This is a genomic window from Mycolicibacterium chlorophenolicum (genome assembly GCF_001044235.1).
Classification (GTDB): Bacteria; Actinomycetota; Actinomycetes; order Mycobacteriales; family Mycobacteriaceae; genus Mycobacterium; species Mycobacterium chlorophenolicum.
In genome coordinates this window covers 55,640-113,310 of sequence record NZ_JYNL01000048.1, presented here as the reverse complement: position 1 = coordinate 113,310, position 57,671 = coordinate 55,640, and the positions used below count along the sequence as shown (strand labels likewise).

At 68.7% G+C, this 57,671-nt stretch carries 40 protein-coding genes (2 of these 40 running past the window's edge); 18 read left to right on the top strand and 22 right to left on the bottom strand.

Annotated features, from left to right (window positions below; all coding sequences use genetic code 11):
• Positions 1-760, top strand: the 3' portion of a protein-coding gene (locus MCHLDSM_RS19315; RefSeq protein ID WP_048471567.1) for a C40 family peptidase. 338 nt of this gene lie to the left of the window's left edge; 760 of the gene's 1,098 nt are visible here — the last part of the coding sequence; the start codon falls outside the window, past its left edge; its stop codon occupies positions 758-760.
• A 6-nt stretch (positions 761-766) separates the two neighbouring features.
• Here MCHLDSM_RS19315 and MCHLDSM_RS19310 read toward each other — a convergent pair whose 3' ends face one another.
• Positions 767-1,642, bottom strand: a complete 876-nt coding sequence (locus tag MCHLDSM_RS19310; protein ID WP_048471566.1) for an LLM class F420-dependent oxidoreductase — start codon at positions 1,640-1,642, stop codon at positions 767-769.
• A gap of 63 nt (positions 1,643-1,705) precedes the next feature.
• Positions 1,706-5,035, bottom strand: coding sequence for a helix-turn-helix transcriptional regulator (locus MCHLDSM_RS19305; RefSeq protein WP_082168977.1), 3,330 nt, complete (start codon positions 5,033-5,035; stop codon positions 1,706-1,708).
• 160 nt (positions 5,036-5,195) lie between these two features.
• Between MCHLDSM_RS19305 and MCHLDSM_RS36365 the strand changes: the two genes are divergently transcribed.
• Positions 5,196-6,047, top strand: coding sequence for an SCP2 sterol-binding domain-containing protein (locus tag MCHLDSM_RS36365; protein WP_053083029.1), 852 nt, complete (start codon positions 5,196-5,198; stop codon positions 6,045-6,047).
• Between the two features lie 31 nt (positions 6,048-6,078).
• On the opposite strand, the gene MCHLDSM_RS19295 is transcribed toward MCHLDSM_RS36365, so the two are convergent.
• The gene (locus MCHLDSM_RS19295; RefSeq protein ID WP_048471564.1) at positions 6,079-8,133 is read right to left on the bottom strand and encodes a glycogen debranching protein; all 2,055 of its coding nucleotides are present in this window, start codon (positions 8,131-8,133) and stop codon (positions 6,079-6,081) included.
• Positions 8,134-8,261: 128 nt separating this feature from the next.
• Positions 8,262-9,071 (bottom strand): lysophospholipid acyltransferase family protein, encoded by an 810-nt coding sequence (locus tag MCHLDSM_RS19290; protein ID WP_048471563.1) that lies wholly within the window; start codon positions 9,069-9,071, stop codon positions 8,262-8,264.
• A gap of 242 nt (positions 9,072-9,313) precedes the next feature.
• Here MCHLDSM_RS19290 and MCHLDSM_RS19285 point away from each other — a divergent pair, with 242 nt between their 5' ends.
• Both MCHLDSM_RS19285 and MCHLDSM_RS19280 read left to right on the top strand, forming a co-directional pair.
• Positions 9,314-9,637 carry a hypothetical protein gene (locus tag MCHLDSM_RS19285; RefSeq protein WP_048471562.1) on the top strand — a complete coding sequence of 108 codons (324 nt, stop codon included), beginning with the start codon at positions 9,314-9,316 and terminating at the stop codon, positions 9,635-9,637.
• A 1-nt stretch (position 9,638) separates the two neighbouring features.
• Positions 9,639-9,824 (top strand): hypothetical protein, encoded by a 186-nt coding sequence (locus MCHLDSM_RS19280; RefSeq protein WP_048471561.1) that lies wholly within the window; start codon positions 9,639-9,641, stop codon positions 9,822-9,824.
• Positions 9,825-9,837: 13 nt separating this feature from the next.
• Here MCHLDSM_RS19280 and MCHLDSM_RS19275 read toward each other — a convergent pair whose 3' ends face one another.
• From MCHLDSM_RS19275 to MCHLDSM_RS38175, 4 genes are all read right to left on the bottom strand, one after another.
• Positions 9,838-11,664, bottom strand: coding sequence for an AMP-dependent synthetase/ligase (locus MCHLDSM_RS19275; RefSeq protein WP_048471560.1), 1,827 nt, complete (start codon positions 11,662-11,664; stop codon positions 9,838-9,840).
• A gap of 255 nt (positions 11,665-11,919) precedes the next feature.
• Positions 11,920-15,045 carry an ATP-binding protein gene (locus tag MCHLDSM_RS19270; RefSeq protein WP_048471559.1) on the bottom strand — a complete coding sequence of 1,042 codons (3,126 nt, stop codon included), beginning with the start codon at positions 15,043-15,045 and terminating at the stop codon, positions 11,920-11,922.
• Positions 15,046-15,217: 172 nt separating this feature from the next.
• A complete protein-coding gene (secA, locus tag MCHLDSM_RS19265) occupies positions 15,218-17,722 on the bottom strand; it encodes a preprotein translocase subunit SecA (protein ID WP_048471558.1) in 2,505 nt (834 codons plus the stop codon).
• Positions 17,712-17,873 carry a hypothetical protein gene (locus MCHLDSM_RS38175; protein ID WP_156455047.1) on the bottom strand — a complete coding sequence of 54 codons (162 nt, stop codon included), beginning with the start codon at positions 17,871-17,873 and terminating at the stop codon, positions 17,712-17,714. The genes secA and MCHLDSM_RS38175 overlap by 11 nt, the downstream gene beginning before the upstream one ends.
• Before the next feature lie 755 nt (positions 17,874-18,628).
• Between MCHLDSM_RS38175 and MCHLDSM_RS37330 the strand changes: the two genes are divergently transcribed.
• Positions 18,629-29,497, top strand: a complete 10,869-nt coding sequence (locus MCHLDSM_RS37330; RefSeq protein WP_048471557.1) for a cadherin-like domain-containing protein — start codon at positions 18,629-18,631, stop codon at positions 29,495-29,497.
• Positions 29,498-29,644: 147 nt separating this feature from the next.
• Positions 29,645-30,895, top strand: coding sequence for a protein export chaperone SatS (gene satS / locus MCHLDSM_RS19255; RefSeq protein WP_048471556.1), 1,251 nt, complete (start codon positions 29,645-29,647; stop codon positions 30,893-30,895).
• Between the two features lie 48 nt (positions 30,896-30,943).
• On the opposite strand, the gene MCHLDSM_RS19250 is transcribed toward satS, so the two are convergent.
• From MCHLDSM_RS19250 to MCHLDSM_RS19240, 3 genes are read right to left on the bottom strand one after another with little or no spacing between them, the layout of a single operon-like run.
• Entirely contained in the window at positions 30,944-32,032 is a 1,089-nt protein-coding gene (locus MCHLDSM_RS19250; RefSeq protein WP_048471555.1) for an adenosine deaminase, read from the bottom strand.
• A gap of 10 nt (positions 32,033-32,042) precedes the next feature.
• The gene (locus MCHLDSM_RS19245; RefSeq protein ID WP_048471554.1) at positions 32,043-33,326 is read right to left on the bottom strand and encodes a thymidine phosphorylase; all 1,284 of its coding nucleotides are present in this window, start codon (positions 33,324-33,326) and stop codon (positions 32,043-32,045) included.
• Entirely contained in the window at positions 33,323-33,739 is a 417-nt protein-coding gene (locus tag MCHLDSM_RS19240; RefSeq protein WP_048471553.1) for a cytidine deaminase, read from the bottom strand. Before MCHLDSM_RS19240 ends, MCHLDSM_RS19245 begins: the two co-directional genes overlap by 4 nt.
• Before the next feature lie 217 nt (positions 33,740-33,956).
• Here MCHLDSM_RS19240 and sdhC point away from each other — a divergent pair, with 217 nt between their 5' ends.
• The 4 genes from sdhC to MCHLDSM_RS19220 are packed head-to-tail and all read left to right on the top strand — an operon-like array spanning position 33,957 to position 37,408.
• Positions 33,957-34,385, top strand: coding sequence for a succinate dehydrogenase, cytochrome b556 subunit (sdhC, locus tag MCHLDSM_RS19235; RefSeq protein WP_082168975.1), 429 nt, complete (start codon positions 33,957-33,959; stop codon positions 34,383-34,385).
• Complete coding sequence (locus tag MCHLDSM_RS19230; RefSeq protein ID WP_048471552.1) at positions 34,385-34,858, top strand: succinate dehydrogenase hydrophobic membrane anchor subunit; 474 nt, start codon at positions 34,385-34,387, stop codon at positions 34,856-34,858. Before sdhC ends, MCHLDSM_RS19230 begins: the two co-directional genes overlap by 1 nt.
• A 22-nt stretch (positions 34,859-34,880) precedes the next feature.
• Entirely contained in the window at positions 34,881-36,635 is a 1,755-nt protein-coding gene (gene sdhA / locus MCHLDSM_RS19225; RefSeq protein ID WP_048471551.1) for a succinate dehydrogenase flavoprotein subunit, read from the top strand.
• Between the two features lie 2 nt (positions 36,636-36,637).
• Positions 36,638-37,408: a succinate dehydrogenase iron-sulfur subunit gene (locus MCHLDSM_RS19220; RefSeq protein ID WP_048471550.1), complete on the top strand. Its 771-nt coding sequence runs from the start codon at positions 36,638-36,640 to the stop codon at positions 37,406-37,408.
• 49 nt (positions 37,409-37,457) lie between these two features.
• Here the strand turns inward: MCHLDSM_RS19220 and MCHLDSM_RS19215 are convergent, their stop codons facing one another.
• Both MCHLDSM_RS19215 and MCHLDSM_RS19210 read right to left on the bottom strand, forming a co-directional pair.
• Positions 37,458-38,549 carry an AI-2E family transporter gene (locus MCHLDSM_RS19215; RefSeq protein ID WP_048471549.1) on the bottom strand — a complete coding sequence of 364 codons (1,092 nt, stop codon included), beginning with the start codon at positions 38,547-38,549 and terminating at the stop codon, positions 37,458-37,460.
• 28 nt (positions 38,550-38,577) lie between these two features.
• Positions 38,578-39,438, bottom strand: coding sequence for an alpha/beta fold hydrolase (locus tag MCHLDSM_RS19210; protein WP_048471548.1), 861 nt, complete (start codon positions 39,436-39,438; stop codon positions 38,578-38,580).
• Positions 39,439-39,523: 85 nt separating this feature from the next.
• Between MCHLDSM_RS19210 and MCHLDSM_RS19205 the strand changes: the two genes are divergently transcribed.
• Genes MCHLDSM_RS19205 through MCHLDSM_RS19195 form a run of 3 tightly spaced genes read left to right on the top strand, consistent with a single transcriptional unit; the run spans position 39,524 to position 42,095 of the window.
• Positions 39,524-40,030 carry a CGNR zinc finger domain-containing protein gene (locus MCHLDSM_RS19205; protein WP_048471547.1) on the top strand — a complete coding sequence of 169 codons (507 nt, stop codon included), beginning with the start codon at positions 39,524-39,526 and terminating at the stop codon, positions 40,028-40,030.
• A gap of 17 nt (positions 40,031-40,047) precedes the next feature.
• Positions 40,048-40,866, top strand: coding sequence for a hypothetical protein (locus MCHLDSM_RS38170; RefSeq protein WP_048471546.1), 819 nt, complete (start codon positions 40,048-40,050; stop codon positions 40,864-40,866).
• On the top strand, positions 40,863-42,095 hold the full coding sequence (locus tag MCHLDSM_RS19195; protein ID WP_234714115.1) for an NRAMP family divalent metal transporter: 1,233 nt from the start codon (positions 40,863-40,865) through the stop codon (positions 42,093-42,095). Before MCHLDSM_RS38170 ends, MCHLDSM_RS19195 begins: the two co-directional genes overlap by 4 nt.
• Here MCHLDSM_RS19195 and MCHLDSM_RS19190 read toward each other — a convergent pair.
• Entirely contained in the window at positions 42,079-43,311 is a 1,233-nt protein-coding gene (locus MCHLDSM_RS19190) for a glycosyltransferase (RefSeq protein ID WP_048471598.1), read from the bottom strand. The genes MCHLDSM_RS19195 and MCHLDSM_RS19190 overlap by 17 nt on opposite strands.
• A gap of 41 nt (positions 43,312-43,352) precedes the next feature.
• On the opposite strand from MCHLDSM_RS19190, the gene idi reads away from it, so the two are divergent.
• Positions 43,353-43,898, top strand: a complete 546-nt coding sequence (idi, locus tag MCHLDSM_RS19185; protein ID WP_048471544.1) for an isopentenyl-diphosphate Delta-isomerase — start codon at positions 43,353-43,355, stop codon at positions 43,896-43,898.
• Here idi and MCHLDSM_RS19180 read toward each other — a convergent pair.
• From MCHLDSM_RS19180 to MCHLDSM_RS19150, 7 genes are all read right to left on the bottom strand, one after another.
• Entirely contained in the window at positions 43,895-44,905 is a 1,011-nt protein-coding gene (locus tag MCHLDSM_RS19180; RefSeq protein ID WP_048471543.1) for a DUF5914 domain-containing protein, read from the bottom strand. The genes idi and MCHLDSM_RS19180 overlap by 4 nt on opposite strands.
• On the bottom strand, positions 44,902-46,425 hold the full coding sequence (locus tag MCHLDSM_RS19175; protein ID WP_048471542.1) for an FAD-dependent oxidoreductase: 1,524 nt from the start codon (positions 46,423-46,425) through the stop codon (positions 44,902-44,904). The genes MCHLDSM_RS19180 and MCHLDSM_RS19175 overlap by 4 nt, the downstream gene beginning before the upstream one ends.
• Positions 46,426-46,439: 14 nt before the next feature.
• Entirely contained in the window at positions 46,440-47,387 is a 948-nt protein-coding gene (locus MCHLDSM_RS19170) for a phytoene/squalene synthase family protein (protein ID WP_048471541.1), read from the bottom strand.
• On the bottom strand, positions 47,384-48,892 hold the full coding sequence (gene crtI / locus MCHLDSM_RS19165; protein ID WP_048471540.1) for a phytoene desaturase family protein: 1,509 nt from the start codon (positions 48,890-48,892) through the stop codon (positions 47,384-47,386). The genes MCHLDSM_RS19170 and crtI overlap by 4 nt, the downstream gene beginning before the upstream one ends.
• Positions 48,892-49,977 carry a polyprenyl synthetase family protein gene (locus MCHLDSM_RS19160; RefSeq protein ID WP_048471539.1) on the bottom strand — a complete coding sequence of 362 codons (1,086 nt, stop codon included), beginning with the start codon at positions 49,975-49,977 and terminating at the stop codon, positions 48,892-48,894. Before MCHLDSM_RS19160 ends, crtI begins: the two co-directional genes overlap by 1 nt.
• 180 nt (positions 49,978-50,157) lie before the next feature.
• Entirely contained in the window at positions 50,158-52,371 is a 2,214-nt protein-coding gene (locus MCHLDSM_RS19155) for an MMPL family transporter (RefSeq protein WP_048471597.1), read from the bottom strand.
• Positions 52,372-52,496: 125 nt separating this feature from the next.
• Entirely contained in the window at positions 52,497-53,795 is a 1,299-nt protein-coding gene (locus tag MCHLDSM_RS19150) for a glycosyltransferase (RefSeq protein WP_048471538.1), read from the bottom strand.
• A gap of 44 nt (positions 53,796-53,839) precedes the next feature.
• On the opposite strand from MCHLDSM_RS19150, the gene MCHLDSM_RS19145 reads away from it, so the two are divergent.
• The 3 genes from MCHLDSM_RS19145 to MCHLDSM_RS19135 are packed head-to-tail and all read left to right on the top strand — an operon-like array spanning position 53,840 to position 55,750.
• Entirely contained in the window at positions 53,840-54,484 is a 645-nt protein-coding gene (locus MCHLDSM_RS19145) for a TetR family transcriptional regulator (protein WP_168440054.1), read from the top strand.
• 42 nt (positions 54,485-54,526) lie between these two features.
• Positions 54,527-55,096 (top strand): carboxymuconolactone decarboxylase family protein, encoded by a 570-nt coding sequence (locus MCHLDSM_RS19140; protein ID WP_048471537.1) that lies wholly within the window; start codon positions 54,527-54,529, stop codon positions 55,094-55,096.
• A gap of 24 nt (positions 55,097-55,120) precedes the next feature.
• The gene (locus MCHLDSM_RS19135) at positions 55,121-55,750 is read left to right on the top strand and encodes a TetR/AcrR family transcriptional regulator (protein WP_048471536.1); all 630 of its coding nucleotides are present in this window, start codon (positions 55,121-55,123) and stop codon (positions 55,748-55,750) included.
• Here the strand turns inward: MCHLDSM_RS19135 and MCHLDSM_RS19130 are convergent.
• On the bottom strand, positions 55,667-56,683 hold the full coding sequence (locus MCHLDSM_RS19130; RefSeq protein WP_048471595.1) for an NAD-dependent epimerase/dehydratase family protein: 1,017 nt from the start codon (positions 56,681-56,683) through the stop codon (positions 55,667-55,669). The genes MCHLDSM_RS19135 and MCHLDSM_RS19130 overlap by 84 nt on opposite strands.
• 42 nt (positions 56,684-56,725) lie before the next feature.
• Between MCHLDSM_RS19130 and MCHLDSM_RS19125 the strand changes: the two genes are divergently transcribed.
• Positions 56,726-57,671: the 5' portion of an NADH:flavin oxidoreductase gene (locus MCHLDSM_RS19125; RefSeq protein ID WP_048471535.1), read on the top strand. Its footprint extends 257 nt past the window's final position; the window shows 946 of its 1,203 coding nt (coding positions 1-946); its start codon is at positions 56,726-56,728; the stop codon falls past the right edge of the window.

The following is a 57,671-nucleotide window of genomic DNA, read 5'->3' as shown; positions in this document are numbered from 1 at the left end:
CGAATTCGAGGCCAGGGCGGCAGCGCTCGAACCCCGGCTGGATCAACCGGGAGTGGCCAAGGAACTGCTGACCGAGGCGCGGGACGCGCTCGGCCGGGCCATCGCCGTGGTCGAAGAACTGCTCGCCGAACTGGACCGGCACGCGGCCGCGGTCGCCGACCGGCCGGCCCCGGCGGCCACCACGCCCGCCGGGTGGTCCGGCAGCGGTGGTGGCCCGCCGGGCTGGGCTGGCTCCGGCGGCGGTCCCGGCGGTGGATCCGCGAGTGGGTTCGGCGCCGCCCCCGGGGGTGGCTTCGGCGCGGATCCGGTCGCGTTGACGTCCGCCGAGACACCGATGGACACGCCCGAGGCGGCGGCGTTCGGCGACGGGGTCGCGGTGCGGCTGCCCGACGGGACCGTGGTGATGGCGCCGAACGCGGTGGCCGCCAGCGCGGTGCGGCACGCGCTGACACAACTCGGCGTGCCGTACCAGTGGGGCGGGACGACGCCGGGCCAGGGTCTGGACTGCAGCGGCCTGACGCAGTGGGCGTACCGCGAGGCGGGGTTGAATCTGCCGCGGCTGGCCCAGGAGCAGGACATCGGCGCGGCCGTGGCGCCCGGATCGCTGCTGCCCGGCGACCTCGCGGTGTGGGACGGCCACGTCGCGATGATCGTCGGCGACGGGACGATGATCGAGGCCGGTGACCCCGTCAAGCTCTCGCCGATCAGGACGACGAACCTGAATCAGGGGTTCCAGGGGTTCTGGCGGCCGACCGCGTAGGTGGCCCTACCGGCACCCGCCCGCGTACTGGCGGGCCAGCTGGTCGACCCAGAGTTCCGCGGCGATCGGGTCATAGGGCGGCCCGGCGACCAGGACCAGCTCGTCGACGCCGATGTCGTCCAGCTTGACGAGGTTCGCGGGCGACGACTCCTTCAGGGAGACCGACACCCTCAGATCACCGAAATCGCGGCCGACCTCGCGACACATCCTGCGCAACACCGACACGCGCTCGGCGACCTCCTCCTCGTCGGCGAGGTTGAAGCCGTACCACCCGTCTCCCCACTCGGCGACGCGTCGCAGGGCGTCGTCGGAGTTGCCACCACAGATCACCGGGATCCAGCGCCGCACCGGCTTGGGATTGACGCGCACGCGGTCGAAGGAGACGAACTCGCCGGTGAAGGTGGACACGTCATCGCGCCACAGCGTGCGCATGGCCGCCACATACTCTTCGGTGCGCCGGGCGCGCCGCGCGAACGGCACGCCCAGCGCGTCGAACTCCTCGCGTGACCAACCGACCCCGATGCCCAGCGAGAACCGGCGACCACCGCTGAGGCAATCCAGCGAGGCCGCCCGCTTGGCGGTGATGACCGGGTTGTGTTCGGGGAGCAGCAGCACACCCGTCGCCAGCCCGATCCGGTTGGTGGCGGCCGCGGCGAAGCTGAGCGCGATCAGCGGATCGAGCCAGTCGGCGTCCGCCGGGACCGCCATCCGGCCGTCGGCATCGTAGGGATATGTCGAGGACGGCTCGTCGACCATGACGACGTGCTCGCCGATCCACAACGTCGCGAAGCCCGAGCGTTCGGCAGCCGCGGCGACCGCATCGATCACAGGTCGGGACGCTCCCGCGCCGATGCCCAGACCGTGTAACCCGAGACTGACCACATGCTGATCGTGGCAGCACTGCTCATCCAGCCGAGCGACGATCCGATTGCGATACGTTAACGACTACACGGCCCGCTCGTTCTGACGGGCCGCCTCCTGAGCAAGTTTTATCCGCGATGACACACCGAGCTTGGCGTAGATGTGGGTCAGGTGCGTCTGTACGGTCCGCGGCGACACGAAAAGCCTTGTGGCGATGTCGTTGGTGGCGAGCCCCTCACTGACGAGTCGGACAACGTTGCGTTCAGCCGGCGTCAGCGATGCCCATCCGCTCGTGGGTCGTTTGCGTTCACCGCGGCGCCGCTGCGCGTAGGCGATCGCTTCGTCGGCGGACATCGCGGCGCCCTCGGCCCAGGCGGACTCGAAGTCCTCCTCGCCCATCGCATCGCGAAGCGCGGCCAACGAGGCTTCGTAGACGGCGTCGAAGATTCTGAAGAGGACCTGACCGATGCTCTGCCGGATGGCGTCTGCCGCGCCGAGGTGCCGCGCCGCCTCACGGTGCCTGCCTGCATCGACGGCGAGCCTGGCGAGGCATTCGAGCGCGGTGGGAACTCCGCCGTATGCCTGCATGCCGGCGAGGACGGCGAGCGCGTCGTGAGCGTCGCGTTCAGTCTGCTCGGGTTCACCCTGAAACGACGCAACGAGGGCGCGTGCGATGAGCGCCTGCGCCCGGTGGGAGCCTGTTGTCGCGGCGACAGCGTCGTCCGCCCGTTGACGAGCAGCGGTCACATCACCGCGCGCCAGTGCGGCATAGGCGGTGATGCCAATCCAGATAGCACCCATCTTGGGATAGGCATCGAAGTGCGACCTGCACGCTGCGGCGGCATCCTCTGCCGCAGCGACGTCGCCTGCCGCCAGGGTCGCGAAGGTCAATCCGGCGTAGGCGAGGCCGGGGTGGAATGCGCCCAGAGGTGCGGCGGCGGTGATGGCCGAATTGGCCGCATCCCGTGCCTCACTCAGTCCCCCGTGCCACGCCTGCATGACCGCCTGCAAGGACAGTGCCCCGCTTCGCCACAGCACATCGCGGGACACGTCGGCTTCGGCGGCCACTTCCTGCAGCTGCGCGACTGCCCCGACCAGATCACCGGCCATCCCGCGCGCGGTACCGAGAGCCCACCGGCATGCCCGCGAGTCGAACCGGTTACCGATCGCGTCGGCGAGGTCGCGTCCCTCCTCGGCGGCCGCGAGCGCCACGGGCAGATCACCCGCCATGACCGCGGCGAACGCCTGCAAGCCGAGGATCTGGCTCAGCCCCCACGTGTCGCCGATCGAGCGGGCGAGGTCAATCGCCTCGGCGAGGTAGGGTCTGCCGGCCTCGGGGTCATAGACCGCGATGCCGCCGCAGGCAGTCAGCGCCCGCAACACCAGGGCGGGGTCGTCGATGTCTCGCGCGATCGTCAGGGCCTCCCAGGCTCTTTCCGCGCGGTCGGTGGCGCCCATGTACACGTCGAGGACGGCGTTCTCGGCGAGAGCCCGCGCGCGCACCGCCGGCGCCACATCGATCGGGTGTGCCGCACCGTCCGCGAGGACGGCGTCGAACCACGCCATCCCCTCCCGGATCCGCCCCCGCGCGAGCCAGAGCGGTTGCAGTGAGGATGCCAGATGCGACGCGAGCTCGAGATCGGAGTTCTCCCGGCTCCAGGCGAAAGCCGCTCGCAGGTTGTCGATCTCGCTTCGAACCCGATCGATGTGCTCCTCGTAATCCCTGCCTGCGGGCGCGTCGAGCACAGCGGCCAGGCCCGTGAAGTGATCACGGTGACGGGCACGCACATCGTCGCCATGGCCGGATTCGCCCAGCTTTTCGAGCGCATACTGGCGCATCGTCTCCAGCATTCGATATCGCGTTGCACCACTGGTCATTTCAGCCACGACGAGGGACTTGTCAACCAGCAGGGTGAGTAGATCGAGGACGTGGTGAGATTGCACGTCGTCGCCACCTCCGACCGTCTCTGCGGCGTTGAGGTCGAACCCGCCGACGAACACCGCCAACCGGGCGAACACGATACGTTCGGGCTGGGTCAACAGCCCGAACGACCAGTCCACCGAGGCGCGCAACGTCTGCTGGCGGCGTACCGCGGTGCGCGCGCCGCCGGTCAGCAGCCGGAAGCGGTCATGCAGGCTGTCGCGAATCTCGTTCAGCGACAACACACGGACCCGCGCCGCCGCCAACTCGAGCGCCAGCGGGACACCGTCGAGGCGCCGGCAGATCTCGGCTACGGTCGCGGAATTGCTCTCGGTGAGGCAGAAATCCGGCCTGACGTGTCGCGCGCGATCGGCGAACAACTCCATCGCCTCGTCGGCCAGCGACAGCGACGGTACCCGCCAATGCACCTCCCCGGGCACCCCGATCGGCTCACGGCTCGTCGCCATGAGCCTCACTGCGGGGCAACCGCCCTGAAGGGCCACAACGAGCTCCGCGCAAGCGGCCAGCAGATGCTCACAGTTGTCCAGTACCAGCAACAGTCGACGTCCACCGATGAACCGCAGCAGCGTGTCCATCGTGGAACGGCCCGGGTGATCCGGCAGGCCCAGTGCACGAATCACCGTCAACGGCACCAGATCGGAATCGGTGATCGGAGCCAGGTCGACCAATCCCACGCCACCGCCGAACTCATCGGCGATCCCGGCCGCCACCTGAACCGCCAGCCGCGTCTTGCCGACACCACCCGCGCCGGTGAGCGTCACAAGTCGGCTGTCAGCCAAGAGCCGGCGCACGTCGCGCATTTCCGCTTCGCGGCCGACGAAGCTGGTGAGCTGCACCGGAAGATGCTGGGAAACAACGGTTTCTCCTGTGCGCAGCACCGCGAAATCGTTTCGGAGGTCGGGATGGCACAGCTGCGCAATCCGCTCCAGACGCGGCAGATCCCGTAACTGATGCGCACCGAGGTCGATGAGCCAGGCGTCGGCGGGCAGCCGGTCGAAGACCAGATCCTCGGTGGTGGCCGACAGCACGGTCTGCCCGCCGTGGGCCAGGTCGCGCAGACGTGCGGTCCGGTTGATGGTCGGGCCCATGTAGTTGCCCTCATCCCGCAGCTGGACCTCCCCGGTATGCAGACCGATGCGCAGTCGGATCGGGGCCAGTGGCGCCCGCTGCAATTCCAGCGCGCAGGCCACCGCGTCGCTGGCACGCGCGAACGCGACCACGAAGCTGTCCCCCTCGCCCTGCTCGACGGGCCGTACACCGTGGTGGGTGGAGATGACCTCCCACACGGTGTGATCGAGTCGAGCGATCGCGGCGGCCATCTCCTCCGGTTGGGTCTGCCACAGCCGCGTCGAGCCCTCGACGTCGGCCAGCAGCAACGTCACCGTTCCGGTCGGAAGCTCGCTCACGCCCAGGTCGCTCCAATTCGAAGGCGTTTCCGCCCGTGGGTCGATTCTGCTCATGCTAGCCAGCATGAGGTGATCGAGCGCCGCAAACATCAGCGGAAACGCGCAGATTTGCCGTGCCGAGGTGTGGAGCTACGGCACCTCACCGCACGGATCTACGCGCCGGGACCGATGTTCTCGCGCCGCCGACTTCGGATAGTCGACTCCTATCAACCCGAGGAGACCCACGATGACCATCCACACCAAACCGGTGGTGGCAATACACCGGCACGCGGTTCAGGAGGCGACCAGCGCGGTGCTTCGACGGTTCACGACGATGGTGCGGGAGACCGACGACATCGGACGCATGGCAGCGGGCACCGACTGGACGGTCGCCGAGACCGCGGCGCATGTGTCCGTCGTATTGGCAGGTTTCAGCGCGGCGATCGCCGGGGAGATGTTGGCTCTGACTCCGGAGCCCTATCCGGATGCGGACTTTCCGACCCGGCTGGCTGCGGTCAATGCCAGCACCATCGAGATGGTCGACCACACCGACGGCACACGGTTGGCCGAGGTGATAACCGCCGCGGCGCAACGCTTTCTGCAGCTCGCGGTGGCAGCCGATCCGCACACGGAATGCGATACGCCCTGGTATGGCCCCGGCCGAACCCGCAGCGTGGACTGCCTCACTGCCCTGGCGCTGGGCGAGCTGACCGTGCACGGACACGACATCGCGACCGGGACGGGCCGGGCGTGGCCGATCTCGGCCGCGGACGCGAACCTCATCGTGGGCACGGTGTGCCCGGCGATGTCGCCCCTGGTCGTACGCCCCGAGGCCGGCCGCGGCGCGCCGGTGACGTATGAGGTCCGACTCCGCGGCAACGGCCCCCGGTATGTCATCGAGGTCGCCGACGGCAATGCAGAGGTGCGGGCCCCGGGCGGGCCGGTGGACTGCGTGATCTCCGCAGATCCCGTGACCTTCCTGCTCGTCGTATACGGGCGGTTGCCTTCGTCCCAGGCGTTTCAGCGCGGCGCGATGACGGCGACGGGCCGCCGGCCGTGGCTCGGCCTGCGATACAAGCACCTGTTCTTCAACCCATAGAGCCCCCTCCGTGGATTCGAGCAGAACGTCCTCAGCTTCCGCCCGTATCGTCATGCAGGTCGGCACACAGAAAGACCACCGCATGTGCGCCCACGCGGTACGTCGCACCCGGGATGGGTTGTGCGCTGGCGAGATCTGCGACGTCGTCGGGTGGGTCGAGCGCGGTGTCAACGATGCGGCGCCACGGCAGATCTGGTTCGGCCACGGCAGGCAACTCAAAATCCAGCGGCGCTTCGGAACTGTTGAGCATCGCATGCACCATCCGCGTACCGATGACGCTCCGCACGGTGAGCGCCAGTGTGCGGGAATCGTCTGACCAGTCGGGTTGATAGAGGCGACAGCCATGGAACTGCACCAACGATCGGGTCAGGAACTCCCGCAACGGCAGCCCGTGCATCACCTGTGTCATGTCGAGTTCGAGCCGCACGTCGATCAGCTTCTCTGTGAATCGGCGGATGTCGGCGTGCCGATCCGGCAATGACCAGTCGAACCAGGTCATCTCGTTGTCCTGGCAGTACGGATTGTTGTTTCCCCACTGGGTTCGACGAACCTCGTCACCCATGACGATCATCGGCACACCCATGGCGATCAGCGTGACACCGAGCAGATTCTTGACCAACCGCGTCCGGAGGCGCTCGATCTCGGGATCATCGGAGGGGCCTTCTACGCCGCAATTGACGGAGTAGTTCTGGTCAGTGCCATCGGCGTTACCGGATAGGTTGGCCTCGTTGTGTTTTCGGGCATAGCAGACGAGGTCGTTGAGGGTGAAACCGTCGTGACAGGCGACGAAGTTGATGCTGTGCTCGACCTCGGCGGGACGACTGCCGAACAGGTCCGGACTGCCGAGCAGCCGGTCGGGCAGCAGCGCCACGGTGCCGCGGTCACCTCGCACGAACCTGCGGAGGTCGTCACGGAACTTGCCGTTCCACTCCCGCCAGCGATCGCCGACGAACGACCCGAGTTGATAGAGGCCCGCGACGTCCCAGGCCTCCGCGATCACCTTCGTGCCGGCCAGCACGGGGTCACTCTCGATCTCCCAGATGATGGGCGGATTGGCCATGGGAGCGCCGCGCTCGTCGCGCGTCATAGCCGAGGCGAGGTCGAACCGAAAGCCGTCCACATGCATCTGGTCCACCCAGTGATGCAAAGCGTCGACGATCATGCGTCGCACCACAGAGTTGTTGGCATTGATGGTGTTTCCGCACCCGGTGACATCCAGGTACCTCGCTGGGTTCACCGGATCGAGAATGTAATAGGTCTGGTTGTCCAGCCCGCGCCAGCAGAACGTGGGACCGTCGGGGCCGTCCTCGGCCGTGTGGTTGAACACCACGTCCAGGATCACCTCGATGCCGGCTCGGTGCAGTTCCTTGACCATGGTCCGAAACTCGTCCAAGGCGTCTACCGGATCACCGGTCGAGGCGTATGCGGCATGTAGGGCGAAGAACGACACCGGGCTGTAGCCCCAGTAGTTGACCAGACCCACGGGTGCGTCCTGCGGATCGAAAGCCAGCACCGGCATCAACTCCACCGCCGTGATGCCCAACGATTGCAGATAGGGAATCTTGGTCACCAGCCCGGCGTAGGTACCTGCCAGCTCGGGCCCGAGCCCGCTGTTCGGGTGGGCGGTGAAGCCCCGGACGTGCAGTTCGTAGATGACGGTGCGCGCGAACGGCCGCCCCAAGGGGACATCCCCTTCCCAGTCATAGCCGGACAGATCGCACACGACGCTCTTCATCGCCGTACGCGCGTCGCGATCCGCGCGCGCCTCAGCCATCCGGTCGTAGGCCGCCGGCACCGCCACCGCGAGGCCGTACGGATCAAGGAGGATGGCCGAGGAGTCTCCGACGCGCCACGCGTAGACCTGGCCCTGCCCGACGTCGGGCACGAACACGTGCCAGTAGTAGGCGGTCCGGTTCCGCATGCGGTCGAGGCTTATCACGCGCTCCGGCCGCGCGTCGTCGACGTCGTCGAACAGCAGCAGCTCGAGCGGCCCCTTGGTGCGCGACCACACCGAGAAGTTGGTGCCGCCGTCGATCCGACGGGCACCCAACGGATATGCGCGGCCCGCGGCCGCACTTCGATCCATCGCTTCATTGTGGACCGAGTCGGGCGGCCAGTGGCGACCCAGACGAAACTCACCTTCGCGATCTCGAACGGGTGATGCGGCACGTGGTGAGCGGCATCCGGGATACCCTGCCGCGAACACCGCCCCCATCATCCCAGGATCGGAAAGTGACGCCGTGCTGCGAGTCCGTCGAGGCCCGCTTGCATCGCAGCCCTGACATACTCGTCGACCTCGCCCACGTCCGGGTCCTCCCCAAAGCGCGCCTCGATGTCGATCGGGGGCAGCACCTGCGTGACGATCTTGGTGGGGAGCGGAATGTTGATCGGCAGTACCACGCTGAGGCCGAACGGGAATCCGACGGTGACAGGCAGGATGTTCGTTCGAAAGAGCTTGCGCTCCAGGGCCGTCAGCCGTAGCGCTCGCGCCAGCCACGTCCCCCTGGTGAGGTAGAACTGGTTCTCCTGACCGCCGATGGACACCGCGGGAACGATGGGAACGCCGGCCTCGATCGCGGTGGTCACATAGCCGGTTCGTCCGCCGAAGTCGATGACGTTCTCCCGCAGGGTCGGGCGGTAGACGTCGTAATCGCCGCCGGGAAAGACCAGCACCGGGGCTCCGGTCGCGAGTGCCTCGGCGGCGTGCTCGGGCGTCGCCCGGATGACACCGGTCCGCTCGAAGAAGTCGGCAACCGGTCCGCGGAAGAAGTTGTCGTGCGCGAGTACGTAGAGCGGCCGGTCGTATCCGAACGCCTTGTAGTAGTCGACCGCGATCACCGACAGGTCGAAGGTGACGATCCCGCCGGAGTGGTTCGCCACCACCAGGGACGGTCCGGCCGGAATGTTCTCCAAACCCATTACCTGAGAGCGGAAGTACGTCTTGACAATCAGGCGGGTCAGATCGACGACGCGGCGGGTCAGATCCCGGTCCCACTTCGCGACCGCCGAAGGCGAGTCAGCCATTGGCTCACCCCGCCATCATGTCGCCGCCTTTGACCGCCGTGGCCCCGTGCACAGTGACACTCTGCCGGTACGCCCGACGGGCTGATGCTACGCCGCCTCCGCGACTGGAGGCGAATGTTCACTGTCGCGCTTCGAATGAGATCCGCGAGGGTCACGCCAACCGGTGCCCAAAGACTCTAGCTCCGGGAACCAGCCGAGCCGATTATCAAGTGATCCACCGATTCCGATCTCAGGAGGGCGTCATGACTGAAACCACCTCGAAGAACAAGTCCGATGCCGCCGCGACCGCCCACACGGTGGCCGAGCGCGCGGCCGGTTTGTCCGACGACGTGCTCAGATCGGTCGAAGCCGGCCAGCGGGCCGCAATCGAGGCGGTGCGCAAGTTCGTCGACACCGTCGACGAGGCGCTTCCCACCAAGGAGGACCACCCGTCGCGGCGCGAAACCGTGATCGACGCGGCCCTGGACATGGCCGACCGACTCGTCACCACGCAGTACGAGTTCCTGCGCAGCGTCGTCCACAGCGCAGACCGATCGCTGCGCAAACCCGACGACTCGCCCAGCTGACATGGCTGATCGCAACGAGCTGGCCGAACTGGCCGACCAGGTTGCCGCAGCGCTCCTGAAGGCCATAGCCAGTGCCGCGCCGAAGAGCCAGTCAACAGACGGGGTGCTGCATTTGGCGCAGGCCTACGCGCTGGTCGTCTCGGCCGAGTCCGACAAGGCACCACAGCCTCCGATCACAGCGAACTGACGGTCCGCGCGCCTCAGTCGTAGAGGCGGGCAATGACGTCGGCGGAGTTCTTCACGATGACGTTGCGCTTGGCCTTCAGGCTCGGCGTAAGATCACCCGCGGCGATGGACAGTTCGCGATCGAGGATTGCAAACCGCTTGATCTGCTCCCAACGGTTGAGTTGCTCGTTGAGCGTATCGATGTAACCGGCGATCAACTCCCGCGTCGCGTCGTGCCGCGCGATGTCAGCGAAGGACAGGTCACCCAGACCGTTCCTGGCCGCCCAGTCGGTGATCGCCTCGGCGTCCAGACTCACCAGCGCCACACAGTAGGGCCGTTCCTCGCCGTACACGATCATCTCGCTGGTGTAGGGACAGATGGCTTTGAACGCCGCCGCCACCGCCGACGGCGCCACGTACTTACCTTGAGATGTCTTGAACAGGTCCTTCTTTCGGTCGGTGATGCGCAGGAAGCCGTCGTCGTCGAGTGCGCCGATGTCACCCGTGTGGAACCAGCCGTCCGCATCGAGCGCTTCGGCGGTGGCGTCCGGCAGGTCGTGATAACCGGTCATCACACCCGGGCTGCGCAGCAGGATCTCGCCGTCCTCGGCGATTCCGACTTCCGTGCCGGGAAACGGTAGCCCGACGGTGCCGAATCGATAAGCGTTGGGGCGGTTGATGAACGACGCCGCCGCCGTCTCGGTGAGGCCGTAGCCCTCGAGCACGATGATGCCGACCGCATCGAACCACTGAGCGATGTCGTGGTTCAGCGGCGCCGCGGCCGAGACGAAGAACCTCAGCCGGCCGCCGAATCGCTGCCGGATCGTCGAGAACACCAACCTGTCGGCGAGCGCGTGCTGCACCGCCAGCATCGGCGACAGGCTCCGGCGTTCCTCCCTGGCCTTCGACGCATGGATTCCCACGCCGATGGCCCAGTCGAAGATGCGCTTCTTGATCCCGCCTTCGTCGACGATCATGTTCTGGATCCGGGCGTGTGCCTTCTCGAAGATCCTGGGCGCGGCCGCCATGAACGTCGGGCGCACGGCGGCGAGGTTGTCCACGATCCTGCCGACCCGACCGTCGATCGCCGTCGGGAAGCCGACGATCAGCGGCAGCGCGAGCATCACCTTGCCGAACGCGTGGGCCAACGGCAACCACAGGAAGTTCAGGTCGTCGGCGCTCAGGAGGCCCAGGTCGTCGATGGCCACGGCAGTGTACGTCCACGCGCGGTGAGGAAGCCGCACCCCTTTGGGGCGGCCGGTGGTTCCCGAGGTGTAGATGATGCTGGCCAGATGGTCGGGCCGGATGGCGTTCACCCGCTGCTCGATGGCATCGGGAGAGGTGACGAGAAGCTCCCGGCCGAGCGCCTCGAGTTCGTCGAGCGTGATCACGAAGTCGCCGTCGCCGTCGCCGTCGATGATCACGACCTTGCGCACGTCGGGTAGATCTGCGCGGTGCTCGAGCAGTTTGTCGACCTGCGTCTGGTCTTCGGCGACCACGACGCGACTTCCGGAGTTGGCGACGATGAACGCGACATCGCGGGCATTGGTCGTCGGATACACGGTGGTGGTGGCGGCACCGGCGCACAACACCGCGAAGTCGACCAGCACCCAGTCGTAGCGCGTCGACGAGGCCAGTGCGACCCGGTCCTCGGGAGCGATGCCCAGTGAGATCAAGCCGGCGGCGATGAACCGGACGCGGTCCCCCACCTGCTGCCAGGTGACACTTGTCCAGCCGCCGTTGTCGGGGAACCGGAACGCCTCGGCATGCGGGGTGGCCGCGACGCGGTCGCGGAACAGGTGCGCGACCGACAGCGCCTGGCCGCCGATCGCGGCGTTGTCGGCCGTACTGAGCCTCGCCACCGATCAAGCGTAGGTATGTCGGCGGTGCGATTGGTGGGAATCGCAACCTTGCTTCGGCCTGCTTTCACCGGCGACCTGCTGCTACATCCTCAACGTCACGCGGAGCAGCGCCAGGACGCCGAGGCCGGCGCGCATGCTCCAAACCCATTACCTGCGAATGGAAGTACGTCTTCACAAGCGAGTGGGTGAGGTCCACGACACGCCGCGTCGCGTCCGGATCCCAGTTCGCCACTGCCTTTGTCGACAGCGCCGGGGTCACGGCATCCCCGCGGCCCACGTCAGATGCCCCTCGTAGTCGAGTTCCGCGGCTCTCGCGCGGTAACGATCCCGACAGTCGCCATACCGATCCTGTTCACCGCGCGCCTGCGCCAGCAGCATCCGTAGCTTCAGCAGCCAGACGTCACGTAACACCAGCTCACCGTCGGCCGGAACGGCGGCCAACCGGTCGATGGCGGCCTCGGCTTCCGCGAGGTCACCATCAGCCGCGCGACGGAGCAGAGTTTCCACCAGGACACCCGTCGCCGGAGTGCCCCACGCCGCCAGTTGACCCTCCCGAGCCAGCTGGTCGACGGCGGCGCGCATCAGCAGAAGCGCCTCGTCGCCATCTCCTCGCCGAGCCCACTCCCGTGCCAGGTACACGTCAACGAGCGGCCGATCCCCCAGATTGTGTCGCTGCCTCGAGAAGGCGTCGCGGACCTCGGCCAGCAGCACCTGTCCGCGATCACGCGCTGCAACCGTCGCCCGGTGCACCAAGACGATGCCCAAAGGTAATCGGGCGAATGCCAACGCCATGTCATTGCCGGATCGCTCGGCGATCCGGAGCGCGTCCTCGATCTCGCGCAACGCGCGATCATCGGCGGACAACACGCCGTTCGCTATACCGGGAAAGTAGCCCCACGCGACGACAGCGGCATAGGTCAGAGGGTCCGCGTTGTGGGCCATCGCGATACCGTGACGAAGGTCGCTGCGCCAGTCGCGACCACCGAGGCAGTAGCGCGCCATTGCGCGGGACGCGTAGGCGAGCGCCAACGGAGAACCAAAGATGAAGTTGCCTGTGAACGGGTCGCCGTCGGCCAGGTCGATCATTCGCTGTGACCATCGCAAGACGTCGGAATATTCTCCGCTCTCGATCTTGGCGTAGATCGCGGGAAAGGACAGTCCCACCGTGAGAGTCGCATCGCCAAGCGATTCGATGAGGTTCATGGCTTCCGATGCCAGCCGCGATGCGTGACGAATTCGGCCCTGGTACGCATGATCCATCACGAGCCCGGCCATCGCGATCGCCAGTGACGGCTTGTCCCCGGCGGCTGAGCACAGCTGCCGCAGTTCGGCGAAGCGAGCGCCAGCATCGTGCGCACGCACTCGATAGGCCGTCGCGCACAGCATCGTGCGAGGAGCGACGCTCAACGAAGCACGATTCACAACATCGGGCGGCAACTCATCGGCGATCGTTCGGGCCCGCTCCCAGCTCAGTCGTGCGGCGGTGACATCACGGGATCGCGCCCAACTCGCGGCGCGCATGTGCCAGTCATAGGCGGCGCGCGCATCACCGGCGGCCTCCAGATGTTCGGCGATCAGGGCGGCGTTCTCGTCGGCCGAGTCGGGTTCGCGTTGTTGAAGCGCGGCCGCCACGCGACGGTGCATGTAAGCGCGATCGGATCTGAGCTGCGACTCGTAGGCCACCGCCCGGATGAGCGGATGGTGGAACACATACTCGGGTGGCCCCGCGACCTCGACCTGGTCGATGAATTGGGCCGTGATGAGATCGCCGACGTCCGACGGGATGCCGAGCCGCGCGAGCAGGTCCGCGCTGAATCGTGAACCCACCACCGCCGCTGCTGCCAGCGCACGCTTGGCGCTCGGCTCGAGTCGGTCGATGCGCGCACCGATGACCGCCTGCAAGGTCGGCGGCACGTTCATTCCGCCAACCGACACTGGCGACCGATATGCGCCCACCTCTCCTCGCAACAGACCGCGCTCAGCCAGGTCCCGCACAATCTCCTCGGCGAAAAATGGTATGCCGGAGGCCTTGTCGAGAATCATTCGGCACACGTCGGCGACTGACGGGTCCGGACCGAGCAGCTGTGTCACCAAGGCAGCAGCTTCGGCGTCACTCAACGGCTCCAACGCCAAGATTTCAGCACTCTGCAGAAGGGCTCCCGAATACTCGGGCCGATAGGTGACGATCACCAGTGACGTTGTCTGCGCGACCACCGCGAGGAACTCGGTCAGCATCGACTCACTGACCTGGTCGATCCAATGAACATCCTCGATGATGTACAGCGCTGGGGCTTCCCGCGCCATCAACGCAGCTCTCACCAGAGCAGTCAACCGTCGCCGTCGTGCATCGGGATCTATCCGAGGCGTCACTGCATCAGAGTCGGCGATTCCCAGCAAGTCGGCAAGGAGCAGCAGATCGTCGCCGTCTGCATCAGCGAAGCGCTCACGCAACAGGGCGCGAGCGGTTCGGGCTTCACAGCCTTCCACTCCAGTCGCCGCACGCAGAAGGCGAGTAAGCACGTGGAACGGAATCTGACTGGTGTGGGACTCACAGAAGACCGTGAACACCTGAAGTCCGCGGGTGCGCGCCGAGGCCGAAATCTCGTGCATCAGGCGGCTTTTCCCGATTCCTGGCGGCCCCACCACCCCCACCACAGCGCCGTCACCGTCGATGGCACGGTTCAGCGATGCTTCGAGCGTGCTCAGCTCCTGACGTCGACCGACGAGATCCGACACGGCGAGTGTGACGATCCGATCGTGGCGCATGCCGATCAAACGCCGAGCGGGCACCGGTGTACCGCTACCTTTGATGTGCACCAACTCGGGCACAGCAAGATCGGCATTGCCCACCACAAGCCTTGCAGTGGAAGTGCTGAGCATCACCTCGCCCGGCGGCGCCACCGACTCCATCCGCTGAGCCATGCCGACCTGCTCGCCAATCGCCGTGTATCCGACTGCGGCCGAGCCGATGTCACCGACAACAACCTCTCCCGAGTTCAGCCCGATGCGCAGTCGCAGATCCACGCCGTCTCGCGCTCGGATGTCCACTGCCAGCCGCTGCACCGCATCCTGAATCTCCAGTGCCGCCATGCATGCCCGAGACGCGTGATCCTCCAGAGTCGCGGGCGCGCCGAACACCGCCATGATCCCATCGCCGGTGAACGTGTCCAGCGCCCCTCCGTAGCGCTTCACTACAGCCTTTGCACTGCCTACCAACTCGGCAATGATTTCACGCAGCCGCTCGGCGCCGACCGCCGCGGCGAGATCCATCGAATGCACAACGTCGGCGAACAGCACCGTCACCTGCTTGTACTCCGCGGAAGGCGTGCCGTGCGCCGCGGGTGCTCCGCACTCGCTGCAGAATTTTGCGGTCGCGCCCAACTGCGTGCCGCACGCTTACAGGACGGCGTCAGCGCATTCACAGCGCTGTGGCCGCCCGCGTTTGCGTCCACGTCAGTAGCGTGACACCACCGGCGCGCCGTGTCAGCCGTTTGGCCTTGCCGCCCCAGCGCCTCAGGGTCACTGGCTCATCGCCGCGTGCCGCACGGACGGCTCACTCAGCTGCCTTGGCAGTGGCGATGGTGGCGTGGAACAGCGATCGGACGCACTGCTCCTTCACAGCCTCGAGCATGCGCACGAACATGTCGTAGCCCTCGCTGTGGTACTCGACAACAGGATCGCGCTGGGCCATCGCGCGCAGGCCGATTCCCTCCTTCAGGTAATCCATCTCGTAGAGGTGCTCGCGCCACTTCCCATCGATCGTGTCGAGCAGGATGTCACGCTCCAGCCGACGCATCGAGCCCACGCCCACCCGCTCCTCGATCTCGGCTTCGCGACGATCCAATGCCCGCTCCGCATCCCGGATCACCGCCTCTAGCAGCTTCTTTCGGTTCGATCGACTGCCGGCGGGCAGCGAATCACGATCCAGAGTGATGGGATACAGCGACCGCAGCGCGGTCCAGAGGCCGTCGAGGTCCCAGCCGGCGGTGCGCCATCCGGCAGTGGCCTCCATGACGTAGGCCGTGACGACCTCGAGCAACATGTCGCGCACCTGACGCTGCAGATCCTCGCCGTCGAGAATGCGCGATCGTGCGGCATAGACGATCTTGCGCTGCTGGTCCATCACCTCGTCGTACTTCACGACGTTCTTGCGCGTTTCGAAGTTCTGCTGCTCGACCTGCGTCTGCGCGCTCATGATCGCCCGCGTGACAACGTTCGCCTTGATCGGCTCGTCGTCGGGCATCTTCAAGCGCGTCATCAGCTTTTCCAGGTTCACGGTGCTGAATCGCCGCATCAACTCGTCACCCAACGAGAGGTAGAACCTCGTCTCCCCCGGATCACCCTGCCGCCCGGCGCGGCCGCGCAGCTGATTGTCGATGCGGCGCGACTCGTGGCGCTCGGTACCCAGCACGTACAGCCCACCAAACTTCCTGACCTCGTCGGCCTCCGCGACGCTGTCGGCCTTGATCTGCAGACGTTCATCACGCCACGCCGCCTCGTACTCCTCCGGGGTCTGCACCGGGTCCAGGCCTCGGGCCCGAAGCCGCTTGTCGGTCAGGAAGTCGACGCTGCCGCCGAGCACGATGTCGGTGCCGCGGCCGGCCATGTCCGTCGCAACGGTCACCGCCCCGCGCCTCCCTCCCTCGGCAACGATCTCCGCCTCTTTCTCGAGATGCTTGGCGTTGAGCACGGTGTGCGGGATCCGCTGTTCGTCCAGCCGGTGGGACAGGTACTCCGACTTGTCCACGCCGGTGGTACCGATAAGCACGGGCTGGCCTGCGGTATGGCGCTCGGCGATGTCCTCGACGACCGCATCGAACTTCGCCAGCTCGGACTTGTAGACCACATCGGCACGATCACGGCGCACCATGGGCGCGTTGGGCGGGATGGTGATGACGCCCAAACGGTAGATCTCCCGGAACTCCGAGGCCTCGGTCTGCGCGGTGCCGGTCATGCCGGCGAGTTTGCGGTAGATCCGGAAGTAGTTCTGCAGCGTGATCGTGGCCAGCGTCTGGTTCTCGGGCTTGATCTCTACCCCCTCCTTCGCCTCGATGGCCTGATGCAGGCCCTCGTTGTACCGGCGGCCGACCAGCACCCGGCCGGTGAATTCGTCGACGATCAGGACCTCACCCTCGTCGGTGACGATGTAATCCCGGTCGCAGTGGAACAGTTCCTTGGCCCGCAGCGCGTTGTTGAGGTGGCCGACGAGATAAGCGTTGGCCACGTCATACATGTTGCCGATGCCGAGCTGGTCCTCGACCAGCGCGACACCCCGCTCCCGCACCCCCACTGTCCTCTTGCGGACATCGACCTCGTAATGGGTGTCCTCCGTCATGAGCGTTGCGAGGCGGGCGAATTCGGCATACCACTGCGACGCGTCGTCGGCGGGTCCAGAAATGATGAGTGGTGTGCGCGCTTCGTCGATGAGGATCGAGTCGACTTCGTCGACGATGGCATAGTGGTGCCCGCGCTGCACGCGCTGGTCTCTGTGGTGCGCCATGTTGTCGCGCAGGTAGTCGAAGCCGAGCTCGTTGTTCGTGCCGTAGGTGATGTCCGCGGCGTACGCGGCCCGCCGCGCCTCGGGCTTCATCTCGGCCAGAATCACCCCCACCTTCAATCCGAGAAAGCGGTGTACCCGGCCCATTTGTTCAGCGTCGCGCTTGGCCAGATAGTCGTTGACCGTGACGATGTGGACGCCTTCGCCGCTGACAGCGTTCAGATAGGCCGGCATCACGCTCGCCAACGTCTTGCCCTCACCGGTCATCATCTCGGCGATGTTCCCGAAATGCAGTGCGACGCCACCCATCACCTGAACGCGATACGGACGAAGGCCGAGTACCCGCCAGGCGGCTTCCCGCGCCACGGCGAAACCCTCTGCCAACACCGATTCCAGATTGGTCCCGTCAGCGATGCGTAGCCTGAACTCCTCTGTCTTGGAACGCATCTCGGCATCGGTGAGTTTCTGGACATCCGCGGACAGGGCGTCGACGTAGTCGGCAATGCTGCTGAGCTGTCTGACAATACGGCCCTCGCCCAACCGGAGGACGTCAGTGAACACCTGTGACGCCCTGGATCCGCGCGACAACTCGGCGCACCGCCGCAGAGGCGCCGCGCGTGCCGTCGCCCCGCATGTTCACCACAACAGCCTGCCAGTGGGGAGTGTCCGTCTGAATGGCATTGAGGATGCGGCCCGGATTGACCAAAGCCACGCCGGTGAGGGACGTTGGTCCCTACCGTCACGGCGGGCCGCGACGTTGCGGCGTGGCGTCTGACGCGCGTCGAACCGGCGCCGAGCAACGGGCCTGGAGCCCAAAGACCCTAGCCGGCAGCGCGCGACGAGCGGATTCTCAGGCGCAACCACCTGACCACTCGAAGAACACGAGGACACGACATGGCTGACCGCCGCGAGCTGGCCGACCTGGTCGAACAGGCCGCGGCGGCACTCCTGAGAGCCGTCGTGAGCGCCGCGCCGGAGAGCCAGTCCACCGACGGCATCCTCCACCTCGCGTAGGCGTATGCGCTCGTGGTGTCGGCAAAGGCCGACAAGGCTCCGCAACCGCCGATCTCGCCGGACTGAACGGCCCTTCGACACTCCGGTCCGTCGGCGGATCCCTCTTGCGCCGAGAACCGCGGCTCACATGCGCGCGTCGTCCCCGCTCACCTCCGATCCCTGCCCGCACGCCCTCCGATGGGCTCGCCAGCCACGTCGGAACCCACAACGCCGCATCCGGTGCCGGAAACAACTCCTCTCCAAATAGTTACTTGCGCAGTCTGATTCGATCCGACGGCCTAGGAGATCAGCGCATTTACGCGAAAGGACCGTCGACTCTGGCAACCAAGGGTCCAAGGACCCTACTACCCCGTGGGGTATCGCCGTTGACTGCGAAGTAACGACACGCGTAGACGACGGACCTCGGTACGTCGGTGGCGCGCGTCGGTTGGGCTGTGCACACGAGGAGTGAAAATGACATCCACCCCAGAGATCCTGCGTCCCCGAATCGCCGGGGAGAAGAAGGCCGCGACGCTGCCGCGCCTGAAGTGGGAGCTGGTCCATGCCGAACCCGGCCATCTGGTGTTCGCGATGCCGGGATTGATGCCGGCTGCGCATCCGCGGGTGCGAGGCGGCGCGGGACGCAGCGGCGGTTGGGCTCCGAGCGGGTCGCCCACCGAGCATCAGCCACCAGCGACGTCGAACGAACACCACGCCCTGGAGTACGCCCGCTACATCGGCCGGATCGGCGTACTGGCGGCCGCTCTGGGCGTCGGCGCGGCACTGGCTGGTCAGCAGCCGGCGATCGCCTCGGCGGAACCCGCCGACTCGGACTCGTCGACCTCCACGTCGACGACGGCCACGGACACGGGGGCCACGTCGCCGGATCGCTTCGCGTCTGACGAGACGACGCCGTCGGGTAGCGCGGACGACACGACCTCCGAAACGTCCGAATCCGCGGCCGACGCCGAAACGTCCGAGACGGAGCCGGAGACCGACATCGCCGATGCCGAGACCGACGTTGCCCCGCCCACGTCACCAGAATCCACCCCCGAGGTGGACGAGCAGTCCGAATCGCCCGTCGCAAACCCTGAGAGCACCGAGGCCACCGCGCCGATCGACGCCGTGCCTGCGCCCGTGGTGGACGGCGGTGCCCCGACGGCAGAAACGCAGACCGCACTGCCGGTCGAGAACACCCCGCCCCAGGTCGTCGTGCCCGACCGGGGCGAGCCGCGGCCGGCAACGCGCCACGAGATCAGCTCCGAGGCGCCCGAGGTCGAGGAGACCACGACGAACGGCCTCACGACGGCACCGAGCCCCTCAATGCAGGCTCCGGAGAAACTGACCGCGGAGCCTGCCGAACCACTCGGCACTCCCCTGACACCCCGAGATGCGATCACCGCCACCACGCCGGCCGCTCCCGCGCCCGTCGGCATCGTCAGCCGCTTCGTCGAGACGGTGCTGGCTCCGCTGAACCCGTCGGCGACCACCCCAGCCGCCGCCGAAGCCGCCCAGGCGCCGGTGGTGTGGGGGTTGTTCGCCTGGATCCGGCGCAGCTTCTTCAACTCCACCCCCACCCTGGCCCTGGATCCCACGCAGACGACGCAGGTCGACGACACCATCAGCGGCCGGCTCGTCGTGACCGACGCCGACGGCGACCCGGTGAACTTCACCGCGTCCGCCCCCGTGAACGGCGGCACTGTGGTCGTGCGCCCCGACGGCACGTTCACCTACACAGCCCCCACCACCCTGTACAGAACCGGCGGCTCCGACACCTTCACCGTCACGGCAACCGACGCCGGCACCTACCCGCACATGCACGGAATGTCGGGATTCCTCAACGCCATCACCTTCGGTTGGCTCGGCGACGACGGCCACGACGTGTCCACCACCGTCACCGTCACCGTCAACGCCGCCCCGATAGCCGCCGTCCCCGCCTTTACGCTCGGGGCCGTCGACCACACCACGGGCGCCGTCCCCGGCATCCTGCGCGTCACCGACCCCGACCAGAACACGCTGCGCTACACAGTCACCGGCGGCCCCGCCGACGGCAGCGTGGTGCTCGATGCCGGCACGGGCACCTTCACCTACACCCCGACACCGATTGCGCGCCACGAGGCATCCGCCGAGAACGCCACGCCCGACCAACTCGCGGACGACTTCGCCGTCACCGTCGACGACAGCCACGGCGGGGTGATCACTGTCCCGGTCAGCGTGACGATCGACCCGACCAACGTGGCCCCGGCCATGACCCTGACCGTGTCCGACCCCAACAGCGACGGCAGCGTCGACGTGCTCGTCACCGTCAACGACCCAGACACCGATCCGGTGACCTACCTCGTCATCCACGACCCCGCCTACGGCCAGCTGACGCGAACGTCGAGCGGCTACCTCTACACGCCCACCGACCAAGCCCGCCATGCCGCCGCAGCGACCCCGGGCCAGGATTACGACCAATTCACCGTCGAAGCCCACGACGCGCACCACGGCGTCGACACCGAGACCGTCTCGGTGGAGCTCGCCCCGTCCAATGCTGCGCCGGTGGCGATCGGCGACACCTATACCACCGCAGAAGATTCCCCCGTCTCGGGCAATGTGCTGACCAACGACACCGACGCCGACCATGACTCCCTGGCCGCAGCGCTGCACACGCCTCCGACACACGGCACCGTCGCCATCGACACCGACGGATCGTTCACCTACACCCCGGCCGCCGAATACACCGGCGACGACAGCTTCACCTACGTCGCCACCGACGGTCACGGGGGAGCCGGCATCGGCGCCGTCTCCATCACCGTCACCCCGGTCAACGACGCCCCGGTCGCGGTGGACGACACGGTCACCACGTCGGAGGACACCGCGGTGTCGGGCAACGTGCTGGCCAACGACATCGACGTCGACAACCCCACCCTCACCGTCGCGTCGCACACCGACCCGGCCCACGGCACGCTGAGCATCGCGAACGACGGCTCGTTCACCTACACCCCCAGCCAAAACTGGTCCGGCACCGACGCTTTCACCTACACCGCCACCGACGGAGCGCTGACCAGTAACACCGCCACGGTCTCGATCGCCGTCACCCCGGTCAACGACGCCCCCACCGCGACCGACGACACCTACACCACCGACGAGGACACCCCCGTCTCGGGCAACGTCCTGGCCAACGACACCGACGTCGAGGCCGCCACCCTCACCGTGGCATCGCACACCGACCCGGCCCACGGCACCCTGAGCATCGACACGGACGGCTCGTTCACCTACACACCGACCGAAAACTGGTCCGGCGCGGACTCTTTCACCTACACCGCATCCGACGGCGTCCGGAGCAGCACTCCCGCCACCGTCACAGTCACCGTGACCCCGGTCAACGACGCCCCCGTCGCCCACAGCGACACCTACACCACCGACGAGGACACCCCACTCACCATTCCCGCACCGGGCCTGCTCACCAATGACACCGATGTCGAGGGCGCCTCCCTGATCGTGGCTGACTGGACGCCGGCCGCGCACGGCGGCGTCGTGGTTTACGCCGACCGCTCGTTCACCTACACACCGGCCGCCGATTACCACGGGGAAGACAGCTTCACCTATTACGTCACCGACGGGACCGACAGCAGCAGTCCCGCCACCGTCACGATCACCGTGAACCCCGTCAACGACGCGCCCCGCACCGCCGACGACAGCTACTCGACAGCCGAAGACACCCCGGTCATCGTTCCCGCCCCCGGCGTCCTGGCCAACGACACCGACGTCGAGAACGAGCCGCTCACCGTCACCGCCTTCACCCAGCCGGCACACGGCGCCGTGGTCGTCAACCCCGACGGCTCGTTCACCTACACCCCCACCCCCGACTTCAACGGAGAAGACTCCTTCACGTACACCGCCTCTGATACCCAAGGCGCCGAAGGCACTGCCACCGTCGCGGTCACCATCACGCCAGTCAACGACGCACCGGTGGTCGAGGCCACCGTGGGCGCTCCGAACGGATCGACCGGTAGTGTCACCGTGAGCCTGACCGCGAGCGATCCCGATGGCGACCCGATCAGCGTGACAACCACGAGGCCTGCGCGGGGCACCTTGTCAGTCAATCCGGACGGCACCTACAGCTACACCCCCACGGCGGCGGCCCGCCTCAACGCGGGCAACACGCCCAGCGCCGATACAGACGCGTTCACCGTGACCGTCACCGACGCGGCCGGCGCCAATACACAAGTCGCTGTTGGGGTTCCCATCGCGCCCGCCGATCCGGCCGTCACCGCAATCATCACCGTCGGCACCGATCCGCGGGGAGTCGCAGTCAGCCCCGACGGTACGCGCGCCTACGTCACGGATGCCGGCGCCAACACCGTGTCAGTGATCGACACCGCCACCAACACCACGATCAAAACCATCTATGTCAGCGGCAATCCCAGCACGGTCGCTCTCACCCCCGACGGTGCCACCGCCTACGTCACCCAATGGGCCGGCGGGACCGCGCGAAACACCGTGGCGGTGATCGACACCGCGACCAACACCGTCGTCAAGACCATTGTCGTCGGCCGTAATCCGGCCGCAGTCGTGGTCGACCCCAGCGGGAACGTCGCCTACGTCACCAACTACGCCAGCGACGGAGGGACCCCCTCGGTGTCGGTGATCGACACCGACACCAACACCGTCGCCACCACGATCACACTCAACGGCAATCCCGCCGGGGTGGCGGTCAGCCCGGACGGCGGCCGCCTCTATGTCGCCAACACCGGCAGCAGAAACTCGGTGACGGTCATCGACACCGCCCACAACACCGTCATCACCACCATCGTCGTCGCCCCCAACGCAGGCTCCGTGGCTGTCAGCCCCGACGGCACCCGCGCCTACGTCAGCAGCGCCACCACCAACTCCGTGGCGGTGATCGACACCGCCACCAACACCGTGATCCGTACCGTGCCGGTCGGCAGCAGCCCGTCCACGATCGTGTTCAGCGCCGACGGCACACTGGCCTACGTCGCCAACACCGGCAGCAACACCGTGTCGATGATCGACACCGCCACCAACACCGTGATCGAGACGGTTCCCGTCGGCAGCAATGCGTTCGGCCTGGCGATGAGCCCCACCGGCACCGCGTACCTCGACAACGTCGTCAACGGACGCGGCAGTACAACGGTGATCTCCCTGGTCGCCTCCGCACCGACCGCCAGCACGACGGTCAGCGCCCCGAACTCGGCCGGCGTCGTCACCGTGACGCTCAGCGCGCGCGACCCCGAAGGCGACCCGCTGACCGTCACCAACACCGATCCGGCCAAGGGCAGCGTCGAGGTCGTCGACAATGCCGACGGCACATGGGATTACACCTATACGCCCACCGATACCGCCCGCCACGAGTCAGCAGTTGTAGGCGCCCCGCCGGCTGCCAAACAGGACACCTTCACCATCACCGTGACCGACGCGCTCGGCGGCGCGGCTGTGCTGCCGGTGCTGGTGGCCATCAGCCCGCTCAACATCGCGCCAGTCGGCGGTAGGTCGAACTCCAGCGACCCGGATCCCAGCACCGGCAAAGTCACTGGAACGGTCACCGGCGTCACCGACGCCGATGGCGACTCCCTGACCTACACGGGACCGGGCACCAGCGCCAAGGGCGGCACGGTGACCGTCCAGTCCGGCGGCTCGTTCACCTACGTCCCGACTGATGAAGCGCGGCACGCTGCCGCCGCCGAAAACGCTTCTTCGGCAGACCGATCCGACAGCTTCACCGTTACCGCGTCCGACGGCCATGGCGGCAGTGTCAACGTCGAGGTCACTGTCACCGTCGCACCCGCCAACGCGGCCCCGACCGCCACCGTAGGCACCCTGATCACCGACCATGTCAGCGGCATCGTTACCGGAACCATCGCCGCCGCCGACACCGATGACGACGAGCTGACTTACACCGTCACCGGCTTCGCGGTCGGCGGTGCCGTCACAGTCAACCCCGACGGCACCTTCAACTACGACCCCAGCGACGCCGCCCGCCTGCACGCCGGTCTCACTCCAGACACCGAAACCGACAGCTTCACCGTCACCGTCAACGACGGCCACGGCGGCACAACACCGATCACCGTCGGCAATGTCCCGGTGTCACCCGTGGTTGCCACCGTCACCGCCACCATTTCCGTCGCCAACGACCCCAACTTCGTGGCGTTCACCCCCGACGGCAACTACGCCTATACGGCCAATTATCAAGGCGGCACCGTATCGGTCATCGACACCAACCCGACCCACCTCACCTACAACACCGTTGTCGCAACAATTCCCGTGGGCCAGTCAGTCGGAGCTCAGGTAGCGATCAGCCCCGACGGCAGCCGCGCCTACGTCGCCAACTTCAACAGCAACACCGTGTCGGTGATCGACACGGCCACCAACGCCCTCGTCGACACCAACCCCACCATGGCCGGCACCCAATCCATCTCCGTCGGCACCCATCCGTACGGGGTGGCGGTCAGCCCCGATGGCAGCCTGGCCTACATCGCCAACAACGCCAGTGGCACGGTGTCGGTGATCGACACGGACACCAACACCGTCGCCGCCACCATCCCCGTCGGCGCCAACCCGTACGGCGTGGCGGTCGCTGATACCCCCGTCGGCACCCGTGCCTACGTCGCCAACAACGCCAGTGGGACTGTGTCGGTGATCGACACCGCGGCGAACACGGTCATCAACACCATCCCCGTCGGCACCAGTCCGTTCGGGGTAGCGGTCAGCCCCGACGGAGCCAGCGCTTACGTCACCAGCCTCTCCGGCGGCACCCTGTCGGTGATCGACACCGCGACCAACACCATCACCGCCACCATTCCCGTCGGCGGCTCCCCCTTCGGGGTGGCAGTCAGCCCCGACGGCAGCCTGGCCTACGTCACCAACAATGGCAGTGGCACCGTGTCGGTGATCGACACCGCCACGAATACGGTCATCCAATCGATCCCCGCTAACAGCTATCCATTCGGGGTGGCAGTCAGCCCTGACGGCGGCCGCCTCTGTGTCGCCTACAACAACGCGCGGAACACGGTGCGGGTGATCTCCCTCGTGCCCAGCCAGAACAGCGCGCCGGTCGCCGGCGTTCCTGGGTACACGGTGACGGGCACCAACCCGACTACCGGTGCCGTCACGGGCAACCTCCACGTCACCGACCCCGACCACGACACGTTGTCTTACATCGCTCCGGTGACCACGGCCAAGGGTGGAGCAGTGATCGTGGCGGCCAGTGGCTCGTTCATCTACACCCCGACCCCCGAAGCTCGCCATGCCGCCTCCGCCGACAGCGCCGGCGCAGGTGACCGGCAGGACAGCTTCTCCGTGACCGTTAAGGACGGCCGCGGCGGGACTGTGGCCGTCCCGGTCACGGTCACCATCAGCCCGACCAACGAGGAACCCACGTCGGCCCCGATCGTCGGCCCGGTCAACTCGACCACCGGTGTGGTCAACGGGTCACTGAACGCTGGCGACCTCGACAACGACACATTGACCTATACCGTCACCGGGGCGCCGATGAGAGGGGCCGTCGCAATCACTCCCGGCGGCACATTCAGCTACGACCCCACCGATGCGGCGCGACTGCAGGCCGGCTTGACCCCAGAGGCTGACACCGACAGCTTCACCGTCACCATCACCGATGCCCATGGCGGCAGTACGGATGTGACGGTCGCGGGTGTGCCGGTCACACCGGCAGAGGCCACGGTCACGGCCACAGTCCCGCTACCCGGTGGCAGCGCTCCGATAGGGATAGCGGTGACGCCCGACGGCACACGCGCGTACGTCGCCAATTACGGAGCCGGTGTGAGTCCCAGCGTGCTCTCCGTGATCGACACGGAAACCAACACCCCTGTCGCCACGGTCGACGTCAGAGATCCCGCGAGTGCGGTCGCAGTCAGCCCCGACGGCCGCCTTCTGTACGCCACTATTGCGTGGGGCGGCAGCCGGGTGGCGGTGATCGACATCGATACCACCAGCGATACCTACAACACGGTGATCGCCACGATTCCGGTGGCCAGCGATTCCTGGGGGCTGGCTTTCAGCCCCGACGGCTCTCGTGCCTACGTGACGAATATGGGCAGCAACAGCATGACGATCATCGACACTCGAACCAACACAGTCATCCAGACTGTTCCCGTCGGCGGTGCGGGCAGCCAACCGATGGGAGTGTCGATCAGCCCTGACGGCACCCGCGCCTACGTCGCCAACAGCAACAAGGGTTCGGTTTCAATTATCGACACCTCCTCCAACACCCTGGTCGATACCGTCTCCGTAGGAAGTTCGCCAACACACGTGACTTTCGGCCGGGATGGCACGCTGGCCTACGTCACGAATACGGGCTCCAACACGGTGTCGGTTATCACCAGCGCCACCAACACCGTGTTGAGCACGCTGTACGTCGGCGACGCTCCGGGCGGGATCGCAGTCAGCCCGGATGGCAGCCTGGCCTACGTCACCAACAATGGCAGTGGCACCGTGTCGGTGATCGACACCGCCACCAACACCGTGATCGGCACCCTTCAGGGCCTCAACGCTCCGAGGGCGGTGGCGGTCTCTCCCGACGGCACCTCGTATGCCCCAGGCGGAGATTCGGTCTCCGTGATCTCGCTGGTGACCGTCAACAGCGCACCCGAGGCAGCTGACCCCGCGTACACCATCGCCGGCGTCAACCCCACGACCGCCCAAGTGGGCGGCACGCTGAATGTCACCGACCCCGACAACGACGTGTTGTCTTACAGCGCGCCGGCCACCACCGGCAAGGGCGGCACGGTGATGGTGATGCCGAACGGCTTCTTCACCTACACTCCGACCGCCGCGATCCGCCATGCAGCAGCTGACGAGAATGTCTCTGCCGCAGACAAAAACGACACGTTCACTGTCACGGTCAGCGATGGTCGCGGCGGCACGACCACTGTTCCGGTCACCGTCGCGATCAGCCCCGCCAACACGGCGCCTGCACCGACGTCACCGCCGACGGTCGGCAACCCGACCCCGTCGGGCATCGTGAGCGGCTCCCTCAAGGTCGCCGACGCCGACTCCGACCCGCTCACCTACTCAGTGACGGGTGCACCCGCCAGGGGACTCGTCACCGTCGACCGCAACACGGGTATCTACACCTACACCCCCTTCGACGCTGCCCGCCTGCATGCGGACACCACACCGGGACCGGACACCGACACCTTCACCGTCACCGTCGCCGACGGGCACGGCGGCAGCACGCAGGTCACGGTCACCTCTGTCCCGGTATCCGCTGCCGAGGTGACGCTCGAAGCCACCGTCGCCGTCGGACCCCAGCCCGCCGGGGTGGCGGTGAGCCCGAACGGAACTCGTACCTACATCGCCGACAACGGCAGCAATGCGGTATCGATCGTGGACACCGCGACCAACACCGCCCTCAAAAGCGTGCTGGTTGGCAGCAATCCCTATGGTGTGGCGGTCAGCCCGGACGGCGCTCTGCTCTACGTCACCAACCAGGGCAGCAACTCGCTGTCGGTGATCAACACCGCCACCAACACCGTCGCCGACACAATCACCGTCGGCACCAGCCCCCGGGGCGTGGTGATCAGTCCAGACGGCGCACATGCCTACGTCGCCAACCAGGGCAGCAACTCACTATCGGTGATCAACACCGCCACCAGGACCATCGACAGCACGATCACCAGCATCGGCGCCATGCCGTGGGGAGTGGCTGTGAGCCCTGATGGCAGCCGCGTGTACGTCGCGAACCGCGCCTCCGGGTCTGTGTCGGTGATCGACACCGCCACCAACACCACGATCAAGACCATCGGCACCGGCGGCAATGCCTACGCGGTGGCGGTCAGTCCAAGCGGCTCGCGCGCGTACGTCACCAACTCCATCGGCAACACCGTCGCGATCATCGACACCACGGCCAACGCCGTGGTCGGCAACATCACCGTCGGCAGTCAGCCCTACGGCGTGGCCTTCAGTCCGGACGGGAGCCTGGTTTACGTCGCCAACCGGGGCAGCAGCTCGGTGTCGGTGATCGACACCGCCGCGGGCACCGTCGTCGCGACGGTCTCGGCCATCACAGGCCCCTACGGGATCGCTGCCGGCCCCGACGGCACTGCTTATGTCACCAACAACAGCAGCAACGCAGTGTCGGTGATCTCGCTCAATGCCGCCCCAGTCGCGACTACCACCGTCGGCACCGCCGACCCGGCGACCGGTGAGGTCCACGTGACGGTCAGCGCCAGCGACCCGGAAGGTGCGCCCTTGAGCGTCACCAATCCCGCGCCGTCCCGAGGACACGTCGACGTCGTCGACAATGGCAACGGGACGTGGACCTACACCTACACGCCGACCGATGGGGCACGCGTGCTCGCCGGCCTCACCCCCGAAACGGAAACCGACACCTTCACCGTCACCGTCACCGACGCGAGCGGAGTGACCACCGCAGTGCCCGTCGCGCCGATCCCTATCGCTCCGGCCACACCGGCCCTCACTGCCACCGTTTCGGTAATGGGCGCACCGAATCAAGTGGTGGTCAGCTCAGACGGAACCCGCGCGTACGTCAGCAACTCGGGCAGTTCATCGGTGTCGGTGATCGACACCACGACCGACACCAGGATCTCCACCATTGCCACTGGCAGTTCGCCGCATGGACTTGCGCTGAGCCCCAATGGCACCCGTCTATACGTCGCCAGCCAGGGCAATGACACGGTGTCGGTGATCGACACCGTGAGCAACACCGTGGTGACCAATGTCGCCGTCACCGGCACCCCGTACGGGGTGACCGTCAGTCCCGACGGCACCCGTGCCTACGTCACCAGAATCAACGCCAGTTCAATCGCGGTGATCGATACCTCCACCAACACCTTGGTGACTTACATATCGGTCAGCGGTGCCTATCCGATAGCGGTGACGGTGAGTCCCGACGGCAGCCGCGCCTACGTGGCCAACGAGGGAAGCAACACGGTCTCGGTGATCAACACCGCCACCAACGCCGAGATCAAGGTGATCTCAGTGGGTGTCGGGCCGAGGGCAGTGGCGGTCACCCCCGACGGCACCCGCGTCTACGTCGCCAACGACGCCCACGGAGGCGCCAACGGCACCGTGTCGGTGATCGACACCGCCACCAATGCGGTGACTGCAACGATCCCGATCAGCGGCTCGCTGCGAGGGGTGGCGATCGCCCCAGACGGCAGCCTGGCGTATGCCACGAGTAGCACCGGGACGGTGTCGTTCATCGACCTTGACGCGACGAGCCCGACTTACAACACCGTCATCGCTTCGGTGCCGGTCGGAAATCCAGATGGAGTGGTCGTCGGCCCCGATGGCGATGCGTATGTCGCGAACTGGGCGAGCAACAAGGTGACGACGATTTCGCTCGTCCCCGTCGCGTGATCGCAGGGTGCCGCGCCGAGCCCCGACTTCGCGCAGTCCGAGGTGGCTCGGTACCGGTTCACAGCATCGTCGATCCGACGGCGGACACGACAACCTTGCCCCGAACACGTGGCCGGGCTCGCGGGAACGGTCGTTACGCTGTGCCGCATGGCTGCAGACATCGTGCCGATTGGGCTGAGCTTGACCAAGGGCGACGTGTACACGCTGTGGGCACCGCGGTGGCGCGCCGACGGAGACGAATGGGAGGCGTTCCTCGGTAAGGACGAGGATCTTTACGTCTTCGATTCGGTCGCTGATCTGGCGGCGTTCGTCCGCACCAGCACCGACAACGACCTCGTCGACCACCCGGCGTGGGAGAAGCTGACCGAGGCCAACGCGCACATGCTGACGCCCGCCGAGGAGCACTCCTACGACCTCGCCGGCTTCGAGGAGATCCTGTCGAACAAGCCGACCGACGACAGTGTGCGCACGCTGCACCGCGCGCTGGCGGTCGTGTCGTCGATCGGATCGGTGTGCGAGATGCCCGCCGTCACGAAGTTCTTCAACGGCAACCCTGTGCTCGGCACCGTCGGCGGCGGAGCCGAGGCCTACGCCGGGCGCGCCGGGCGCAAGCGGTGGGCCGAGATCGAGAAGATCATCAACCGCGGGTGGGATCCCGTGATCGAGGCGCTCGACGAGATCATCACCAAGCCCGAGGTCGACGCCGCAGCCGTCGAGAAGGCACAGGAGGAACTCGACGCGCCGGCTCCCGAGATCGACGAGGATGCCGTCGTGATCGACGACATCGTCGACACCGAGGAGGAGGCCGACGAGCTGACCGCGGTCGCCGAGACCAAGGTGCTCGGCAGCGACGAGGACTTCTGGGCGCGCGTCGGCATCGACCCCGTCCGGATCATGACCAGCGGCGGCACCTTCTTCACGCTGCGCTGCTACCTCGAGGACCGGCCCATCTTCCTGGGCCGCAACGGCCGCATCAGCGTCTTCGGCTCCGAGCGGGCGCTGGCACGCTACCTCGCCGACGAGCACGACCACGACCTGTCCGACCTGGCCACCTACGACGACATCCGCACCGCCGCCACCGACGGTTCGCTGCGGGTGGAGGTCACCGACGACAACATCTACGTGCTGTCCGGCATCGTCGACGACCTCGCCGAGGGCCCCGACGCACTCGACCACGACCAGCTCGAGCTGGCGGTCGAACTGCTGCGCGACATCGCCGACTACGCCGACGACACCAGCGTGGCGGCCAAGCTCGACAAGAACACCGCGCTGGGCCGGCTGATCTCCTACTCGCTGGACCCGGCGTCGGTGTCGCGTCCGAGCGCGCCGTTCGCCGAGGCCGTCACGCAGTGGGAGTCGTTGGAGCGGTTCGCCGAGTCCCGTCTCCGCCAGGAGTGATTTCGGCGTGGTTGTCGTTGGTGAGCGGCGACGGACACGCCGAAATCGCTAACCGATGAGGACGGCGTAGCGGGGTTTGATGACCTCGTCGATGATCGCCAGCCGCTCGTCGAAGGCGATGAACGCCGACTTCATCGCGTTGATGGTGAACCGCTCGAGATCGCTCCACCCGTAGCCGAACGCCTCCACCAGCCGCAGCATCTCCAGGCTCATCGTGGTGTCACTCATCAGCCGGTTGTCGGTGTTGACGGTCACCCGGAACCGCAGCCGGGCCAGCCGGTCGAACGGATGCTCGGCGATGCTGCCCACCGCGCCGGTCTGCACGTTCGAGCTCGGGCACATCTCGAACGGGACGCGCTTGTCGCGCAGCAGCGACGCCAGCCTGCCCAGGTGCGCGGTGCCGTCCTCGTCGACGGTGATGTCGTCGACGATGCGGACGCCGTGGCCGAGCCGGTCGGCGCCGCAGAACGCGATCGCCTCGTGGATGGACGGCAGCCCGAACGCCTCGCCGGCGTGGATGGTGAAGCGCGCGTTGTTGCTGCGCATGTACTCGAACGCGTCGAGGTGCCGGGTGGGCGGGTAGCCCGCCTCGGCGCCGGCGATGTCGAAGCCCACCACCCCTTTGTCGCGGAACCGGATGGCCAGCGCCGCGATCTCGCGCGAGCGTGCGGCGTGGCGCATCGCCGTGACCAGGCACCGCACCACGATCGTGTGGCCCTGCGCCGCGGCCGCCTTCTCCCCGTCGGCGAACCCGGCCAGCACCGCGTCCACGACGGCGTCCAGCGACAGTCCCCCGTCGATGTGCAGTTCGGGAGCGAACCGGATCTCGGCGTAGACGACGTTGTCGCGGGCCAGGTCCTCGACGCATTCGAACGCGACCCGGTGCAGGGCGTCGGGGGTCTGCATGACGCCGACGGTGTGGGCGAACGGCTCGAGGTAGCGAACCAGCGAGCCGCTGTGCGCGGCGGTGCGGAAGAACGTCGCGAGCGCGTCGACGTCGTGGGCGGGCAGCTGGTCGTAGCCGTACTCCTCGGCCAGGTCGAGCACCGTCTCCGGACGCAGCCCCCCGTCGAGGTGGTCGTGCAGCAGCGCCTTGGGCGCCTGCCGGATGGTCTGCAGCGTCAACGGTGTCGTCATCTGGCTCTCCTCACGTGATCCGGTCGATGATCAGCGGCCGCGTCGGAGGCGCCTGGTCACCCACGCTCCAGGCGCCGTCGAGTTCGGACAGTGCGGAGGCGAAGCGCTCCGGGGTGTCGGTGTAGAGCGTGAAGAGCGCCTCACCGGCGGCGACGGGTTCACCCGGCCTGCGGTGGATGCGCATCCCGGCGCCGAACTGCACGCGCTCACCCGGGGCCGAGCGGCCCGCCCCGAGCCGCCACACCGCCAGTCCCACGGCCATTGCGTCGATGTCTCCCATCGTGCCACCGCGCGGCGCCGTGACGGTCTCACTGTGGGCACCGATCGGCAACGGCGCCTCGAGGTCGCCGCCCTGGGCGGCGATCAGCGCGCGGAACCGGTCCATCGCCGAGCCGTCGCGCAGGGTCTGCGCCGGGTCGACGGCGTCCAGCCCGGCCGCGTCGCACATCTCCCGCGCGAGCGCGACGGTCAGCTCGACGACGTCGTCCGGGCCGCCGCCGGCGAGCACGTCGAGCGACTCGGCGACCTCGACCGCATTGCCGACCGTCCGTCCGAGCGGCACCTCCATGTCGGTCAGCAGCGCCCGGGTCGTCAGCCCGTGCTCGCGGCCGAGGTCGACCATCGTGCGGGCCAGCTCGCGGGACTCGGCCTCGGTGGCGAGGAACGCCCCCGAGCCGACCTTGGTGTCGAGCACCAGCGCCGCGGCGCCCTCCGCGATCTTCTTGCTCATCACCGAGCTCGCGATCAGCGGCAGCGATTCGGTGGTGCCGGTGACGTCGCGCAGCGCGTAGATCTTGCGGTCCGCGGGGGCCAGCTCGCCGGCGGCGAAGATGGCCGCCCCGATCTCGCGGAGTTGTTGGCGGATTTGGATTTTCGTGATCTCGGCGGTGAAGCCCGCGATGGACTCGAGCTTGTCGAGGGTGCCCCCGGTGTGGCCCAGGCCGCGTCCGGCGGCCTGCGGAACCGCACCCCCGCAAGCCATCACGACCGGTACCAGCGGGATGGTGATCTTGTCCCCGACCCCGCCGGTGGAGTGTTTGTCCACGGTCGGGCGACCGACGTCGGAGAAGTCGAACCGCTCCCCCGACGCCACCATCGCGGCGGTCCAGCGCGCGATCTCGTGCCCGGACATCCCGCGCAGGAAGATCGCCATCAGCAGTGCCGCCATCTGACCGTCGGTCACCCGGTCGTGGGTGTAGGCGTCGATCACCCAGTCGATCGCCGCGTCGGACAGGACCCCGCCGTCGCGCTTGGTCCGGATGACGGTGGGGGCGTCGAAGGTGTTCTGGGTCACGGTGTTTCCTCGCTCGCCGCGCGGGCCAGATCGTCGGGTCCGAACGCGTCGGGCAGCAGCTGCCGCAGCGGCCGGGGTCCCGAGGGGTGGTCGATGAGCATGTCCGGTCCGCCGTGCTCGAGGAGCACCTGCCGGCACCGGCCACATGGCATCAGCAGCTCCCCGTCAGGCCCCACGCACGACAGCGCGACCAGCCGTCCGCCGCCTCCGGAGGCCAGGGCGCAGACCACTGCGCACTCCGCACAGAGACCCAGGCCATATGAGACATTTTCCACATTGCATCCGGTCACTATTCGGTAATCGTCGACCAGCGCGGCTGCTCCGACCCGAAACCGCGAGTAGGGCGCGTAGGCATGCTTGGATACGTCGATAGCGTTGCGGCGCAACGCATCCCAGTTGATTTCGATGGTCACGTCAGGCCCTTTCGGCCGGTTCTGAATCCATTCCGAACCCCTCGATTCCGGACCGGCAGTATCAGATAGGACACCCTAATTTCGGCCGCTGGACGAGGGCATACGCCCACACGCTAGTTCGTTCAACAGTACAAAGGAGATTAGAGTCGCCCCGAGGTTGGAGATTCGTGTCCACGGGCAGATCTCCGGGCGTCCACCGATGGCGTTGGAGGGTCACATGAGTACGGCGACATCATCAGAATCCGGCATAGCGGCACCGCGCTCGCAGCCGTCCCGCCGGCGCACCCTGTACCGCGGCGATCCCGCGATGTGGTCGTGGGTGCTGCACCGCATCTCCGGTGCCTCGATCTTCTTCTTCCTGTTCGTCCACGTGACCGACACCGCGCTGGTGCGGGTCAGCCCGCAGGCCTACAACGAGATCATCGAGACCTACAAGACGCCGATCATCGGTCTGATGGAGATCGGTCTCGTCGCGGCCGTGCTCTATCACGCGCTCAACGGCATCCGGGTGATCCTGATCGACTTCTGGTCCGAGGGCCCGCGCCACCAACGCAAGATGCTGTGGGTGGTGGCTGGCGTCTTCATCGCCGTCCTGATCGCCTCGGTCGGCGTCATCGGCATGCATATGGCGGAGAGGTTCCTCTGATGCCCGAGAACCCCTACGACCACATCAGTGACCGCGGCGGCAACGCGCCGGTGCTGCAGCGCAGCCACGACCGGCCGGCCAGCCTGGACAACCCGCGCGCACCGCGGCGCGCCGGCGGGATGCCGAACTTCGAGAAGTACGCCTGGCTGTTCATGCGGTTCTCGGGGCTCGTGCTCGTGTTCCTGGCCCTCGGGCACCTGTTCATCATGTTGATGTGGGACGGCGGCGTCTACCGCATCGACTTCAATTACGTCGCGCAGCGGTGGTCCTCGCCGTTCTGGCAGACCTGGGATCTGCTGCTGCTGTGGCTGGCCCAGCTGCACGGCGGCAACGGCATGCGCACGATCATCGCCGACTACAGCCGCAAGGACTCGACCAAGTTCTGGCTGAACACGCTGTTGGCACTGTCGATGGCGTTCACGCTGGTGCTCGGCACCTACGTGCTGCTGACGTTCGACGCGTCCATCTCTTGATCTCATCCGGCAGGGAGTGACTGTGATTACCGAACATCGCTACGACGTGGTGATCGTCGGCGCCGGCGGCGCCGGCATGCGCGCCGCCGTGGAGGCCGGGCCGCGGGTCCGCACCGCGGTGCTCACCAAGCTGTACCCGACCCGCTCGCACACCGGCGCGGCACAGGGCGGCATGTGCGCCGCACTGGCCAACGTCGAAGAGGACAACTGGGAGTGGCACACCTTCGACACCGTCAAGGGCGGTGACTACCTGGCCGACCAGGACGCCGTCGAGATCATGGCCAAGGAGGCCATCGACGCGGTGCTCGACCTGGAGAAGATGGGGATGCCGTTCAACCGCACCCCCGAGGGCCGCATCGACCAGCGCCGCTTCGGCGGGCACACCCGCGACCACGGCAAGGCCCCGGTGCGGCGCGCGTGTTACGCCGCCGACCGCACCGGCCACATGATCCTGCAGACGCTGTACCAGAACTGCGTCAAGCACGACGTCGAGTTCTTCAACGAGTTCTACGCACTCGACATCGCGATGACCGAGACGCCATCGGGCCCGGTGGCCACCGGCGTCATCGCCTACGAACTGGCCACCGGTGACATCCACGTCTTCCACGCCAAGGCGATCGTGTTCGCCACCGGCGGCTCCGGCCGGATGTACAAGACCACGTCGAACGCGCACACGCTCACCGGCGACGGCCTGGGCATTGTCTTCCGCAAGGGACTTCCGTTGGAGGACATGGAGTTCCACCAGTTCCACCCGACGGGTCTGGCGGGCCTGGGCATCCTGATCTCCGAAGCCGTGCGCGGCGAGGGCGGCCGCCTACTCAACGGCGAGGGCGAGCGGTTCATGGAGCGCTACGCGCCCACGATCGTCGACCTCGCGCCCCGCGACATCGTGGCCCGTTCGATGGTGCTCGAGGTGCTCGAAGGCCGCGGCGCCGGGCCGAACAAGGACTACGTCTACATCGACGTGCGCCACCTCGGCGAGGACGTGCTCGAGGCCAAGCTGCCCGACATCACCGAGTTCGCCCGCACCTACCTGGGCGTCGACCCGGTCAAGGAACTGGTGCCCGTCTACCCCACGTGCCACTACGTGATGGGCGGCATCCCGACCACCGTCAACGGTCAGGTGCTCCGGGACAACACGACCGTCGTGCCGGGCCTCTACGCCGCCGGCGAGTGCGCGTGCGTGTCCGTGCACGGTGCCAACCGGCTGGGCACCAACTCGCTGCTCGACATCAACGTGTTCGGCCGCCGCGCCGGCATCGCCGCCGCGAATTACGCACTCGGACACGACTTCGTCGACATGCCGGACAAGCCCGCCGAGATGGTGGTCGGCTGGGTCGGCGACATCCTCTCCGAGCACGGCAACGAGCGCGTCGCCGACATCCGCGGTGCCCTGCAGCAGTCGATGGACAACAACGCCGCGGTGTTCCGCACCGAGGAGACGCTCAAGCAGGCGCTCACCGACATCCACGCGCTCAAGGAGCGGTACGCGCGGATCACGGTGCAGGACAAGGGCAAGCGGTACAACAGCGACCTGCTCGAGGCGATCGAGCTCGGCTTCCTGCTCGAGCTCGCCGAGGTGACGGTCGTCGGTGCGCTCAACCGCAAGGAGTCGCGCGGCGGGCACGCCCGCGAGGACTACCCCAACCGCGACGACACCAACTACATGCGCCACACCATGGCGTACAAGGAAGGAACGGACCTGCTCAGCGACATCCGGCTCGACTACAAGCCGGTGGTCCAGACGCGGTACGAGCCGATGGAACGGAAGTACTGATCATGAGCGCACCAGTTCTCGACAAGCAGGACACCCCGCCCGTTCCCGAGGGCGCGGTGATGGTGACCCTGAAGATCGCGCGGTTCAACCCCGAGGCGCCCGACGACGCGGGCTGGCAGAGCTTTCGGGTGCCGTGTCTGCCGAGCGACCGGCTGCTCAACCTGCTGCACTACGTGAAGTGGTACCTCGACGGCACGTTGACGTTCCGCCGGTCGTGCGCCCACGGGGTGTGCGGGTCGGATGCGATGCGGATCAACGGCGTGAACCGGTTGGCGTGCAAGGTGCTGATGCGCGACATGCTGCCGAAGAACCCGAACAAGCAGCTCACCATCACGATCGAGCCGATCCGCGGCCTGCCGGTGGAGAAGGACCTCGTCGTCGACATGGAGCCGTTCTTCGACGCCTACCGGGCGATCAAGCCGTACCTGATCACGTCGGGTAACCAGCCCACCCGCGAGCGCATCCAGAGCCAGACCGACCGCGCCCGCTACGACGACACCACCAAGTGCATCCTGTGCGCCTGCTGCACCACCAGCTGCCCGGTGTACTGGAGCGAGGGGTCCTACTTCGGCCCCGCGGCGATCGTCAACGCGCACCGGTTCATCTTCGACAGCCGTGACGAGGGTGCGGCCGAGCGCCTCGACATCCTCAACGACGTCGACGGGGTGTGGCGCTGCCGCACGACGTTCAACTGCACCGAGGCCTGCCCGCGCGGCATCGAGGTGACCAAGGCGATCCAAGAGGTCAAGCGCGCGTTGATGTTCGCGCGCTAGGCGATTTCGGCGTGCGAAGTAGCGCTCAGCGCTACCCAGCACGCCGAAATCACGCGTCGCGGGTGCGCTCGGCCACCTGTTCGTCGTAGTACCGCAGGATCACGGCCACGGCGGCGGCCACCGGCACCGCGAGGAACGCCCCGATCACGCCGAACGTCGAGGCGCCCAGCGTCACCGCGAGCAGCACGATCACCGCGTGCAGCTTCATCGACTTCGCCTGCAGCCACGGCTGCAGCACGTTGCCCTCGAGCTGCTGCACCGCCACGATGATCGCCAGCACGATCAGCGCGTTCACCGGACCGTTGGCGACCAACGCGATCAGCACCGCCAGCCCGCCGGCGACGAACGCGCCGACGATCGGCACGAAACCACCGATGAACGTCAGGATCGCCAGCGCGTAGGCCAACGGCACCCCGAGGATCACCAACCCGATCCCGATCAGCACCGCGTCGATCAGGCTGACGATGGCCTGCGTTCGGATGAACCCGCCGAGAGTGGCCCACACCCGCTCGAGGATCGTCGCGACGTGCGGCGCCGCGGGCAGCCCTACGGTGCGGCGCAGCCACGGGAGGAAGCCGGGCCCGTCCTTGAGCAGGAAGAAGGTGACCACCACCGCGGTGAAGAAGGTGACAAGCGCCGATGTGGCGGCACCGACGCCGGTGAACAGTCCTGACGCGATCTTGGCGCTGCTGGAGTTCAGGGTGTCGTTGATCGCGTCGACCGCCGAATTCAGTTGCGCGTCACTGATGTTCAGCGGCGGCCCGTCCAGCCAGTCCCGCACCTGCACGACGCCGGCGGTGGCCTGCTCGGCCAGCTCGGCGGCCTGGTCGACGATCGCGGGCGCGACCGCGGCGATGACACCCGCCACCACGACGATCGCCGCGGTGAGCACCAGCAGAACCGCGACCGCCGGCGGGACGCCTCTGCCGCGCAGCCAGCGCACGGGCGGCCACAGCACCGTGCACGCGATCAGCGCCAGCACCACCGGCAGCAGGACCACCCACGTCTTGCCCACCACCCAGGACAGCACCCACAGCGCCGCGGCGACCGCGACGAGTTGCACCGCCGCGGTCGCCGCCGACCTCAGGTGCGCGCTGTAGATCGGCCCTCGACGCGTGACGTCCGTGGTGTTGTCCTGCACCAGCCCTTTCTACCCAACGCTGCGGATTTCACCGCCAACGACGGGCGAGGAAGTCGCGGATCAGCGCCGTCACCTCGGGCAGGTCGCTCTCGAGCAGGAAGTGCCCGCCGTCGCGCAGATGGATCTCCGGGTCGACGGCGTCCTCGGCGAACGCGCGGGCACCGTCCGGGCCGAAGAACGGATCCTTGTCACCCCAGACCGCCAGCAGCGGAACCGAACTCGTGCGCAGGTAGTCGTGCAGGGCGGGATAGAGCCGGGGATTGCTCGCGTAGTCCAGGAACAGCGCGAGCTGGATCGCGTCGTTGCCGGGACGCGACAGCAGCGCGTAGTCGTGGTGCCAGGTGTCGGGACTGACGACGCTCGGGTCGGGCACGCCCGCGACGTACTGCATCCGGGTGGCCTCGAAGGACAGGAACTGCCGCAGCAACCCGGCTGTCTCCGGGGTCTGCTCGCGCTGGTAGTTCCACACGGCCTCCCAGCCCTCGGGGACGAAGCCCGCGTCGTAGCCGTTGCCGTTCTGCGTGATGATCGCGGTGACGGCCTGCGGATCGCGCAGTGCCAGCCGCCACCCCACCGGGGCGCCGTAGTCCTGCACGTACATCGCGTACGTCGTCACCCCGAGTTGGGCGAGCAGTCCGGCGGTCAGGTCGGCCAGGGCGTCGAAGGTGTAGTGGAACTCCTCGACCGGCGGCGCGTCGGAGTATCCGAACCCCAGGTAGTCGGGCGCGATGACGCGGTAGCGGTCGGCCAACTCCGGAATCAGGTCGCGGAACATGAACGAGCTGGTGGGAAAGCCGTGCAGCAGCACGATGACCGGAGCGTCCGGGCGGCCCGCCTCGCGGTAGAAGATCTCGCGGCCGGCCACGGTGGCGTAGCGGTGGTGGACCATGACTAACTCCCTTTTGACTTTTTGATGGTTATTCCAGTGAACCCCGCTGCGGTGTAACCTGTCAACAGGAGTTTGGAGGTTAGTCATGGATCTGTACGCGGCGACCGCGCGCGACGAAGCGCTGCTGCTCGACCTGCTCAACACCACGCCGGTCATCGACGGCACCGCCACCGACCTGCTCCCCGACCTCGCCACCGCCGCTGCGTGGCTGGCGGACCACGACGTCGCCGCCACCGACGACGAACTCGCCGACCTGGTCGCCGCCCGCCAGGAGCTGCAGGCCGTCGTCCGCGGTGACCGCACCCCGTCGGCGCTGCAGCCCTTCCTCGACCGCGTCCGCCTGCACCCCGTCGCCACCGAGAGCGGCATCGACTGGCGGCTGACCGACGCCACCGGCGCCGCCAGGGCCGTCCTCGCCTGGGACGGCCTGCGCATCACCGGCCCCGGGCGGCTCCGGCCCTGCGCCAACGACGAGTGCCGGCTCTTCCTGATCGACCGCAGCAAGCCGAACACCGCCCGGTGGTGTTCGATGGCGATCTGCGGCAACCGGATGAAAGCACGTCGTCACTACCGGCGTACCCACGCGGTCTGATCCTGCATGCTGCTCAGGTGCTGTTGCTGAGCCAGGTGACCGGGACCGCCGTCCACGGGCCCGACGGGAGGCCGGTCGGTCGCATCCGCGACCTGACGGTCAGCCTGGCCGACCCGAACCCCCTGCCGCTGATCGACCGCGTGCTGATCCGGCCGTCGCACCCGCCGGACCTGCTGGTGCCGTGGTCAACGGTGTCGGCGGTGCAGCAGGGTGCGCTGTCGGTCGCCGCCGATCCGGCCGGCTACGCGATCGGAGCGGTGTCCGCCGCCCTCGACGACGACGAGATCCTGCTGGGACGCGACGTCCTCGACACGCAGATCGTCGACATCGGGGAACAGCGGCTGGCCCGGGTCGCCGACGTGGTGCTCGCCCGCACGCCCGACGGGCACGTGGAGGTCGTCGGTGTCGAGGTCGGGTTCGGCGCGGTGCTGCGGCGGCTCGGCCTGCGCCGGCTCGCCGCCCGCGCCGGTCGGGACGCCGTCGCCTGGAGCGATCTGCATCTGACCTCCGAACGCGGCCACGCGGTGCAACTCGCCACGCCGCGCTCCGCGGTGCACCACCTCGACGCTCGCGCGCTCGCCACGCTGGTGAGCCGGCTGGACACCGATGCGGCCACCGAGGTGCTCACCGCGCGGGATCCGCACGCGGCCGCCGAGGTGGTCCGCGCCGGCCCCGCCGCCGTCGGCGAGCGGGTGCTGCGGGCGCTGCCCGGCACCACTGCCGAGCAGATCGTCGCCGCCATGCCCGCCGAGCACGCCCGTCACTGGCGCCGCCGGCTCGCCCGCCCCCGCGCCCGGCGGTTCCTGCGCTCGCATGTCTGGCCGCGCCGCGCGTGACCCGACGCAGAGGTCTGGCCCTCGGCGGGCTGATGGCCGTCGTCGGCCCGGGGCTGCTGGCCGGGCTGTCCGACGACGACCCGGCGGGCATCACCACGTACTCGGTGCTCGGCGCCGACCACGGCTATCAGCTGCTGTGGGTGCTGCTGCTGTCGACCGTCGCGCTGGTGATGTTCCACGGGCTGGCGGCCCGCATGGGCGTGGTCACCGGCCAGGGGCTGATCGGCCTGGTGCGTCAGCGCTACGGCGTGCGGGTGGGCGGCACGGTGCTGATCGCCCTGGTGATCGCCAACATCGGCACCACGTGTGCCGAATTCGCCGGTATCGCAGCCGGTTTCGAACTGTTCGGGATCAGCCGCTACATCAGCGTGCCCGCCACCGCGGTGATCGTGTCGATGCTGGTGCTGCGCGGCGGTTTTCACCGTGTCGAGCACGTGCTGCTGGCGTTGTCGACGGTGTTCCTGGCCTACATCGCCTCCGGGATACTCGCCCGGCCGGACTGGGGTGCCGCGGCGAAGGGGCTGGTGGTGCCCAGCATGCCGATGAACGGCGCGACGATCGCGATCGTGACCGCGACCGTCGGGACGACGCTGGCGCCCTGGGGGTTGTCGTTCATCCAGTCCTATGCGGTCGACAAGAAGTTGCGCACCGAGGATCTGAGGCTCGAGCGCATCGACGTGGTGACCGGGGCGGTGCTCACCGGCGTGATCGGCTTCTTCGTCGTGGTGGCGTGCGCCGCGACGCTGCACCGGGAGGGCCGCTCGATCACCGACGCCGCCGACGCCGCGGTCGCGCTGCAGCCGCTGGCCGGCGACACCGCCGCCACGCTGTTCGCCGTCGGCCTGATCTGTGCGGCGCTGCTGGCCGCCTCGGTGCTGCCCCTGTCGACGGCGTACTCGGTGTGCGAATACGCCGGCGCCGAAGCGGCGCTGGACGATCCGATCCGTGAGGCGCGGACGTTCTACGTGTCCTTCGGTCTGGTGACCGCGCTGGGCGCGGTGGCCGTGCTCATCCCGGGCGCGCCGCTGGTGACGATCCTGGTGGGTACGCAGGTCCTCAATGCCGTGCTCTTGATACCGCTGCTGATCGCGATGATCGGCACCGGCCGGGACCGGGACCTGATGGGCGAGTTCACGATCGGCCGCGCAGCCACCGTCGCCTACGGCATCACGACGGCGGTGGTGTTGGTGTGCGTGGAGGTGCTGGCAGTGGTCACGATCGCCGGGTGAGGTGCGACTCGACGATGTCGGCGCCGCGGCGCACGCCGCCCGTGGCGGCGAAGCCGGCGGCGACAGCCTGCGCACCCGCCGTCATCGTCATCGCCGCGCCGATCGCCTCCCGCAGTCGCGGGACGCTGAGCCGGCGGGCCGGCAGCCGGGTGCCGCACCGCGCGACCTGCACCCGGCGCGCCACCTCGAACTGATCGCGGCCGAAAGGCACGGCGCAGACCGGGATCCCCCGACCCAGCGCCTTCTGCGTGACGCCCATACCGCCGTGGGTGACCACGCACACCGCGCGCTCGAGCACCGCCGAATGCGGGACGAACCGCGCCATCGTGACCCCGCGCCGGGTCTGCACCGCGTCGGCGTCGCCGGCCGGGCTGGTCGCGACCACGTGCACCGGTTGGCCGTCGAGCGCGTCGATCGTGGCGCGGATCAGCGCCTCGTCGGCCTGGCGCACCGACGACGTCGTCACCAGCACCACCGGCAGGTCGATGTCGTCGAGCCAGGCCGGAGGCCGCTGCAGCGGCGGATCGAAGGCCGCGGGACCGATCATCGACGCCGAGGCGCCCCAGTCGGTGTGCTCGTACTCGAACGGCTTGCCGGTGGCCACCAACAGGCCGGGCGCCCGGCGCAACAGGTCGTCGGCCGAGCGCAGCGGCGCCAGCCCCAGCGCCTCGCGCACCGGACGCATGCCCCGGGCGAGCGGCCGGTCGAACAGCGGCACGGTGACCAGCCCGATGCCCCAGTCCCGCACCCGGCCCACCGGGCCCCGCATCGGCGCCGCGCCCGCGCCGAACGGCGGCGACCCCGGCGAGCGCAGATACGGCACGAATGGGGACAACACCACCCACGGCCGCGTCTGCGCCTCGGCCGCCGCCATCGCGCCCCAGCAGTTCGCGTCGAGCACCATCACGTCCGGCTCGACGTCGCGCACCGCCACCTGGAAATCCCCCACCTCCAGCACAGCGCGCCGGGTCAGCACCTCGACGGTGCTGGCGACCGACCGCATCATCGAATCGGTGAACGGGTCGATGCTCTGCAGCGCCTCGATCCCCGGATGCACCGGGGCCGCGGTGAACCCCAGCTCGCGGGCCAGGTCGACGCCCGCGGCCAGCGTCCGGAGGTGCACCTGGTGCCCGCGGGACGCCAACTCCGTCAGCAGGGCACAGAACGGGAACAGGTGCCCCAGGGCGGGCGAGGTGTAGGCCAGCACTACCGCCACGGCGCACCGATCCACACCGGGAGCGGCGCCGAATGCCTGTCATGGCGTCTGCGAACACCGCTGAACTGGTCGTCCTGGTCGACGAGGAAGGCCGACCCATCGGCTCGGCCGACAAGATCGGGGTCCACCACGAGTCCACGCCGCTCCACCTGGCGTTCTCCTGCTACCTGTTCGACCAGGCGGGCAACGTGCTGCTGACCCGGCGGGCCCTGCACAAGCGCACGTTCCCCGGCATCTGGACGAACTCCTGCTGCGGCCATCCCGCGCCGGACGAGTCGATGGCCGACGCGGTGCAGCGCCGCGTGCGCGAGGAACTCGGGGTCGGCATCGCCGACCTGGAGTGCGTGCTGCCCGATTTCCGCTACTACGCGGTGGCCGCCGACGGCGTGGTGGAGAACGAACTGTGCCCGGTGTACCGCGGCCGCGTCGAAGGTCCGGTGCGCGCCGACCCGGCCGAGGTCATGGACTACGAGTGGGTGCCGTGGGAGCAGGCCTGCAGCGCGGCCCGCCTGCCGTGGGCGATCAGTCCCTGGGCGGTCGAACAGATCCCGCTGCTCGAGGCGGCCGGCGTCGGACAACGCACCTAGTTCCTCAGCTCGAAGAGTCGCTCGGCGTAGGCCAGGTCGTCGCGCCACAGCTTGGTGGCGGCGCGCCGCATCAGAGGCCGGATCAGCGGTGCGGCCACCAGCCCCTTGCCGAAGTGGGTGCGATCGGAGTGGGCGATCACCGCTTCGACGACCGCAGTCCTGGGCCGGCCGTCGGGCCCGGGGCCGAGCGGGGTGGCGTGGGTCTCGACCACACTGCCCTGGCCCTCACCCTCGATGATGCGCATCGACACGGTGCGCGGACCCGGTGTGGTGAACTCCGCGATCACCGGGACGCCGAGACGGCCGATGCGGAACGTGACGTCGACGACGAAGCGGTCGAGCGCGTCGGGCAGGTCGTCGTCGGCGGGCGGAGCGCTGAGCACCTTGAGCTGGGTGAACGAGTACGGATGGAACCACGCGCCGTGCCACGGGTCGAGCCGGTTGGAGACGACGTCGCCGGGCTCGCACACGCCCTCGAGCCGGGTGACCGCCGAGATCGCGGGTTCGCCGGGACGCGGCATCGGCGGCGGCGCATCGGCGGGCGCGACGCCCGCGGGATCGGCGTGCTCGTCGAGGCGCACCCAGCACAGCACCCCGTCGTCGTGCGCCGGATACGGCTTCCATGTCCCGTGCCTGCGCTCCCCCAGCCTCAGACCGTGCCACGGGCAGACCAGGGTTCCGCACTCGACCGGGGCCGTCGCCAGGTCGGCGCCCAGGTGCGGGCAGGCCCGCGGGGCGACCAGCAGCCCGCCGTCGGCGCCCCGCCACGCCACCAGCTCCCGTCCGGCCACCGTGGTGCCCAGCGCCGAGTCGCTGACCGAGGAGCTCGCGGCGAACGCGAACCAGTTGCCGCCCGGTTTGCGCTGCGCGCGCCGCAGCGCCGCGGAGATCAGCGCGGGATTGGCGTCGGCGTAGGTCGGTGTCTGCGCCGCCCAGTCGATCGCCGGAAGCACCTCGAACGGCCACGCCGCGGCCAGCCTGCCGCGCCACCCCGTCTGCTCGCTCACCGGCCCGCACCTCCGCCCGTCGTCGCCAGCCGGCGCAGCAGCGCCGAGCGTCCCTGGTTGGGCACCGTGTGCAGCGGATGTCCCGCCAGCCCGAAGCGGCCCAGCAGCTCGTTGGCCGCGGCCCACCCCGTCGTCGCGGCGCGTTCCATCAGCGCGACGGGCAGATCGATGCGAATTCCGTCACCCGCCAACATGATCCGCGGATCCGGTGTGCGGACGGTGGGACGGTCGGCGAAGTCGCCGGGCGCGAACCGCGGGCAGTCGCCGCGATGCAGCAGCCGCTCGTGGACGATGGAGGCATCCATCGTTTCAGGGTAGAGCTCGTGCATGCGCGCGATCAGCCCGTCCCGGACCGTGTCGAGCGGGTCGGTCACCGAGTAGGCGTGCAGTTCGACGACCGAGCCGCCCGTGCGGGCCGCCCACTGCGCGGCCTCCCGTTCATAGCGTTCCACCACGCTGACATTGTCCAGCGGCTCCCGCCCGCCCGTCCCGACGAACGCGGCGCGGTCTGCCCGTACGGGGCGGTCCAGCCACAGCCGCAGCACCACGAACGGCGGTGCGGTGCCCATCCCGGCGACCCGGCCGCGCCACGGGGCGTCGCCCAGCCAGGGTGAGGCCGCCACGACTCGACGCAGCCCGGCGACGTCGGTGGCCAGCACCACACCGTCGGCGGGCAGCCGGTCCGTCGCCGTCGTCACCGCGACCCCGCCGTCGTCGGTCAGGGCGTCCACCGCCGCGCCGGTGTGGAAGGTGACCCCGCGGCCCTGGAGGTAGTCGCGCAGCGGATCCCACAGTGCCACATCGAAATTGGCGTTTGCGACGTCGAAGATGAGCCCCTCGCTGGAGCCCAGGAAGTAGATGTGGAACATCGTGACGAGCTCACCGGCCGACAGCGCCTCGGGCCGGGCGAAGAAGCTGCGCGCGAACACCTCGAACGCCAGGTGCCGCGCGGCGTCGGGGAAGTTGATGTCACGCAGGAACCTCGCGGCGTCACGGTCGTCGAGCAGCCGGTAGGTGTCGGGCACCGACACCGTCGCCAGCGGCGCCGCCGCCTTCGCGTCGAGACGGATCAGGTCGCGCAGCCGGAAGGTGGGACTGCGCAGCGCGAACGCCAGCGCGTTCAGCGGCGGCGTCTGGGGCAGCCCACGGAACGTGTCCCGGCGCCCGGCGCCGTCGATCAGCGGGTAGTCCTCGACCGGCGTCAGCGCAGCCAGGGCGGGATCAGCGCGCCGCAGCAGCGCACGCAGGTTGTAGTACTGCCGGAAGAATGCGTGGAAGCCGCGGTTCATCCCGGTCTGCGAGCCGTCGGACAGCGTCTCGGTCCAGCCGCCCACCCGGCCGCCCAGATAGTCGCACTGCTCCACGACGTCGACGGCGACGCCGCGTTCGGCCAGCCCGGTGGCGGCGGCCAGGCCGGCGATGCCGGCTCCGACCACGACGACACGGGGCCGTTCACCGTGCCCGTTGACCGCGCTGCGCCCGGGATGCCCGGGCCACGTCTGACGGCGCGGATCGGTCATGCGTGGACCACCCGTCACACGCTCCCGTGGCGGATCCGCGCCGCCCAGGACTTGCCGAGGCCGGCGGCCGCGACCACCGCGCGGCGGGGCTTGCCGACGGTGGCGCGCCGGCCGAAGATCTCGAAGTCCATGGCCTCGACGCGATCGAGGATCTCCGAGTACAGCGTCGAGGCGGCCGCGACGCACGGCCGTGACGCCGGCGCCAGCATCCCGATGCCGGGCTTGGCCTTCTCGTAGACCTCGCGGGTTCGCGCGTGCTGTTCGGCGAGCGCGGCCCGGACCCGGTGATCGGTGCGACGGTTGGCCTGGCACCAGCGCAGCAGGTCCCGGTCGACGCCGTGGGCCGCGAGTTCATCGGCGGGCAGGTACACCCGGCCGCGGTGCAGATCCTCGTCGACGTCACGGATGAAGTTGGTGAGCTGGAACGCCGTCCCCAGCGCCGCGGCGTACGGGGCCGCCTGCTCCCGCGGCACGACGGTGCCCAGCACCGGCAGCATCTGCAGCCCGATCACCTCGGCCGACCCGTACATGTACTTCTCCAGCGACGCCCGGTCCGGGTAGTCGGTCACCGTCAGATCCATCCGCATCGAGGCGAGGAAGTCGTCGAACAGATCCCAGCCGATGTCGTACTTGCGCGCGGTGTGCACCACGGCGGTCAGCACCGGATCGTCCCCGCAGGGCTGCTTCTCGACGAGCGCGTTGAACAGCCGGGTGGACAGCTGCTGCAGCTGATCGGCGCGCTGGTCGACGGTGCGCGGGTCGTCGAGGTCGTCGAGGATGTCGTCGGCGAAGCGGGCGAAGCCGTACAGCGCGTGCACGGCGGGACGCTGCCGCGGCGCCAGCAGCCGGGTCGCGAGAAAGAACGTCTTGCCGTAGCGGGCGTTCAGCGTGCGGCACTGCCGGTAGGCCTCCCGCAGCGACGGGTCCCGGACACCGGCGGCGTCGAGCTCGGTGTGGATCATGAGCGATTGACCTCCGAGGTGGGCTGGCTGGCGTGCACCCCGGTGATGCGGTCCGCGGCGAGCCGCCCGGACAGGATCGCGGTCGGCACGCCGACACCGGGGACGGTGGAGGAGCCCGCGAGCACGACGTTGTCGACCCCGCGGACGGTGTTGGCCGGCCGGAACGGGCCGGTCTGGGAGAACGTGTGCGCCAGCGCGAACGGGCTACCCGCCGCCATGCCCTGCCGACCCCAGTCGGCGGGGGTCACGACGTGCAGCACCTCCGCGTCCTCCCCGACACCCGGCGCGCGTTTGCGAACGTCATCGAGCATCTGCTCGACGTAGCCCGGGCCGGCCGTGTCCCAGTCGACCACCCCGACGTCGGTGTTGGGCGCGGGCGCGAGCACGTAGAGCAGGTCGCGTCCGGCCGGCGCCAGCGACGGGTCACTGGCGGTCGGGCGGGTCACCAGCAGCGAGGGGTCCCGCATGGTGCGGCCGTCGTCGATGATGTCGCGGAACGTCTGATGCCAGGCGTCGCCGAACAGGATCGTGTGGTGACCGGCGGCCTCGCCGACGGCTTCGCAGCCGACGTGCGCCACCACCGCCGACGGCGCCGCCCGCAGCTTCAGCGGCCGGCGCGGGGTCCGGCGCACCAGGCGGTACGTGTCCGGCAGTTCGGTGGTCAGCACGACCGCGTCGGCGGGCACCCGCCCACCGTCGGCGGTGCGCACCCCGGTGACCCGGGAGCCACTGAACTCCAGCTCGGAAACCGTTGCGTTGTAGATGAATTCGACGCCGGCATCGGCGGCCGAGGCCGCCATCGCGTCGGGCAGCGCCCGCACACCGCCCTGGGGGAAGTACACGCCGGCAACGGTGTCCATGTACGCGATCACCGCGTAGGCGGCCAGCGCGCTCTGCGGCGGCACGCCGGCGTAGAGCGCCTGGAACGTGAACACCCGCAGCAGCCGCTCGTCGGTGATGTAGCGGCGCACCATGCGCTCCCAGCCGCGGAACCCGCCGAGCGCGGCGAGCCGGGCCAGCTGCGGGGTCACCAGGGACAGCGGCGAGTCGAAGTTCGCGCCGATGAACCCGTCGAACTCGGTGAGGTACAGCTTGGTCAGCCACTCGCGCAGCCGCAGGTAGCCGTCGGCCTGCTCCCGGCCGGCGAAGCGCTCCACCTCGGTGGCCATCGCGGCCGCGTCGGTGTGCACGACGACCGCGCTGCCGTCGGCGAAGCGGGCCTCGTAGGCAGGATCGATCCGTTCCAACGGCAGCCGCGCCGCCAGCGAGTCGCCGACGGCGGCGAACGCGTCGTCCATGATGTCGGGCATCGTCAGCACCGTGGGCCCGGTGTCGATCCGGTAGCCGCCGATGTCCTCGCGGCCGACCCGCCCGCCCGGGTGCGCCCCGCGCTCGACGACGGTGACGTCGCGTCCCCGTCCGGCCAGGTGCAACGCTGCCGCGAGACCCGACAGCCCCGCTCCGACGACGACGACCCGGTCCGTGCGCCCGGTGACGGTGCGCATCAGGCGGCCCTCTGGGTGCACGCGACCGCCATGTCGGCCAGCGCCGCCCGGGCGAAATCGGGGATCGCGACCCCGTCGAGGAAATTCAGGGCGCGGGTGTGCCGCTCGGCGATCAGCTGCTCGATCCACTGCACCGCACCGCTGGCCACGATCAGGTTGCGCCAGTGATCCGCGGCGTCACCGTCGATGTGCGGACGGTTCATCAGGTCGAAGAGCTGGTCGCGCAGCGGTCCGTCGGCCAGCTCGTAGGCGGCGACGATGACGCTGGTGGCCTTGCGCTCCTCCATGTCGGTGCCTGCGGATTTGCCTGTCAGAGAGGGGGTTCCGAACACGCCGAGGATGTCGTCACGCAGCTGGAACGCTTCTCCGATCGCGGCGCCGTAGCCGGAGAGCGCGTCGATGACGGCGTCGTCGCACCCGGCCATCGCCGCTCCGATCTCCAGGGGCCGACGCACGGTGTAGTTGCCGGATTTTCGACGGAGCACGTCGAGAACCTCCTCGAGTGTGGGCAGGGTGTGAGAACTGTTGACCAGATCGGAGAACTGGCCGATGGCCAGCTCGGTGCGCATGTCGTCGTAGCGGGGCCACACCCGGGCCAGGGCGTGCTGGCCGACGCCGCTGCGGCGCAGCATCTGCTCGGCCCACACCAGGCACAGGTCGCCGAGCAGGATCGCCGCGGACTCCCCGAACCGGTCGGCCGAGCCGGCCAGCCCGCGGTCGCGGTGCCACCGGCCGAACGAGACGTGCGCCGACGGCCGCGCGCGGCGCAGCGGCGAGCCGTCCATGACGTCGTCCTGGATCAGCGCGAACGCGTGCAGCAGCTCCAGGCTGGCCGACGCCCGCAACGCCGCGGCATTCTCGTCGGCCCCGCACAGCCAGCCCACGTACATGAACGTCGACCGCACGTACTTGCCGCCGTCGAGGAACCCCGACAGCAGGTCACCGGCGACGTCGACGTTGGCGGCCGCGAGTCTGTCGAGGCAGTCGCTGCGCACGAAGTCCGCCAGATGGTTGCGCACGCCCGCGCGCAGGTCGTCGCGCCAGGCACCCAGGCTGGTCGCCGTCGGCACTCTCGCGCCCGACATGACCAGGTGTGTTCCCGCCCATTCGCCGTCCCTCAAGCTCACACTCCTCCTGGTGGTGCGTCCGGCTCGACCGCCGCGGCATCATCGATTCGTTGCGACCCCGATCCCGGATTGGTCGGACCCGAAAATTTCCCCCCGGGCTGTCAGTACTTCACAGCCAAGCACGTCCGGGGCGCGCTTTCACCTCGCATGTGACGGTCTGATGCGTTCGTGCAGGCTCGCCAGCGGCGCGGGCGCCCACCAGTTCCACCGACCCATCAGATGCATCATCGCGGGCAGCAGCACCATTCGCACCACCGTGGCGTCGATCAGCACCGCCAGCGTGAGACCGAGCCCGAACATCCGCATGAAAGAGACCTGGGCGGCGACCAGCGCACCGAACGAGATCGCCATGATCAGCGCCGCGGCCGTCACCACCCGCCCGGTGCGCGCCAGACCGACGGCGACGCTCTCGTCGTTGTCCGCGCGGGTGCGCCCGCTGGCCAACCACAGTTCGCGGATGCGGGCGAGGAGGAACACCTCGTAGTCCATCGACAACCCGAAGGCGATACAGAACAGCAGGACGGGCATGTTGGCCACCAGCGTCCCGGTGGGGGTGGTGCCCAGGGCGCCGAGATTGCCGTCCTGGAAGATCCAGACCAGCGCGCCGAACGCCGCGGTCAGCGAGAGCGTGTTGAGGATCAGCGCCTTCAGCGGCAGCACCACGCTGCCGGTGAGCAGGAACAGCAGCACGAACGTCACGACGGCGACGATGCCCAGCACCGCGGGCAGCCGGGCGGTGATGGCGGTGAGGGTGTCGGCGTTGATCGCCGCGATCCCGGTCAGCTCGACGGTGCGATCACCGGGTCCGGGCAGGGCACGGAGGCGGTCCAGCTGCGCGTCGGATTCCGGGGTGAACAGCGGGGTGCTGCTGGCGACGGTGAGGAACGCGACACCCTGGTCCAGGCCGGCACCGGTGGCCGGGGGCCCGACCCGGGTGCCCTCGACGAACGTGCCCGCCGGCGAGTCGACCACCGGGACTCCCGGCAGCAGCGACGCCGACCGGGCGTAATCGGCGAAGGAACTGGGCGTCAACCCGTGGGCGTCGGGCAGCACCACGGTCACCGCGGCCTCGGAGTTCCCCGGGAACTGGGCCCGCATCAGGTCACCGACCTGACGCGACGACGCCGACGTCGGCAGCACCCGATCGTCGGGCAGACCCCACGCCACCTTCAGGAAGGGCGCCCCCAGAGCGAGGAGCAGCACCGTGGTGGCGGCCCCGATCGGCAGCGCCCGCCGGATGACGAACCGGGTGGTGCGGTACCAGAACATCTGGTCGGTCGGGCGCGGCTGGGCACGCGTCGGACCGAGGAGGCGGTGCAGATCGAACGCGTCGAGCCGGGGGCCCAGCGCCATGATGGCCGCCGGCGTCACGACGATCGCCGCGAGCGCACACAGCGCCACCGTCGCCACCCCGGCGTAGGCGAAGGAGGTGAGGAAGTACATGGGGAACAGCGCCATCGCGGCCATCGACAGCGCCACCGTCAGCGCGGAGAACAGCACGGTCCGGCCCGCGGTGACCATCGTGGTGATCAGCGCCTGCTCCCGGTCGGCGCCGTCGGCCATCTCGTCGCGGAAGCGGCTCACGATCAGCAGCGTGTAGTCGACGGCCAGCGCCAGGCCCAAAGCGGTGGTGAGATTCAGCGCGAAGATCGAGGCCGGGGTCACCATCGCCACCAGGCGCAGCACCGACAGCGACCCGACGATCGCCAGCGCCCCGACGGCCACCGGCAGCGCCGCGGCCGGCAGCCCGCGGAACACCCACACCAGCACCAGGAAGGTCAGCGGGATCGCGATCGACTCCATCAGCACCACGTCGCGCAGGGTCTGACCGTTGATCTGGGCGTAAACCATCGCCGAGCCGCCGGCCAGCACGCTCACCCCGCCGTGCCGGGGCGCGATGTCCGCGGCCACCTGGTCGGCGAGGCGCTCAGCCACCCGCGGTGCGTCGTCCTCGCCCCCGGCCAGCTCGGCCACCACGAGGCCGGAGCGGCCGTCGGCGCCCGTGAGCCCCGGTGTGCCCGGAGGCGCCGTCCATGCCGACACCACCCCGACGACCTCGGGGGCGGTCCGCAACAGCGCGACGATGTCCTCCCCGGTCGCGCGGGCGTCGGGGCTGTCCACGCCCGCGGAATCGGTGACGCCGAACACCAGCTGCATCCCGCCCCGGCCGAACGTCTCCATCAGTGTGGTTGTCGCACGGGCGGATTCGGCGGCCGGATCCTGAAAACCCCCGGCGGACAGGCTCGATGCGGCCGGCACGCCGAAGACCGCGCCCGCGACGAGGGCCAGTGCGGCGAGCGCGAGGATGCGCCGCGGCGCGGCGATGGCGGTGAGCGCGACGCGGTGCAGCACGGTGATCCGCTTGCGGTGGCGGCCGCGCAGACCATCGGGGCGGGTCGGGATGGCCATGGTGCCGAGCAGCCTGCGTCACCCGCCCCGCGTGGCGGTAGCGGCGGCGTCAATATGTCAGCGATGCGTCACGGGTTGGCGCAGGTGCGCGTCGGACGCTCGGTCAGCCCGTCGATGACACCGGCCAGGCCGGTGAACCCGGGTGTGGCGGCCATCTGGGCGGCCAGCCGCTCGGAAGCCTGCCGGTACCGGCTGTCGCGCAGCACCGCGAGGATCTCGCGCCGCAACACGCGCGCCGACGGGTACTCGCTGCGAATCCGCCGTCCGACGCCCGACCACGCCACCCGCGCGCCGACCTCCGGCTTGTCCTCCTTGCCGCCCGTCGCGACGATGGGCACACCGAACCGCAGCGCGTACTGCACGCCGCCGTAGCCGCCGTTGGTCACGAAAACCGAGGTGCGCGGCAGTAATTCGTCGTAGGGAAGGTAGGTTGCGGCCCGCGCATTGGGCGGGAGGTCGGGCAGCGTGTCGAGTGGCCGCCCGCCGGTGGTCACCGCCACCACGACGTCCTGGTCGGCGAGCGCCCGCAGGGTCGGGACGATCAGCTGCTCGTAGTCGAGGTTGGCGAACGTGCCCTGCGTGACGTGCACGACCGGGCGGCGGCCGTCGAGATCGGACCACCATTCCGGCAGCGGCGCCTGCGATCCGGTCGCCGAGAGCGGCCCGGCGAAGTGCAGCGCCTCGGGCGCATCCGACATCGGGTACTCGAACGCCGGCACGGTGAACTGCACGAGCGCGTCGGCGCGCCGGCCCCAATCCACCAGCGTGTCAGGCATGTCGACACCGTGCTGGGCGCGGTGGAGATCGTCGATCAGGGCGTACGGCCTCCGCAGCACCCGCCGGTTCACTCGGGCCAGTGCCGCATTGCGGGGCCGGTTGAGAACCCGCGCAGGCGCCAGTCCCATTCCGAACGGCGCGGTGTCGCGACTCTCGATGCACAGCGGGAGCACGCCGCACTGGACGACGGCGGGCCGCTCGGGCCGCCGATGGTGCAGGAGGAACGCGGCGCCGACGAACGCGGGGTCGGCGAGCACGGCGTCTGCCGGTTGCTCGGCGAGTGCCGCCACGAGCGCGCCGTACTGCGCGCGCGCCGGCCGCGCGAAGACGTGCTCGATGTCGAAGGCGATCGCGCGGGCCCCCTTGAGCCGTGCCCGCTGAGGGAAACTGCCGGTGAGGTTTCGCTCGTCGTAGTCCGCCTCCGCGGGCAGCGGCACGAACCGCGCGCCCGTCGCGGCGACCTTGTCCGCGAACCGGGAGCCGGTGACGAACCGCACGTCGTCGCCGCGGGCGACGAACTGAGCGGCCACCGTCAGCAGAGGGGTCACGTGCCCGTGCACCGGCACGCTCCCGATCACGATCGATGCCATGTCGCCTCCCTGCAATCAGCTACTTCGTGGTAGTATTCATTACTGTGTCACCCAAGTCAATATCTCGCACGTACCGATCGGAGCTGCGCGAGCAGCAGGCGCAGGCCACCCGGCAGCGTGTCCTCGAGGCCGCGGCCGAGCTGTTCGCCGCCGATGGCTACGCCCGCACCACCATGGCGAAAATCGCTGCGGCAGCCGGTGTCTCGGCCGAGACCGTGCAGGGGCTCGGACCCAAGGCCGCGCTGATGGTCGCCGCGATCGAGGATGTGGCGTTCGGTGTGACCGGCGACCAGAACATCCTCGACCTCGACCCCGGCCGCGCTCTGCTGACCATCGAGGACGTCTCCGAGGCCGTCGACTTCGTCGTCGCGGTGCAGACCGACATCCACGAACGGACGGCCACGCTGTACCGGGCCCTCGCCGCTGGGGCGGGCGCCGACCCCGTCCTGGACCGGTACCTGTCCGACCTGACCGCCGGGGTCGGCCGGCAGCTCCGTCGGGTCGTCGACGTGTTCCGCGACCGCGGCTGGGTGCGCACCGACGTGGCCTACGACGAGGTCGTCGAGACCGCGGTGGTGCTGGCCGGCGTCGAGACGTTTCTGCGGTTCACCCATCGCGACGGGCACAGCGTCGAGGCATTCCGGCAGTGGCTGCGCCGGATGCTGCGGGAGACGGTCTGCGCGCGGTGATCCCGGCTGTCACACAACGCGATGCTGCGTCGTCTCCCCGGTATGACCACACGTATCGAACCCGTCCCCGTCCAACGTGCCTCCCTGCTGACCCGCCTGATGTGGCGCTACGCCCGCCGCCGCTTCGGCGAGGTCCCTGAACCGTTCGCCGTCTACGCCCACCACGGCGGCCTGCTGATGACGGCCGCCGCCCACGAGGGCATGCTCGAGCGGGCCTCGACGACACTGCCGGCCCACGTGCGCGAACTGGCCGTGTACTGGACCGCGCGCCAGATCGGCTGCTCGTGGTGCGTGGACTTCGGAGCCATGCTGATGCGCCTCGAGGGCCTGGACCTGTCGCGGCTCACCGACATCGACGACTACGCGACCTCACCGCTCTACTCTGACGACGAACGGGCGGCGATCGGCTATGCCGCGGCGATGACCACCGACCCGCACACCATCACCGATGAGCAGGTGGCCGACCTGCGCCGCCGCTTCGGCGACAAGGGTGTCATCGAGCTGACCTACCAGATCGGCGTCGAGAACATGCGGGCCCGGATGAACTCCGCGCTCGGCATCACCGAGCAGGGCTTCGCCTCCGGTGGTGCGTGCCGGGTCCCGTGGCGGTGACGCCTCAGGTGTTTCAATCGTCGGATGACCCGCGATGAGCATCCGGCCGGTGCAGGCGGGCGACCTCGTGACGCGACGATCGACGAACGCGTGCTGGCCACGACCCGCGAGTTGCTTCTCGAGGTCGGCTGGGACGACCTCAGTGTGCGGATGGTGGCGACCCGGGCCGGCGTGGGCCGCGCCAGCCTGAGCCGCCGCTGGACCTCCAAGGCCGAACTCGTGCTGCACGCGATTCTCGGCGAAACCCCGGACCTGACACCGTTTTCCGGCACCGACCTGGCCGGCTGGGTCGAGTGGGTGGTGCGCGGCAGCCATCAGCTGTTCCACCGGCGCGACGTCAACGAGGCGGTGCCGGGGCTACTGCTGGCGCTGCGCGAGAACGACGATATGCGAAAAGCCTTGTGGGCAAACTTCAGTACGCCCGCGGTCGCACTGTTCGCCGAGCATCTGGCGGCCGACACCCCGGCCCGGCGCCGGCGTGCCGAGCTGGATGCCCGCGCGGTGCTGGTGATGGCCGCCGGGGCGGCGCTGTTCCTGAACACCGTCGCCGTCGAGGACGATTCCGAGGCGCTACGGCACCGGATCGCCGAGCTGCTGTCGACGAGCATCGGCGACACTCCCCCGCACCGAGGCGATGATCGCCGCACGCGGTGACCGCCACTGCATCCCGAGATCGCGCAGCGTCGCGGTGTCGTCGGTGGGTGTGGCCGCCAGCAGCAGGGTCGCCGCCTCGTAACTCAACCCGTCGGGCACGGCGACGTGGCGTGCGAGAACATCGGTGGCGCGGGCGGCGGCGAGTAGCACGGGTGCCGGCACCGGAACCCGGTGGATCCGCCGGCCGAGACCGGTCTGCAGCGCGTCGATCATCTCGTCGAATCCCAGCAGTTCCCCGCCGCACACATAGCGGCGCGCGCCCTGGCCGGGGCGCATCACCCGGGTGTGCACCTCGGCGACGTCGCACACGTCGATCATCTGCATGCCGCCCCGTAGCCGCGGCGCGATAGCCCAGCGCACGATCGGCGCCCACCCGCGTTCGGTGACCCCCGGCGCGGTGCCGAACGCCGGACCGACGACGCTGGACGGATAGGTCACGACGACGGGGGCGCCGTCGTCCTGCAACCGGCGCGCGACCCGGTCGGCGTACGCCTTGGTCTTGGCGTAGGCGCTGCGCCCCACCGCGGTCGGGGTCTGCGGTGAGATCACGCCGTCGGTCGGCGGGAAGAGCGCACTGTAGCTGCTCACGGTCAGCACCGGGTCCAGCCGACGCTCGACCGCCCGACGCAGGATCGCCTCGGTCGCGAAGGCGTTGACATCCCACATCAGCCGCACCCGACGCTCGTCGGTACCGACGACACCGGCCGCGTGCACGAGCGCCTCACTGCCGTCGAGGAACGCGACGACGTCTGCCTCACAACAGATGTCGCCGACCGTCACCGCCACCGACCCCGCCGCGCGCAGCCGGTCGAGCACGGGCGCACCCGCCTCGCCCGGCGGCACCAACAGGCGCAGCCGATGGCCGGCCGCCAGCAGAGCGCGCGCCGTGTGCGCCCCGACGTACCCGGTTGCCCCGGTGACCGCGATGTCCAGTGTTCCCGCCTCCTCGCCCGCGGGTGCTACATTACGATGCCAATGGCATCGATACAAGCATTCCGCCCGGCGACCCTCGGCCCCCTGACGCTGAAGAACCGGTTCATCAAGGCCGCCACCTTCGAGGGCGTGATGCCCCGCGGACAGGTCAGTGCGGCGCTCGTGGACTTTCACGCCGAGGTGGCCCGCGGCGGCGCGGCGATGACCACGGTGGCCTACTGCGCGGTCTCCCCCGGCGGCCGGGTGCACCGTGACACGATCGTCCTCGACGCCGAACGTGCCCGGCAGTTGCGCACTCTCACCGACGCCGTCCACGCAGAAGGGGCACTGGCGTGCGCCCAGATCGGCCACGCCGGACTGGTGGCCAACACGCTGTCCAACCGGGCGTCCACGCTGGCGCCGTCCACCCGGCTCAGCGCGCCGGCGATGGGTGTGGTCCGTGCCGCGACGGCTCACCAACTCGACGGGGTCGTCGACGACTTCGGCGCTGCCGCAGCACATGCCGTGGACGCCGGGTTCGACGCGATCGAGATCCACATGGGGCACGGCTATCTGCTCAGCTCGTTCTTCAGCCCCAACCTCAACCGGCGCACGGACCGCTACGGCGGCGACACCGCCCGTCGGGCCGAACTCGCGCGCCGGGTCGCCGAGCGGGTGCGCCGCACGGTCGGCGACACCGTCGCCGTCACCGCGAAGTTCAACATGGACGACGGTGTGCGCAAGGGCTTCTGGCTCACCGACAGCCTGCCCACCGCGCGGCTGCTGGAGAGCGACGGACATCTCGACGCGCTGCAGCTGACCGGCGGAAGCTCACTGGCCAACCCGATGTACTACTTCCGCGGAGATGTCCCGCTCGACGATTTCATCGCGTCCCAGCCACGCGCGGTCGGGCTCGGACTGCGACTCATCGGCAAGCGCATGTTCCGCGAATACCCTTTCACCGAGGCGTTTTTCGCCCCACAGGCCCGCCAGTTCCGGGCGGCACTGT

Excerpts from the sequence above, each read along its gene's own strand:
- MCHLDSM_RS19305 (WP_082168977.1), bottom strand. The coding sequence starts at position 5,035 with ATGCTGGCTAGCATGAGCAGAATCGACCCACGGGCGGAAACGCCTTCG.
- MCHLDSM_RS36365 (WP_053083029.1), top strand. The coding sequence starts at position 5,196 with ATGACCATCCACACCAAACCGGTGGTGGCAATACACCGGCACGCGGTT.
- MCHLDSM_RS19295 (WP_048471564.1), bottom strand. The coding sequence starts at position 8,133 with ATGGATCGAAGTGCGGCCGCGGGCCGCGCATATCCGTTGGGTGCCCGT.
- MCHLDSM_RS19290 (WP_048471563.1), bottom strand. The coding sequence starts at position 9,071 with ATGGCTGACTCGCCTTCGGCGGTCGCGAAGTGGGACCGGGATCTGACC.
- MCHLDSM_RS19285 (WP_048471562.1), top strand. The coding sequence starts at position 9,314 with ATGACTGAAACCACCTCGAAGAACAAGTCCGATGCCGCCGCGACCGCC.
- MCHLDSM_RS19280 (WP_048471561.1), top strand. The coding sequence starts at position 9,639 with ATGGCTGATCGCAACGAGCTGGCCGAACTGGCCGACCAGGTTGCCGCA.
- MCHLDSM_RS37330 (WP_048471557.1), top strand. The coding sequence starts at position 18,629 with ATGACATCCACCCCAGAGATCCTGCGTCCCCGAATCGCCGGGGAGAAG.
- satS (WP_048471556.1), top strand. The coding sequence starts at position 29,645 with ATGGCTGCAGACATCGTGCCGATTGGGCTGAGCTTGACCAAGGGCGAC.
- MCHLDSM_RS19250 (WP_048471555.1), bottom strand. The coding sequence starts at position 32,032 with ATGACGACACCGTTGACGCTGCAGACCATCCGGCAGGCGCCCAAGGCG.
- sdhC (WP_082168975.1), top strand. The coding sequence starts at position 33,957 with ATGAGTACGGCGACATCATCAGAATCCGGCATAGCGGCACCGCGCTCG.
- MCHLDSM_RS19230 (WP_048471552.1), top strand. The coding sequence starts at position 34,385 with ATGCCCGAGAACCCCTACGACCACATCAGTGACCGCGGCGGCAACGCG.
- MCHLDSM_RS19220 (WP_048471550.1), top strand. The coding sequence starts at position 36,638 with ATGAGCGCACCAGTTCTCGACAAGCAGGACACCCCGCCCGTTCCCGAG.
- MCHLDSM_RS19210 (WP_048471548.1), bottom strand. The coding sequence starts at position 39,438 with ATGGTCCACCACCGCTACGCCACCGTGGCCGGCCGCGAGATCTTCTAC.
- MCHLDSM_RS19205 (WP_048471547.1), top strand. The coding sequence starts at position 39,524 with ATGGATCTGTACGCGGCGACCGCGCGCGACGAAGCGCTGCTGCTCGAC.
- idi (WP_048471544.1), top strand. The coding sequence starts at position 43,353 with ATGGCGTCTGCGAACACCGCTGAACTGGTCGTCCTGGTCGACGAGGAA.
- MCHLDSM_RS19175 (WP_048471542.1), bottom strand. The coding sequence starts at position 46,425 with ATGACCGATCCGCGCCGTCAGACGTGGCCCGGGCATCCCGGGCGCAGC.
- MCHLDSM_RS19170 (WP_048471541.1), bottom strand. The coding sequence starts at position 47,387 with ATGATCCACACCGAGCTCGACGCCGCCGGTGTCCGGGACCCGTCGCTG.
- crtI (WP_048471540.1), bottom strand. The coding sequence starts at position 48,892 with ATGCGCACCGTCACCGGGCGCACGGACCGGGTCGTCGTCGTCGGAGCG.
- MCHLDSM_RS19160 (WP_048471539.1), bottom strand. The coding sequence starts at position 49,977 with ATGTCGGGCGCGAGAGTGCCGACGGCGACCAGCCTGGGTGCCTGGCGC.
- MCHLDSM_RS19150 (WP_048471538.1), bottom strand. The coding sequence starts at position 53,795 with ATGGCATCGATCGTGATCGGGAGCGTGCCGGTGCACGGGCACGTGACC.
- MCHLDSM_RS19140 (WP_048471537.1), top strand. The coding sequence starts at position 54,527 with ATGACCACACGTATCGAACCCGTCCCCGTCCAACGTGCCTCCCTGCTG.
- MCHLDSM_RS19135 (WP_048471536.1), top strand. The coding sequence starts at position 55,121 with ATGACCCGCGATGAGCATCCGGCCGGTGCAGGCGGGCGACCTCGTGAC.